The sequence below is a fragment of the Geodermatophilus nigrescens genome, from assembly GCF_900129495.1.
Classification (GTDB): domain Bacteria; phylum Actinomycetota; class Actinomycetes; order Mycobacteriales; family Geodermatophilaceae; genus Geodermatophilus; species Geodermatophilus nigrescens.
This window is the reverse complement of the sequence record NZ_FQVX01000002.1, coordinates 1190457-1245760: the sequence shown is the minus strand read 5'-3', so window position 1 is coordinate 1245760 and position 55304 is coordinate 1190457. Positions and strand designations below refer to the sequence as shown.

60 protein-coding genes (1 of these 60 only partly in view) are annotated in these 55304 nt (G+C 75.8%); 33 read left to right on the top strand and 27 right to left on the bottom strand.

The genetic code is table 11. The features are described from left to right. From BUE37_RS13475 to BUE37_RS13445, 7 genes are all read left to right on the top strand, one after another. Positions 1-669, top strand: the 3' portion of a protein-coding gene (locus BUE37_RS13475; protein WP_073420594.1) for an ATP-binding cassette domain-containing protein. It extends 255 nt beyond the left edge of the window; 669 of the gene's 924 nt are visible here — the last part of the coding sequence; the start codon falls outside the window, past its left edge; its stop codon occupies positions 667-669. Further along, on the top strand, positions 666-1502 hold the full coding sequence (locus BUE37_RS13470; protein WP_139252958.1) for an ABC-2 transporter permease: 837 nt from the start codon (positions 666-668) through the stop codon (positions 1500-1502). Before BUE37_RS13475 ends, BUE37_RS13470 begins: the two co-directional genes overlap by 4 nt. A gap of 38 nt (positions 1503-1540) precedes the next feature. Beyond that, positions 1541-2707 (top strand): sensor histidine kinase, encoded by a 1167-nt coding sequence (locus tag BUE37_RS13465; RefSeq protein WP_175562867.1) that lies wholly within the window; start codon positions 1541-1543, stop codon positions 2705-2707. Next, a complete protein-coding gene (locus BUE37_RS13460; protein ID WP_073420592.1) occupies positions 2704-3351 on the top strand; it encodes a response regulator in 648 nt (215 codons plus the stop codon). The genes BUE37_RS13465 and BUE37_RS13460 overlap by 4 nt, the downstream gene beginning before the upstream one ends. A 187-nt stretch (positions 3352-3538) precedes the next feature. After that, positions 3539-4570 carry a recombinase RecA gene (gene recA / locus BUE37_RS13455; RefSeq protein WP_073420591.1) on the top strand — a complete coding sequence of 344 codons (1032 nt, stop codon included), beginning with the start codon at positions 3539-3541 and terminating at the stop codon, positions 4568-4570. A 212-nt stretch (positions 4571-4782) separates the two neighbouring features. After that, a complete protein-coding gene (locus BUE37_RS13450; protein WP_245794594.1) occupies positions 4783-5325 on the top strand; it encodes a regulatory protein RecX in 543 nt (180 codons plus the stop codon). Positions 5326-5458: 133 nt separating this feature from the next. After that, positions 5459-6148 carry an MBL fold metallo-hydrolase gene (locus BUE37_RS13445; RefSeq protein ID WP_073420590.1) on the top strand — a complete coding sequence of 230 codons (690 nt, stop codon included), beginning with the start codon at positions 5459-5461 and terminating at the stop codon, positions 6146-6148. A 9-nt stretch (positions 6149-6157) separates the two neighbouring features. Here BUE37_RS13445 and BUE37_RS13440 read toward each other — a convergent pair whose 3' ends face one another. The 5 genes from BUE37_RS13440 to BUE37_RS13420 all read right to left on the bottom strand — a co-directional run bounded on the left by BUE37_RS13440 (position 6158) and on the right by BUE37_RS13420 (position 10230). Then, entirely contained in the window at positions 6158-6721 is a 564-nt protein-coding gene (locus BUE37_RS13440) for a hypothetical protein (protein WP_073420589.1), read from the bottom strand. A gap of 165 nt (positions 6722-6886) precedes the next feature. Beyond that, positions 6887-7789, bottom strand: coding sequence for an amino acid ABC transporter permease (locus BUE37_RS13435; protein ID WP_073420588.1), 903 nt, complete (start codon positions 7787-7789; stop codon positions 6887-6889). Continuing rightward, on the bottom strand, positions 7786-8436 hold the full coding sequence (locus BUE37_RS13430) for an amino acid ABC transporter permease (RefSeq protein ID WP_073420587.1): 651 nt from the start codon (positions 8434-8436) through the stop codon (positions 7786-7788). The genes BUE37_RS13435 and BUE37_RS13430 overlap by 4 nt, the downstream gene beginning before the upstream one ends. Before the next feature lie 124 nt (positions 8437-8560). Beyond that, positions 8561-9454: a glutamate ABC transporter substrate-binding protein gene (locus BUE37_RS13425; RefSeq protein ID WP_073420586.1), complete on the bottom strand. Its 894-nt coding sequence runs from the start codon at positions 9452-9454 to the stop codon at positions 8561-8563. A gap of 20 nt (positions 9455-9474) precedes the next feature. After that, positions 9475-10230, bottom strand: coding sequence for an amino acid ABC transporter ATP-binding protein (locus tag BUE37_RS13420; RefSeq protein ID WP_073420585.1), 756 nt, complete (start codon positions 10228-10230; stop codon positions 9475-9477). A gap of 112 nt (positions 10231-10342) precedes the next feature. On the opposite strand from BUE37_RS13420, the gene miaB reads away from it, so the two are divergent. After that, a complete protein-coding gene (gene miaB / locus BUE37_RS13415) occupies positions 10343-11818 on the top strand; it encodes a tRNA (N6-isopentenyl adenosine(37)-C2)-methylthiotransferase MiaB (RefSeq protein WP_073420584.1) in 1476 nt (491 codons plus the stop codon). A 13-nt stretch (positions 11819-11831) separates the two neighbouring features. Here the strand turns inward: miaB and BUE37_RS13410 are convergent, their stop codons facing one another. Both BUE37_RS13410 and BUE37_RS13405 read right to left on the bottom strand, forming a co-directional pair. Continuing rightward, positions 11832-12335 (bottom strand): GNAT family N-acetyltransferase, encoded by a 504-nt coding sequence (locus tag BUE37_RS13410; protein WP_217651228.1) that lies wholly within the window; start codon positions 12333-12335, stop codon positions 11832-11834. Continuing rightward, positions 12332-13810: a DUF349 domain-containing protein gene (locus BUE37_RS13405; RefSeq protein ID WP_083628621.1), complete on the bottom strand. Its 1479-nt coding sequence runs from the start codon at positions 13808-13810 to the stop codon at positions 12332-12334. The genes BUE37_RS13410 and BUE37_RS13405 overlap by 4 nt, the downstream gene beginning before the upstream one ends. Before the next feature lie 40 nt (positions 13811-13850). Here BUE37_RS13405 and BUE37_RS13400 point away from each other — a divergent pair, with 40 nt between their 5' ends. Genes BUE37_RS13400 through dapF form a run of 3 tightly spaced genes read left to right on the top strand, consistent with a single transcriptional unit; the run spans position 13851 to position 16380 of the window. Next, complete coding sequence (locus BUE37_RS13400) at positions 13851-14558, top strand: class III extradiol ring-cleavage dioxygenase family protein (protein ID WP_083628620.1); 708 nt, start codon at positions 13851-13853, stop codon at positions 14556-14558. Further along, positions 14555-15487, top strand: a complete 933-nt coding sequence (miaA, locus tag BUE37_RS13395; RefSeq protein ID WP_073420583.1) for a tRNA (adenosine(37)-N6)-dimethylallyltransferase MiaA — start codon at positions 14555-14557, stop codon at positions 15485-15487. Before BUE37_RS13400 ends, miaA begins: the two co-directional genes overlap by 4 nt. Beyond that, a complete protein-coding gene (gene dapF, locus BUE37_RS13390; RefSeq protein ID WP_073420582.1) occupies positions 15484-16380 on the top strand; it encodes a diaminopimelate epimerase in 897 nt (298 codons plus the stop codon). The genes miaA and dapF overlap by 4 nt, the downstream gene beginning before the upstream one ends. 6 nt (positions 16381-16386) lie before the next feature. Here dapF and BUE37_RS23140 read toward each other — a convergent pair whose 3' ends face one another. Both BUE37_RS23140 and BUE37_RS23895 read right to left on the bottom strand, forming a co-directional pair. Next, entirely contained in the window at positions 16387-16761 is a 375-nt protein-coding gene (locus BUE37_RS23140) for a nuclear transport factor 2 family protein (RefSeq protein ID WP_175562866.1), read from the bottom strand. Then, positions 16758-17447 (bottom strand): hypothetical protein, encoded by a 690-nt coding sequence (locus BUE37_RS23895; protein ID WP_073420581.1) that lies wholly within the window; start codon positions 17445-17447, stop codon positions 16758-16760. The genes BUE37_RS23140 and BUE37_RS23895 overlap by 4 nt, the downstream gene beginning before the upstream one ends. A 76-nt stretch (positions 17448-17523) precedes the next feature. Between BUE37_RS23895 and BUE37_RS13375 the strand changes: the two genes are divergently transcribed. Continuing rightward, positions 17524-18138, top strand: coding sequence for a TetR-like C-terminal domain-containing protein (locus BUE37_RS13375; RefSeq protein WP_073420580.1), 615 nt, complete (start codon positions 17524-17526; stop codon positions 18136-18138). A gap of 37 nt (positions 18139-18175) precedes the next feature. Here the strand turns inward: BUE37_RS13375 and BUE37_RS13370 are convergent, their stop codons facing one another. Further along, the gene (locus BUE37_RS13370) at positions 18176-18391 is read right to left on the bottom strand and encodes a hypothetical protein (RefSeq protein ID WP_073420579.1); all 216 of its coding nucleotides are present in this window, start codon (positions 18389-18391) and stop codon (positions 18176-18178) included. Positions 18392-18554: 163 nt separating this feature from the next. On the opposite strand from BUE37_RS13370, the gene hflX reads away from it, so the two are divergent. The 3 genes from hflX (at position 18555) to BUE37_RS13355 (ending at position 21984) form a co-directional block, all read left to right on the top strand. Further along, positions 18555-20051 carry a GTPase HflX gene (gene hflX / locus BUE37_RS13365; RefSeq protein WP_073420578.1) on the top strand — a complete coding sequence of 499 codons (1497 nt, stop codon included), beginning with the start codon at positions 18555-18557 and terminating at the stop codon, positions 20049-20051. 123 nt (positions 20052-20174) lie between these two features. Then, positions 20175-20924: a phosphatase PAP2 family protein gene (locus tag BUE37_RS13360; protein ID WP_245794592.1), complete on the top strand. Its 750-nt coding sequence runs from the start codon at positions 20175-20177 to the stop codon at positions 20922-20924. Then, positions 20896-21984, top strand: a complete 1089-nt coding sequence (locus BUE37_RS13355; protein ID WP_245794590.1) for a flagellar basal-body rod protein FlgG — start codon at positions 20896-20898, stop codon at positions 21982-21984. The genes BUE37_RS13360 and BUE37_RS13355 overlap by 29 nt, the downstream gene beginning before the upstream one ends. A gap of 70 nt (positions 21985-22054) precedes the next feature. Here BUE37_RS13355 and lexA read toward each other — a convergent pair whose 3' ends face one another. After that, positions 22055-22858, bottom strand: coding sequence for a transcriptional repressor LexA (lexA, locus tag BUE37_RS13350; protein WP_073420576.1), 804 nt, complete (start codon positions 22856-22858; stop codon positions 22055-22057). A 292-nt stretch (positions 22859-23150) separates the two neighbouring features. Between lexA and BUE37_RS13345 the strand changes: the two genes are divergently transcribed. From BUE37_RS13345 to BUE37_RS13310, 8 genes are all read left to right on the top strand, one after another. Then, entirely contained in the window at positions 23151-23792 is a 642-nt protein-coding gene (locus BUE37_RS13345) for a LysM peptidoglycan-binding domain-containing protein (RefSeq protein ID WP_073420575.1), read from the top strand. 134 nt (positions 23793-23926) lie between these two features. Continuing rightward, positions 23927-24589: a hypothetical protein gene (locus BUE37_RS13340; RefSeq protein WP_139252955.1), complete on the top strand. Its 663-nt coding sequence runs from the start codon at positions 23927-23929 to the stop codon at positions 24587-24589. A gap of 425 nt (positions 24590-25014) precedes the next feature. Beyond that, positions 25015-25554 carry a transcriptional regulator NrdR gene (gene nrdR / locus BUE37_RS13335; RefSeq protein ID WP_073420573.1) on the top strand — a complete coding sequence of 180 codons (540 nt, stop codon included), beginning with the start codon at positions 25015-25017 and terminating at the stop codon, positions 25552-25554. Between the two features lie 133 nt (positions 25555-25687). Beyond that, positions 25688-28570, top strand: coding sequence for a vitamin B12-dependent ribonucleotide reductase (locus BUE37_RS13330; RefSeq protein ID WP_073420572.1), 2883 nt, complete (start codon positions 25688-25690; stop codon positions 28568-28570). Between the two features lie 176 nt (positions 28571-28746). Next, the gene (locus tag BUE37_RS13325) at positions 28747-29349 is read left to right on the top strand and encodes a ClpP family protease (protein WP_073420571.1); all 603 of its coding nucleotides are present in this window, start codon (positions 28747-28749) and stop codon (positions 29347-29349) included. A gap of 218 nt (positions 29350-29567) precedes the next feature. Continuing rightward, positions 29568-30248: a SemiSWEET transporter gene (locus BUE37_RS13320; protein ID WP_073420570.1), complete on the top strand. Its 681-nt coding sequence runs from the start codon at positions 29568-29570 to the stop codon at positions 30246-30248. Positions 30249-30282: 34 nt separating this feature from the next. Then, entirely contained in the window at positions 30283-31263 is a 981-nt protein-coding gene (locus BUE37_RS13315) for an NAD-dependent epimerase/dehydratase family protein (RefSeq protein ID WP_073420837.1), read from the top strand. Positions 31264-31267: 4 nt separating this feature from the next. Then, positions 31268-32128, top strand: a complete 861-nt coding sequence (locus tag BUE37_RS13310) for an alpha/beta hydrolase fold domain-containing protein (protein WP_073420569.1) — start codon at positions 31268-31270, stop codon at positions 32126-32128. Here BUE37_RS13310 and BUE37_RS24195 read toward each other — a convergent pair. Both BUE37_RS24195 and BUE37_RS13295 read right to left on the bottom strand, forming a co-directional pair. After that, positions 32125-34233 (bottom strand): phosphotransferase, encoded by a 2109-nt coding sequence (locus BUE37_RS24195; protein WP_083628616.1) that lies wholly within the window; start codon positions 34231-34233, stop codon positions 32125-32127. The two genes, BUE37_RS13310 and BUE37_RS24195, sit on opposite strands and share 4 nt — an antisense overlap. After that, entirely contained in the window at positions 34230-34976 is a 747-nt protein-coding gene (locus BUE37_RS13295) for an SDR family oxidoreductase (protein WP_073420568.1), read from the bottom strand. The genes BUE37_RS24195 and BUE37_RS13295 overlap by 4 nt, the downstream gene beginning before the upstream one ends. Positions 34977-35141: 165 nt before the next feature. Here BUE37_RS13295 and BUE37_RS13290 point away from each other — a divergent pair, with 165 nt between their 5' ends. Together BUE37_RS13290 and mgrA are read left to right on the top strand one after the other, a co-directional pair. Next, positions 35142-37229 carry an HNH endonuclease signature motif containing protein gene (locus BUE37_RS13290; protein WP_139252953.1) on the top strand — a complete coding sequence of 696 codons (2088 nt, stop codon included), beginning with the start codon at positions 35142-35144 and terminating at the stop codon, positions 37227-37229. Between the two features lie 40 nt (positions 37230-37269). Further along, entirely contained in the window at positions 37270-38301 is a 1032-nt protein-coding gene (mgrA, locus tag BUE37_RS13285) for an L-glyceraldehyde 3-phosphate reductase (RefSeq protein ID WP_073420567.1), read from the top strand. A 51-nt stretch (positions 38302-38352) separates the two neighbouring features. Here mgrA and BUE37_RS13280 read toward each other — a convergent pair whose 3' ends face one another. The 3 genes from BUE37_RS13280 to BUE37_RS13270 all read right to left on the bottom strand — a co-directional run bounded on the left by BUE37_RS13280 (position 38353) and on the right by BUE37_RS13270 (position 39888). Next, a complete protein-coding gene (locus BUE37_RS13280; protein WP_073420566.1) occupies positions 38353-38784 on the bottom strand; it encodes a hypothetical protein in 432 nt (143 codons plus the stop codon). Beyond that, positions 38781-39038 (bottom strand): hypothetical protein, encoded by a 258-nt coding sequence (locus BUE37_RS13275; protein WP_073420565.1) that lies wholly within the window; start codon positions 39036-39038, stop codon positions 38781-38783. Before BUE37_RS13275 ends, BUE37_RS13280 begins: the two co-directional genes overlap by 4 nt. A 106-nt stretch (positions 39039-39144) precedes the next feature. Continuing rightward, positions 39145-39888, bottom strand: a complete 744-nt coding sequence (locus tag BUE37_RS13270) for a GAP family protein (protein ID WP_073420564.1) — start codon at positions 39886-39888, stop codon at positions 39145-39147. A gap of 118 nt (positions 39889-40006) precedes the next feature. Here BUE37_RS13270 and BUE37_RS13265 point away from each other — a divergent pair, with 118 nt between their 5' ends. Genes BUE37_RS13265 through BUE37_RS13255 form a run of 3 tightly spaced genes read left to right on the top strand, consistent with a single transcriptional unit; the run spans position 40007 to position 42473 of the window. Beyond that, positions 40007-41233: a sensor histidine kinase gene (locus tag BUE37_RS13265; RefSeq protein WP_083628614.1), complete on the top strand. Its 1227-nt coding sequence runs from the start codon at positions 40007-40009 to the stop codon at positions 41231-41233. Then, positions 41230-41916 carry a response regulator gene (locus tag BUE37_RS13260; RefSeq protein WP_073420563.1) on the top strand — a complete coding sequence of 229 codons (687 nt, stop codon included), beginning with the start codon at positions 41230-41232 and terminating at the stop codon, positions 41914-41916. The genes BUE37_RS13265 and BUE37_RS13260 overlap by 4 nt, the downstream gene beginning before the upstream one ends. Further along, positions 41913-42473, top strand: coding sequence for a putative glycolipid-binding domain-containing protein (locus BUE37_RS13255; protein ID WP_083628613.1), 561 nt, complete (start codon positions 41913-41915; stop codon positions 42471-42473). The genes BUE37_RS13260 and BUE37_RS13255 overlap by 4 nt, the downstream gene beginning before the upstream one ends. 26 nt (positions 42474-42499) lie before the next feature. On the opposite strand, the gene BUE37_RS13250 is transcribed toward BUE37_RS13255, so the two are convergent. The 3 genes from BUE37_RS13250 to BUE37_RS13240 form a co-directional block, all read right to left on the bottom strand. Beyond that, a complete protein-coding gene (locus tag BUE37_RS13250; RefSeq protein WP_073420561.1) occupies positions 42500-42835 on the bottom strand; it encodes a VOC family protein in 336 nt (111 codons plus the stop codon). A gap of 61 nt (positions 42836-42896) precedes the next feature. Continuing rightward, positions 42897-43583, bottom strand: a complete 687-nt coding sequence (locus BUE37_RS13245) for an alpha/beta hydrolase (protein WP_073420560.1) — start codon at positions 43581-43583, stop codon at positions 42897-42899. A 4-nt stretch (positions 43584-43587) separates the two neighbouring features. Further along, positions 43588-44097 carry a MarR family winged helix-turn-helix transcriptional regulator gene (locus tag BUE37_RS13240; RefSeq protein WP_245794588.1) on the bottom strand — a complete coding sequence of 170 codons (510 nt, stop codon included), beginning with the start codon at positions 44095-44097 and terminating at the stop codon, positions 43588-43590. An 88-nt stretch (positions 44098-44185) separates the two neighbouring features. On the opposite strand from BUE37_RS13240, the gene BUE37_RS13235 reads away from it, so the two are divergent. Beyond that, complete coding sequence (locus BUE37_RS13235; protein WP_073420558.1) at positions 44186-44878, top strand: GTP cyclohydrolase II; 693 nt, start codon at positions 44186-44188, stop codon at positions 44876-44878. A 3-nt stretch (positions 44879-44881) separates the two neighbouring features. Continuing rightward, positions 44882-45766 (top strand): dioxygenase family protein, encoded by an 885-nt coding sequence (locus tag BUE37_RS13230; protein ID WP_073420557.1) that lies wholly within the window; start codon positions 44882-44884, stop codon positions 45764-45766. 27 nt (positions 45767-45793) lie between these two features. Here BUE37_RS13230 and BUE37_RS13225 read toward each other — a convergent pair whose 3' ends face one another. The 7 genes from BUE37_RS13225 to BUE37_RS13195 are packed head-to-tail and all read right to left on the bottom strand — an operon-like array spanning position 45794 to position 52291. After that, a complete protein-coding gene (locus tag BUE37_RS13225; RefSeq protein WP_083628612.1) occupies positions 45794-46189 on the bottom strand; it encodes a VOC family protein in 396 nt (131 codons plus the stop codon). 2 nt (positions 46190-46191) lie between these two features. Beyond that, on the bottom strand, positions 46192-47376 hold the full coding sequence (locus tag BUE37_RS13220) for an alpha/beta hydrolase family protein (RefSeq protein WP_073420555.1): 1185 nt from the start codon (positions 47374-47376) through the stop codon (positions 46192-46194). A gap of 13 nt (positions 47377-47389) precedes the next feature. Then, the gene (locus BUE37_RS13215) at positions 47390-48154 is read right to left on the bottom strand and encodes an SDR family NAD(P)-dependent oxidoreductase (protein WP_073420554.1); all 765 of its coding nucleotides are present in this window, start codon (positions 48152-48154) and stop codon (positions 47390-47392) included. Positions 48155-48161: 7 nt separating this feature from the next. Further along, entirely contained in the window at positions 48162-49136 is a 975-nt protein-coding gene (locus BUE37_RS13210; protein ID WP_073420553.1) for a fumarylacetoacetate hydrolase family protein, read from the bottom strand. Continuing rightward, positions 49136-50074, bottom strand: a complete 939-nt coding sequence (locus BUE37_RS13205; protein ID WP_073420552.1) for a VOC family protein — start codon at positions 50072-50074, stop codon at positions 49136-49138. Before BUE37_RS13205 ends, BUE37_RS13210 begins: the two co-directional genes overlap by 1 nt. A 50-nt stretch (positions 50075-50124) precedes the next feature. Beyond that, positions 50125-51255: an FAD-dependent oxidoreductase gene (locus BUE37_RS13200; RefSeq protein ID WP_073420551.1), complete on the bottom strand. Its 1131-nt coding sequence runs from the start codon at positions 51253-51255 to the stop codon at positions 50125-50127. A gap of 10 nt (positions 51256-51265) precedes the next feature. Next, a complete protein-coding gene (locus BUE37_RS13195; RefSeq protein ID WP_073420550.1) occupies positions 51266-52291 on the bottom strand; it encodes a cyclase family protein in 1026 nt (341 codons plus the stop codon). Positions 52292-52376: 85 nt separating this feature from the next. On the opposite strand from BUE37_RS13195, the gene BUE37_RS13190 reads away from it, so the two are divergent. Further along, the gene (locus tag BUE37_RS13190; protein ID WP_073420833.1) at positions 52377-53336 is read left to right on the top strand and encodes a LysR family transcriptional regulator; all 960 of its coding nucleotides are present in this window, start codon (positions 52377-52379) and stop codon (positions 53334-53336) included. An 85-nt stretch (positions 53337-53421) separates the two neighbouring features. Beyond that, positions 53422-54669 carry an MFS transporter gene (locus BUE37_RS13185; protein ID WP_217651227.1) on the top strand — a complete coding sequence of 416 codons (1248 nt, stop codon included), beginning with the start codon at positions 53422-53424 and terminating at the stop codon, positions 54667-54669. Between the two features lie 24 nt (positions 54670-54693). On the opposite strand, the gene BUE37_RS23890 is transcribed toward BUE37_RS13185, so the two are convergent. After that, positions 54694-54849, bottom strand: coding sequence for a hypothetical protein (locus tag BUE37_RS23890; RefSeq protein WP_175562864.1), 156 nt, complete (start codon positions 54847-54849; stop codon positions 54694-54696). Between the two features lie 60 nt (positions 54850-54909). Between BUE37_RS23890 and BUE37_RS13180 the strand changes: the two genes are divergently transcribed. Continuing rightward, positions 54910-55299 carry a hypothetical protein gene (locus BUE37_RS13180; RefSeq protein WP_073420549.1) on the top strand — a complete coding sequence of 130 codons (390 nt, stop codon included), beginning with the start codon at positions 54910-54912 and terminating at the stop codon, positions 55297-55299. The last annotated feature ends 5 nt before the right edge of the window (positions 55300-55304 follow it).

Below are 55304 nucleotides of genomic sequence, written 5' to 3'. Positions count from 1 at the left end.
CCGGGGCGCACCGCCCGGGACCACCTGCGGGTCCTCGCGTCCACCGCCGGGCTGCCGCGCTCGCGCGTGGACACGGTCCTCGAGCTCTGCGGCCTGACGCCGGTCGCCGACCGCCGCGTCGGTGGCTTCTCCCTGGGCATGGGCCAGCGCCTCGGCGTCGCGACGGCGCTGCTGGGCGACCCCGCCACCGTCGTGCTGGACGAGCCGGTCAACGGCCTGGACCCCGACGGGGTCCTGTGGATCCGGACGCTGACGCGGCAGCTGGCCGCCGAGGGCCGGACGGTTCTCGTCTCCTCGCACCTGATGAGCGAGATGGCCGTGACCGCCGACCACCTCGTCGTCCTCGGCCGCGGCCGGCTCGTGGCCGACGAGCCGACGGCCACGGTCCTCCGGCGGGCCGGGACCCGGTCGGTGCGGGTGCGCAGCCCCCGCCCCGACGACCTCGTGGGCGTCCTCGCCGGTGACGGCGTGAGCCTGGCCTCGCCCGAGCGGGGACTGCTGGAGGTCCAGGGGCTGGGCGCGGACGAGATCGGCGACCGCGCCCTGCGCGCCGGCATCCCGGTGCACGAGCTGACCCCCGTGTCGGCCTCGCTCGAGGAGGCCTTCATGGACCTGACCCGCGACGACCGGGAGTACCGCACCGACCTGCGGCAGGAGGCCCTGACGTGAGCGACCGGACCAGCACCCGCGTCCTCGACGCACCCGGCGCGGGCCGCGCGCCCCGGGGGCCCGCCGGCGGCGGTCCGGGCGGCCTGGTCGCCGGCCAGTGGGCCGCCGTCCGGTCCCTGCGCACCACCTGGTGGGTGCTCGGCGGGGCGTCCGTCGCGATGGTGCTGCTCTCCCTGCTGTTCACCGCGACCGCGGGAGCCGGGGACCAGGGCGGGCCGCCCGGCCTGGACCCCGCCGACCCCGTCGGGCTGAGCCTGGGTGGCTACAACCTGGCGGCCCTGGCGGTGGGGGTGCTGGGGGTCCTGCTGGTCACCGGCGAGTACACCAGCGGCACGGTGCGGGTCCTCTTCGCGGCGGTGCCCCGCCGGTGGCCGGTGCTCCTGGCCCGTTCCGGCGTCCTCGCCGTGGTCACCGTGGTCGCGACCTCGCTCGCCGCGCTGGCGGCGTTCCTCGTCGGGCAGGCCGCGCTCGGCGACACCGGGGTCTCGCTCGCCGACGACGGCGTGGCCCGGGCGGTGCTCGGCGCCGGCCTGTACGTGACGGCGATCGGGGTTCTCGGCACCGCGCTCGGGTGGCTGCTGCGTTCGACCGGAGGGGCAGTCGGCACGTTGTTCGGCGTCGTCTTCCTGCTCCCGGTGCTGGGCGGCCTGCTGCCCTCGAGCTGGGGGCCCGACGTGGTGCGGTGGCTGCCGGGGCAGGCCGGCGCGAGCATCGTGCAGGTCGCGACCGGCCCCGGCGAGTTCGCCCCGTGGACGGGGTTCGGGGTGCTCTGCGGCTACCTGGCGGTCCTGCTCGCAGCGGCGGTCGTCACGGTGCGGCGACGCGACGCGTGACTTCCGGACCGGGAGGCGCGGGCGGCAGCATGTCGTCCGTGCGGCGGGTGGGCGGGTCGGTGGTGTGGTCGGTGGGGCCCGTGGTGGCCGGTGCCGTCCTCGCCATCGGCCCGCTGGTGCGCTTCGGTGGCCCGACCGCGGCGGAGGTCGCCGTGACCGCCCTGGCCTGGGCGCCCGCGGTCGCCCGCGCGCGGGCGCCCTTCGCCGCCTTCCTCGCCTCTGCCGCCGTCGTGGTCGGCTGGTGGGTGCTGCACGGGCTGGAGGCCCGGGCGCTGCTCCCGGCCGGGGTGGTGGTGTGGTGGCTGCTGGTCTGGGTCGCCGACCGGTGCGATCCGCGGCGCGTCGCCACGGCGCTCGGGGTCTGCCTGGTGGTGCCGCTGGCCCTCGGTGCAGCAGCCCTGACCGGCCCTGGTGACGGTGCCGCCGTGGTGCCGCTGGTCGCGGTGACCGTGACGGCGGCCGTCGTCGGGCGTGACCGGCGGACCAGGCGGGCCTACCTGGTGGCGCTGCAGGACCGCGCCGAGCGCGCCGAACGGGAGCGGGACGCGCGCGCCCGGGTCGCGGTCATGGAGGAGCGCGCGCGGATCGCCCGCGAGCTCCACGACGTCGTCGCGCACAACCTCTCGGTGATGACGGCGCTGGCCGACGGCGCCGGGTACGCGCAGGACGGCGAGCAGGCCGCCCGGGCGGTGCGGCAGATCGCCACGACCGGACGCGAGGCGCTGGCGGAGATGCACCGACTCGTCGGCGTGCTGCGCACCGACGACGACGGCCCGGGGCGTGCGCCGGCGCCCGGTCTCGACGGACTATCCGCGGTCGTCGAGCAGGTCCGGGCCGCCGGGCTCCCCACCTCGCTCACGGTGACCGGCCGGCCGGCCCCGCTCGTGGCCGGCGCCCAGCTCGCCGTCCACCGTCTCGTGCAGGAGGCGCTCACGAACACCCTGCGGCACGCGCGCGGGGCGCGATCGGCCGCCGTGCGCCTGGACTGGCGCGCGGGCGAGCTCGCCGTCGAGGTGACCGACGAGGGCGGGCCCGCCGTCCTGCCGGAGCGGCCCGGGCACGGGCTGGTCGGCATGCGGGAGCGCGTCGCGGCGTGGGACGGCACCGTCGTGGCCGGCCCGCGTCCGGAGGGTGGCTGGCGCGTCGCCGCGGTCCTCCCGCTCGCCGTGGTCGGCGCCGAGGGTGCCGGGACGGCGGCGCCGTGAGCACCCGCGTGCTGCTCGTCGACGACGAACCGCTGGTCCGGCTCGGCTTCTCGATGGTGCTGCAGGCCCAGGACGACCTCGTCCTGGTCGGGGAGGCCGGGGACGGCGCCCGGGCCGTCTCGCTGACGCGTGAGCTGCGGCCGGACGTCGTCGTGATGGACGTCCGCATGCCCGGTGTCGACGGCGTCGAGGCGACCCGGCGCATCGTCGCCGAGGGGCTGTCCAGCCGGGTGCTGGTGCTGACCACCTTCGACCTGGACGAGTACGCGTTCGCCGCGCTGCGGGCCGGCGCGAGCGCGTTCCTCCTCAAGAACGCCGAGCCCGCGGAGCTCCTCCGGGCGGTGCGGGCGGTGGCCCGCGGCGACGCGGTGCTCTCCCCGCGGGTCACCCGGCGGCTGCTCGAGACGCTGGCGCACCGGCTGCCCGCGGTCACGCCGCCCGACCCGCGCGTCGCCCTGCTCACCGAGCGCGAACTCGAGGTGCTCAGGGCGGTCGCCCGCGGGGAGTCGAACGCCGAGATCGCCGGCGTGCTGGTCCTGTCGGAACTGACGGTCAAGACGCACGTGGCCCGCATCCTGGGCAAACTGGGTCTACGCGACCGCACGCAGGCCGCGGTCTTCGCGCACACGCACGGTCTGGTGTGAGGGACCTGGCGTCCTCCGCGTGTCGCTCGACTCGAACACGTGTTCGTCCTACAGTGGCGGGCGCGTCCACAGGGAGGTCGTCCCTCCACAGGTCCGGTCGGTCCCCGGAAATGTCAGACCCCCGGCCTAGCGTCGCCTCCGACACCGCATCGACTCCACGACACGCGACTTCCCGAAGGTGAGCAGCATGGCAACGCTCGACCGCGACAAGGCCCTCGACATGGCCCTCGCCCAGATCGACAAGCAGTTCGGCAAGGGCTCGGTCATGCGCCTGGGCGACAGTGCCGCCCAGGCGATCAAGGTCATCCCGACCGGCTCGATCGCCCTCGACATCGCCCTGGGCATCGGCGGTCTGCCGCGCGGCCGCGTCATCGAGGTCTACGGCCCGGAGGCCTCCGGTAAGACCACCGTCGCCCTGCACGCGGTGGCCAACGCCCAGGCCGCCGGCGGCATCGCGGCCTTCATCGACGCCGAGCACGCGCTCGACCCCGAGTACGCCCGGGCCATCGGCGTCGACACCGACGCGCTGCTGGTCAGCCAGCCCGACACCGGTGAGCAGGCGCTCGAGATCGCCGACATGCTGATCCGCTCCGGCGCGCTCGACATCATCGTCATCGACTCCGTGGCGGCCCTCGTGCCCCGCGCCGAGATCGAGGGCGAGATGGGTGACAGCCACGTCGGTCTGCAGGCCCGCCTCATGAGCCAGGCGCTGCGGAAGATCACCGGTGCGCTGAACAACTCCGGCACCACCGCGATCTTCATCAACCAGCTGCGCGAGAAGGTCGGCATCGTCTACGGCTCGCCCGAGGTCACCACCGGTGGTCGCGCGCTGAAGTTCTACTCGTCGGTCCGCCTCGACGTGCGCCGCATCGAGACCCTCAAGCAGGGCACCGACGCCGTCGGCAGCCGGGTCCGGGTGAAGGTCGTCAAGAACAAGGTCGCCGCCCCGTTCAAGCAGGCCGAGCTCGACCTGCTGTGGGGCCACGGCTTCAGCCGCGAGGGCGGCCTGATCGACGCCGGCGTCGAGCAGGGCTTCATCCGCAAGTCCGGCGCCTGGTACACGTACGAGGGCGACCAGCTCGGCCAGGGCAAGGAGAACGTCCGCACGTTCCTCCGCGACAACCCCGACCTCGCCGACGAGATCGAGAAGAAGGTCAAGGAGAAGCTGGGCATCGGCCCGCAGGTCGACGCGCCGGCCGCCGAGACCGCCGACTTCTGAGCCGCCCCGTGACCGGCTGGCCCGGCCCGGCCTCCGAGGAGGTCGACCCCGAGCTGACCGGCCGCCCCGGCGGCCGGCGCGGACGCCGGACCCGTGCACCGGGTCCCGGTGACCGTGCCGGCCGCGGGCGGCGGCGCGCCGGGCCGTCCCCTGACCCGGACGGCCCGGCCGCCGCCCTCCCCGGCCAGGACTCCGGCCTCCCCGAGGGTGCGGTGGACGGGGACCCGGCCGACGAGGCCGGCGATCCCGAGTCCGTCGCCCGCGCCATCTGCCTGCGGGCGCTCACCGGCGCCGCCCGCACCCGGCAGCAGCTCGCCGACCTCCTCGAGCGGCGCGGCATCCCGGAGGAGGCGGCCACCGCCGTCCTCGACCGGTTCACCGAGGTCGGGCTGATCGACGACGCCGCCTTCGCCCGGGCCTGGGTCACCTCCCGCCAGGCCGGCCGCGGCCTCGCCCGCCGCGCCCTGCGCGCCGAGCTGCGCGCCAAGGGCGTCGACGGCGAGGAGGCCGAGCAGGCCCTCGCCGAGGTCGACGACGACGACGAGCGGGCCGCCGCCCGCCACCTGGTCGAGCGGCGGCTGCCCGCGCTGCGCCGCGTCGACCGGCAGACCGCCACCCGCCGGCTGATCGGCATGCTCGCCCGCAAGGGCTACAACGGCGGGCTGGCCGCCGGCGTCGTCCGCGAGGTGATGGACGAGACCGGCTTCGGCACCGAGGACCCCGACGCCGACGGCTGGGACACCGAGGACGCCTGACCCGCGCCGCCCGAGCCCGCGCCGCCTGCGGTGCCACTCGCGCTGTCCACCGCCCTGCACGACCCGCGCAGGCCTGTCCGCCCCGCGCGGACGACACGCGGGGCTCCGGGCCCGGCGGGCCTAGCGTTCCGGCATGGGCGTGTCCGAGGTGGTCCCCGGCCTGCACCTGCTCCCGCTCGGCATCAGCAACGCCTACCTGTGGCGCCACGACGGCGGCGTCACGCTGGTCGACACCGGGCCGGCCGGCAGCGCGCCCGCCATCGCGGAGGCGCTCGGCGCCCTCGGCCTGCGCCGCGAGGACGTGCGCCGCGTCGTGCTCACCCACTTCCACGACGACCACGTCGGCTCGGCCGCGGCGGTGCGCGCCTGGGGCCGCGCGCCGGTGGTCGCCGGCGCGGCCGACGTCCCGGTCATCCGCCGCGACCGGCCCGGCCCCGAGCCGGTGCTCACCCCCGCCGAGCGCGCCCTGCACGCCCGCGTGTCGACGGGGCTGCCGCGGGCGCCGGCCTGCCGGGCGGCCACACCGGTCGCCGACGGGGCCGACCTGGGCGGTGGCGCCGTGGCGGTGGCCGTCCCCGGGCACACGCCCGGCAGCCTCGCGGTGCACCTGCCCGCGGCCGGTGTGCTGATCACCGGCGACACGGTCGCCGAGCACGAGGGCGGACTGGTCCTCGGGCCGTTCAACGCCGACCGGGGGCGTGCCTGGGACTCGCTGCAGCGCCTGGCCGGCCTGGAGGCCGACGTCGTCTGTCCCGGCCACGGGCAGCCGGTCGCCGGGGGAGCGGCCGCGGCCCTGCGCGCGGCCACCGACCCCTTCGGCTGAGCGGTCCGGTCAGCCGGCGACCGGGATCCCCCTCACCTGGGTCGGCAGCCCGGCGCCGGGGGCCACGGCCGGCATGGCGACCGTGGGCAGCGTGGTGACCGGCGGCACAACCGGGGAGACGGCGGGCGCCCCGGGGACGGAGGCCGGGGGAGGGGTGGGAGCGGCGACCGGCGGCGTCCAGGCCGTCAGGTCGATCGCCAGGCCGTCGGGCGACTCGTCGTCGTCGACCAGGCCCGCGTCCTCCTCGGCGGGCGCGGCGGTCAGCCAGCGCGCGATCTGCTCCTCGAACGCCGGGCCGGGCCGCGGGGAGGGGCGGTCCACCGTGCCGACGAAGGTCAGGTCGCGCTCACCGCCGTCGGCGGCCCGCAGCACGATGCGGCAGCGCGCCCGCCGGTGCCGCGCCGGCGGCACCACCTCGCGGACCACCGCGGACTCCGCCAGCGCGGCCTCCGCGAAGCGCGGCGCCGCGGCACGGAGCCGGTTCACGAACTCCTGCGCGGCGTCGGCCTGCCCCTCGGGGACGCGCACCACGGACGGCAGCGGCGGCACGACGGGGCGGAGAGCGGTGTCCACGCCGTCTCTCTCGGCAGCCGCGCCCCGGAGCCGGACGACACACGGGGCCGTCGCGGACCGCGGGACGCGCGGGACACCGCGTGACCGTCCGGTGACCGCCGCACCCGCCCCGCCCGGCCCACCGGCCACCCGGGGCGCACGCACCCCGCGGCCCTCCGGCGCCGGTCAGGGCGTCGCGGCCACCCCGCTGCCGCCGCCCATCTGCGCGTCGGCCGGCAGCTCGACCTGCCCGGTGCCCGCCGTCTTGCGGTTGCGGCGGGTGCGCTTCTCCACGTACTTCGCCAGCTGCGAGAGCAGCACGTTGACGACGATGTAGATCAGCCCGGCCGCCACGTAGAGCTGGAAGGTGTAGCGGTTGCCGAAGCTGAAGTTGAAGAACTCGACCAGGCTGCGCGCGGTCCGCAGCAACTCCAGGTAGCTGACGATGAAGCCGAGCGAGCTGTCCTTGAGCAGGACGACCAGCTGCGCCACCAGGACCGGCAGCATCCGGCGGACCGCCTGCGGCAGCAGGACGAGCGTCATCACCTGGGTCTTGCGCATGCCGAGGGCGAAGGCGGCCTCGCGCTGCCCGCGGTCGACCGACAGGATGCCGGCCCGGAAGATCTCGGCCAGCACGGCCATGTTGTAGAGCGTCAGCCCCAGCACCAGCGCCCGGAAGGCGGTCATCGGGACGCCGACGGTCGGCAGGAACAACAGGCAGAACAGGATGAGGATCAGCAGCGGCACGGCGCGGAAGAGCTCGATGACCACGCCCACCGGACCGCGCACCCACGCGTGGTCTGACAGCCGCCCCACGGCCAGCAGCGCGCCGAACACCGTCGCGAGCACCATGCCCACCGCGGCCACGCTCAGGGTGTTGAGCAGCCCCTCGCCGAGCGCCTGCGGCACCCCCGACGCCGGGTCGAACAGCACCGCCCAGCGGTCGGCCTCGAGCTGGCCGTTGGCGCCCAGGCGGTAGAGCGCCAGCCCGATGAGCGCCGCGATGAGCAGCGCGCCGACGACGGTGCCGATGCGCTGCCGGCGGCGGGCGCGCGGCCCGGGCAGGTCGAACAGGACGTTGGTGCTCATCGGACGATCGCCACCCGGTTCTCGACCACCCGGATGAGCCAGGCGGAGGGCAGTGTGATGACCAGGTAGCCGGCGACGACGGCGGCGAAGACGGCCAGCAGCTGGTCGGCGTTGGCGTTGGCCAGGCGCTGCAGCGCCGCGGTCAGGTCGGTGACGGCGAACCCGGCGGCGATCGAGGTGTTCTTGGCCAGCGCGATCCACACGTTGCCCAGCGGCGGCACGACGGTGCGGAACGCCTGCGGCAGCACGATCTGGCGCAGCGACTGCCCGAACGTCAGCCCGAGCGCGCGGGCGGCCTCGGCCTGCCCGGACGGGACGGCGTTGATGCCCGAGCGCAGCGCCTCGCAGACGAATGCCGCGGTGTAGAGCGACAGGGCGGCGACGGCGGTGATGAAGCGGCTCGGGAACTGCAGGTCGATCTGCACGATGCCGAAGGCGAGGAAGAAGAACACCACCGTCAGCGGGGTGTTGCGGAAGACCTCGACGTAGAACGTGGCCAGGCCGCGCAGCGGCGCGATCGGGCTGACCCGCATGCCGGCCAGCACGGTGCCGAGCACCAGGGCGCACACGCCGCTGACCACGGCCAGCGAGAGCGTCGTCAGGAACGCGCTCCACAGCAGGTCGGCGTTGTCACTCAGGAACTGCATCGCGCCTCGTCGTCAGGGGGAGGTCGTCAGGGGAGGTCGCCAGGGAGAGCTGGTCGGGGCCCGTCGTCCGGGCGCGAGCCGGTGCCGCCGGGCGGGGGAGACCCGCCCGGCGGCACCGCGGTGCTCAGTAGCGGTCGACCGACGGCGGCTCGGGGGCCTCCTCGCCGGTGATCGCTCCGGCGGTGCGGTCCCAGGCGTCGGCCCAGCGGCCGTCCTCGAAGGACTCCTCGAGCACGTCGTTGACGAAGTTGCGGAAGTCGGTGTCGCCGAGCTCCATGCCGATGCCGTAGGGCTCCTCGGTGAAGGGGTTGCCCACGAGCTCGAACGCGCCGTCGCTGCCGGCGACCAGGCCGGTGAGGATGACGTTGTCGGTGGTGACGGCCTGGACCCCGCCGTTGCGCAGGTCGTCGGCGCACTTGGAGTAGACGTCGTAGGTCACGAGGTTGGCCTCGGGGTACTCGTCCCGGATCCGCTGGGCGGGGGTGGAGCCCTCGACCGAGCAGACCGTCTTGCCGGCCAGGTCCTCCGGGCCCTCGATGCCCTCGGGGTTGCCCTCGGCGACCATGATGTCCTGGCCGGCGACGTAGTACGGGCCGGCGAAGTCGACGACCTGCTTGCGGGCGTCGTTGATCGTGTAGGTGGCCACGACCATGTCGACCTGGCCGTTCTGGATGAACGGCTCGCGGTTGGCCGACACCGTCTCGGTCCAGGTGATGCCGTCCTCGGGGATGCCGAGCTCGGCGGCCACGATCTTGGCGATCTCGACGTCGAAGCCCTCGGGGGCGCCCGACTGCGGGTTGAGCAGGCCGAACCCGGGCTGGTCGTACTTGGTGCCGATGGTGATCGCGCCGGCCTCGTTGAGCTCGGCCATCGTCGAGCCCTCGGGGAAGTCGACGTCCTCGGCGGCGGTGGGGGCGCTGGACGCCGACTCCTCGGCCTGGCTGCCCGCCTCGCTGGAGCAGGCGGCGAGGGTGAGGCCGAGGGCGGCGAGGGCCGCCACCTTCCGGGTGGTGCGCATGGGGTGTCCTCCCGTGGGTTCTAGTGGTTGAGGATCTTGGAGAGGAAGTCGCGGGCCCGCTCCGAGCGCGGGTTCGAGAAGAACGTCTCCGGCTCGGCGGCCTCGACGATCCGGCCGCCGTCCATGAAGACGACGCGGTTGGCCGCCCGGCGGGCGAAGCCCATCTCGTGGGTGACGACGACCATGGTCATGCCCTCGCGGGCCAGCGTCGTCATGACGTCGAGGACCTCGTTGATCATCTCCGGGTCGAGCGCCGAGGTCGGCTCGTCGAAGAGGATCACCTTGGGGTCCATGGCCAGCGCCCGGGCGATCGCCACCCGCTGCTGCTGGCCGCCGGACAGCTGTGCCGGGTACTTGTCGGCCTGGTGGCCGACGCCGACCCGGTCCAGGAGCTCCCGCGCCCGCTGCTCGGCCTGCGCCTTCGACTGCCGGCGCACCTTCGTCGGGGCGAGCGTGACGTTCTCGAGGATCGTCTTGTGCGCGAACAGGTTGAAGCTCTGGAACACCATCCCGACGTCGCTGCGCAGCCGGGCGAGCGCCTTGCCCTCCTCGGGCAGCTTCTCGCCGTCGATGCGGATCTCGCCCTGCTGGATCGTCTCGAGCCGGTTGATCGTCCGGCACAGCGTCGACTTGCCCGAGCCCGACGGCCCGATGACGACGACGACCTCGCCGCGGTCGATCGAGAGGTCGATGTCCTGCAGCACGTGCAGCTCACCGAACCACTTGTTGACGCCGGTCAGCTGGACGAGAGGTCCTCCGGCTAGCTGGCTGGTCACCAGGAGGACCCTAGGGCCGCGCGGGGACGCGGTGGTCCCGGGGCCGTCACGATCCAGTAACGGAGTCGGTGACGCCGTGTGACCGGAGCCGCGCCGTACCCTCGATGCCGCCATGGGAACCGAGGTCGACAGCCCGCAGCGCACCTACCGCGTGCGCACCTACGGGTGCCAGATGAACGTGCACGACTCCGAGCGCCTCTCCGGCCTGCTCGAGGCCGCGGGGTACGCCGCCGCGCCCGAGGGGGCCGACGCCGACGTCGTCGTGCTCAACACCTGCGCGGTGCGGGAGAACGCCGACAACCGCCTCTACGGCAACCTCGGCCACCTGCGCCCGGTGAAGGACGCGCACCCGGGGATGCAGATCGCCGTCGGCGGGTGCCTGGCGCAGAAGGACCGCGGCGAGATCGTGCGTCGCGCGCCCTGGGTCGACGTCGTCTTCGGCACCCACAACGTCGGGTCGCTGCCGGCGCTGCTCGAGCGCGCCCGGCACAACGCCGAGGCCCAGGTGGAGATCGCCGAGGCGCTCGAGGTCTTCCCGTCCACGCTGCCCGCCAAGCGGGACTCGGCCTACTCCGGCTGGGTGTCGATCAGCGTGGGGTGCAACAACACCTGCACGTTCTGCATCGTCCCGTCGCTGCGCGGCAAGGAGGAGGACCGACGGCCCGGCGAGATCCTCGCCGAGGTGCAGGCGCTCGTAGACCAGGGCGTGCTCGAGGTGACCCTGCTCGGCCAGAACGTCAACGCCTACGGCGTCGGCTTCCGCGACCGCGGCGCCTTCGCCGACCTGCTGCGCGCCACCGGCCGCATCGAGGGCCTGGAGCGGGTCCGGTTCACCAGCCCGCACCCGCGGGAGTTCACCGACGACGTCATCGAGGCCATGGCCGGGACGCCCGCGGTGTGCCACCAGCTGCACATGCCGCTGCAGAGCGGGTCCGACGACGTCCTGCGCCGCATGCGCCGCGGCTACCGGCAGGAGCGCTACCTCGGGATCATCGACCGGGTCCGCGCCGCGATGCCCGACGCCGCCATCACCACCGACGTCATCGTCGGGTTCCCCGGCGAGACCGAGGCCGACTTCGAGCAGACCCTCGAGGTGGTCCGGCAGGCGCGCTTCGCCAGCGCCTTCACCTTCCAGTACTCCAAGCGTCCCGGGACGCCGGCCGCCGAGATGGACGGCCAGCTGCCCAAGGAGGTCGTGCAGGAGCGCTACCTGCGGCTGACCGCCCTGCAGGACGAGATCAGCTGGGCCGAGAACCGCGCGCAGGTCGGGCGCACGGTGGAGCTGCTGGCCGCGGCGGGGGAGGGCAGCAAGGACGCCCGCACCGGGCGGATGAGCGGCCGCGCCCGCGACGGGCGGCTGGTGCACTTCGCGGGCGGCGAGGGCGTGCGCCCGGGCGACGTCGTCGAGACCGTCGTGACGGCGGCCGCGCCGCACCACCTGGTCGCCGACGGGCCGCTGCTGTCGCACCGCCGCACCCGCGCCGGCGACGCGCACGAGGCCGGCACCCGGCCGACGACGCCCGGCGTCTCCCTGGGCATGCCGTCGATCGGCGTCCCCGCGCCGCTCCCGGCGACCGCCGGCTGCTGACCGGCAGCCGGCGTCAGCCCGTGCGCCGTCCCAGGCAGACGAGGCCGGGGCGCGGGTCCCACGGCGGGTGGTCGGTGAAGCCCATCCGGCGGTAGAGCGAGATCGCCGCGGACCGCCACTCCCACACGCTGAGCCGGAGCGTCCCGGTCCCGGCCTCCGCGCACCGCCGGACGGCGTCCCGGAGGGCCAGCTCGCCCAGCCCCCGGCCCCGCTCCGCCGGCTCGACCCAGAGCCGCTTGAGCTCGGCGGTCGACCGGTCCGGCGTCGGCGCGAGCACGTACGTGCCGACCGCGCCCGCGTCGTCGTCGAGGAGGAGGAAGAGCCGGCCGGTCGCGGGCCGCCCGGCGGCGATCTCCGCGCGGTACGCGGAGGGGAGCCGGGCGGCGTCGTCGACCGGGCAGCCCTTCTCGCGCTCGGTCGTGAGGTGGTAGGCGGTCAGCATCCGCCGGACGGCGGCGTGGTCGCCGTCGCCCGCCTCGCGCACACGGACCCCGGGGGCGTGCCCCGGCCCGGTCACCGCCGGGCGGCCTTCTCGGCCTCGGCCAGCCACTCGCGGCGGGTGGCCAGGTCGGCCTGCGCCTGCGAGATGCGCCGGGCGTCCCCGGACGCCTCGGCCTTGGCCAGCTGCTCCTCGGCCTTGGTCACCGCTGCGCGCATCGAGGTGACCATCGGGTTCTCCGGCGCGGTGCGCACCCGGCCGGCGTCGGCCGCGCCGCGCACCCGCTGCTCGACGGCCTGCATGCGGTCCTCCAGCGAGCGCATCGCGCCGCGCGGCACGTGGCCGATCGCGTCGTAGCGCTCCTGGATCCGCCGCAGCGCCGCCTGGGCGCCGCGCAGGTCGGTGGAGGGGTCGAGCTTCTCGGCCTCGGCGAGCAGCTCCTCCTTGGCCTGCTGGTTGGCGGCCTGCTCGCTGTTGCGCGCCTTGTCGGACTCGGAGCGGGCGCTGAAGAAGACGTCCTGCGCGGCGCGGAACTGCTTCCACAGGTCGTCGTCGCCGTCGCGGCCGGTGCGCGGCACGGCCTTCCACCGGTCCATCAGCGAGCGCATGGCGGCGCTGGTCGGGCCCCAGTCGGTCGACGCCGACAGCCGCTGCGCCTCGGCGATCAGCTCCTGCTTGGCCGCCCGCGCCTCACCGCGCTGCGCGTCGAGCGCGGCGAAGTGCGCGCCGCGCCGCCGGCCGAAGGCGTCGCGGGCCGCGGCGAACCGGGTCCACAGCGCCTCGTCGGTCTTGCGGTCGATGCCGCGGATGGTCTTCCACTCCTCGACGATCGCCTTGAGGCGGTCGCCGGCGGCCTTCCACGACGTCGACTCCGCGGCGATCTGCTCCGCCTCGGCGGCCAGCGCCTCCTTGCGGGCGACCTGCGCGGCGCGGGCGGCGGCCTTCTCGGCGCGCGACTCGGCGGCCGCGGAGTCGGCGGTCTCCACCATCGCGCGGGCGCGGGCGGCCAGGCCGTCGAGGTCGCCGACGGCGGTGGCGGTGGGGATGGTCTCGGCGAGCGCCTGCGCCTTGGTCTTGATCTCCGAGGGGTTTCCGGTGTGCGCCTTGAGCCGTGCCTCGAGCAGCGACACCTCGGTGGCGAGGTCGTCGTAGCGGCGGGCGAAGTGCGCGAGCCCGGCGGCGGGCTCGCCGGCCTGCCAGGACCCGACGGCGCGCTCGCCGTCGGCGGTGCGCACGTAGACGGTGCCCTCGTCGTCGACGCGGCCCCACTGCGCGGGGTCCGAGGTGGCGGCCACCGCGGTCTCCGGGGCGTGCGGCACCGGGGCGGCCTGCTCCGGGGCGGCCTCGGCCGGGACCTCGGCGGGGGTCTCCGCGGTTGGCTCGGTCGTCGGCTCCGCGACGGGCGCCGCATCCGCCGTCGGGTCGGCCAGCGCGGCCGCCTCCGGGGTGGGGGCGGCGGGCGTCCCCGCGTCGGGGGTGACCGCGTCGGGACCCGCCGTCTCGGGCGTGGGGACCTGCTGCGACCCGTCTCCGGGGTTCTCCGTGCTCGACACGCACCGCAGTGTCCCACGCCGCATCCGCGACACTCGTGCGGTGAGCAGCCCGCCCGGCCCGACCGGCACGCCGCCGCTGTCGGTCGCCTTCTGCCCGTGCCCCCCGCTGCTCCTCCCGCGGGTCGCCGGCCGCGCCGCCGCGGACACCGCCGGGCTGCGCGCCGCCTGCGCCGCGGCCCTCGACGCGCTGCTCGCGGCCGGTCCCGAGGTCGTCGTCCTCGTGTCCCCCGACGCCGAGGGCCGCTACGGGCAGGGCGACGCCGGGGACCTGCGCGGCTTCGGCGTCGACGTCGAGGTGCCGCTGTCCGGCGGGGTGCGGCCGGGCGGGCGCCGGACGCCGCCCGGCCTGACCGTCGGCGCCTGGCTGCTGGACGAGGCGGGGCACGCCGGGACCCGGGTGGGCGCCGGCCCGCGGGACCTCGCCGCCGTCGTCGCGGGGCTGTCCGGGACGGTCGGCGTGCTGGCTCTGGGGGACGGGTCGGCGCGGCGTGGCGTCAAGGCGCCCGGGCACCTCGACGAGGCCGCCGCCCCCTTCGACGCCGCCGTCGCCGCCGCGCTCGCGACCGGGGACGCCGCCGCGCTGGCCGGCCTCGACGCCGCCGAGGGGGCGCGGCTGATGGCGGCCGGCGTGCCGGTGTGGCGGGCGGTCGGGGCGCTGCTGGCCGGGCGCCACGTCGAGGCGCGGCTGCTCGCCGACGAGGCGCCGTTCGGCGTCGGCTACCTGGTGGCGTCCTGGACCGCCCGGTGACCGCGGGGGGTGCGCTGCCGCCCGTGGTCGCGGTGGTGGGCCCCACCGCCACCGGCAAGACCGCGCTGGCGGTGGAGCTGGCGCGGCGGCTCGGCGGCGAGGTGGTCAACGCCGACTCCATGCAGCTCTACCGCGGCATGGACATCGGCACCGCCAAGCCCGACGCCGCCGAGCGCCGGGGCGTGCCGCACCACCTGCTCGACGTCTGGCCGGTGCGGCAGGCGGCGTCGGTGGCGGAGTACGCGCGGCTGGCCCGGGCGGAGGTCGACCGGCTGCGGGCGGCGGGCCGGCTCCCGCTGCTGGTCGGCGGGTCGGGCCTGTACGCGCGCGCCGTCCTCGACGACCTCGACATCCCCGGCACCGACCCCGCCGTGCGGGCCCGCCTGCAGGCCGAGCTGGAGGCGTCCGGGCCCGCTGCGCTGCACGCCCGGCTGGCCGCCGTCGACCCGGCCGCCGCGGCCGCCGTCCTGCCCTCCAACGGCCGGCGGATCGTGCGCGCGCTGGAGGTGGTGGAGCTGACCGGCGGGCCGTTCCGCGCCACGCTGCCCGAGCCGCGGCCGCGCTACCCGGCCGTCGTCGTCGGCCTGGACCGGGAGGTCGCCGAGCTCGACGGGCGGGTCGCCGCCCGGGTGGACCGGATGTGGGCGGCCGGGTTCGTCGCCGAGGTGGAGGCGCTGGTGGCCGAGGGCCTGCGGGAGGGCCCCACCGCCTCCCGGGCGCTCGGCTACGCGCAGGTGCTCGCCCAGCTCGACGGCGAGCTGACCCCCGAGGAGGCGCGCGAGCGCACGGTGACCACCACCCGCCGCTTCGTCCGCCGGCAGCGGTCGTGGTTCCGCCGCGACCCGGCGACGGCGTGGTTCGACGCCGCCCGCCCCGACCTCGCCGGCGCGGTCGAGGCGCTGCTCGCCGGCCGTACGATCGGGCGGTGAGCGACCGGTTCCTCCTCGGGCACGGCACCGAGAACGACTTCGTCGTCCTGCCCGACCCCGACGGGGACCGCTGGCCCGAGGACCGCCTCGACGCCGCCCTCGTCCGGTGCCTGTGCGAGCGCCGGTCCGGCCTCGGCGGCGACGGCGTCCTGCGGGTGGTGCGCAGCCGGCACGTGCCCGACGCCCCCGCCGTCCTCGGCGATCACCTCGACGCGTGCGAGTGGTTCATGGACCACCGCAACGCCGACGGCTCGCACGCGGAGATGTGCGGCAACGGCATCCGGCTGTTCCTGCACGTGCTGGTCACCGAGGGCCTGCTCGACCGCGCCGCCTGCGCCGACGGCGTGCTCGTGGGCACCCGCGGCGGGCCGCGGCGGGTGGGCGCCGACGCGGGCGGCGGCTACTGGGTCGACATGGGCCCCGCCCGGCCGTTCGGGCACGGCGAGGCCACCGTCGCCGGGCGGGCGTTCCCCGGCCAGGCGGTGTCGATGGGCAACCCGCACCTGGTCTGCCTGACCGACGCGGACCTCGGCACCCTCGACCTGACCGCCCAGCCGGGCTTCGACGACGGCCTGTTCCCCGAGGGCGTCAACGTCGAGTTCGTGCAGGTGCTGGCGAGCCCCGCCGAGGGCGCCGACGCGCACGTCCGCCTGCGGGTGCACGAGCGCGGGGTGGGGGAGACCCGCTCCTGCGGCACCGGCGCGTGCGCCACGGCCTACGCGGCGCTGGCCGCCCGGTCGCCGGAACCCGAGGGGCCGCAGCACGGCACGGTCGTCGTCGACGTCCCGGGTGGGCGGCTGACGGTCGACGTCTCCCCGGCGACGACGGTGCTGCGCGGCCCCGCGGTCGTCGTCGCGACCGGGGACCTCACCCCGGAGTGGCTCCGGGCCTGACGCCGGTCAGGATGGGGCCGGGGCGTCGTCGAAGAAGCCGGTCAGCCGGCGGATGCGGCCCTCGTCGTCGACCTGGACCACGTCGAGGCCGGTGAGCACCGTCGTGCCGGCGGCGTCGGTAATGCGCCAGTGGAACAGCGCGCTGTCGTGGTGGCGCACGGGGCGGCTGGTCACCTCCACGCGGCCACCGGCGAGCTGCTCCTGCGTCCCGGCGATGTGGTCGGAGAGCGCCTGGCGCCCGGTGACGTGGGCGAGCGGGTCGCAGTAGACGCCGTCGGGCGCCCAGGCCCGCTCGAGCAGGGACAGCCGCTCGGCGGCATCGGTGGCGAGCCAGGCCGCCCCGTAGGCGTCCACGGGGTCGAGGTGATCGGCAGTGGTCACGGGGTCTCCTCCGGGAGGACGGGGGTGCCGGTGAGGCCGGCGAGGGGGTCGGTGCCGCCGAGCGTGCCGGAGCTGCCCAGGACGGCACAGCGGAGGAAGCCGGTGCTCGGCAGCAGCCGGTGGGCCTCGTGCCGCGCGACCGCGGCGGCGTGCTCCGGCCGGTGGTAGGCCCACGTGACGGCGTCGCGCAGGGTGCGCCACGCGGAGAAGGTGAGGACGGCGCCGTCGTCCGGCGCCTGGACGAGCGCGGCCAGGGAGCCGGGGGCGTCGCCCACCTGCCGGCCCAGGACCCCGAAGCGCTCGAGGAACTCCCCGGTGCGCGCGGCGTCGTCCCCCAGCCCGGCCAGGGTGATCACGGCGGCGGCGCCGGCCACCTTCCCGCGGCGGGGGAGCCGGTCGAAGGGGCGTGCGCCGCCGGCGAGCACCGCGTCGCCCCGGTAGGACACCGGCTGGACGACGACGTGCCAGGCGGCGCGCACCGGGCCGCCGGGCGCCGGTGCCGCGCGCAGCGCCTCCACCGGGTCGTCCCACGTCCCGAGGACCGACCACCAGGTGCCGGGGTCCTCGGGCAGCTCGGCCCGTCCGGCACCGGCGATGCCGGCCTGGCTGGACGCGGCACCGGCGGGCCGCCAGGGGCACACCGCGGCCGGGGCCCCGAGCTCCAGGGCCGTCCACGACACGTACACCGCACACCTCCTGTGTGAACGGCATCAACATAGGCCGAGGTGTGAACGGCGTCAACATCAGTGGCAGGATGCGGTCGTGACGGCGCGGGCGACCTACCACCACGGCGACCTCAAGGCGGCGCTGGTCGAGGCCGCGGTCGCCGCCGCGCGGGAGGGGGGCGAGGCGGCGGTCGGGCTCAACCGGCTGGCCGCGGGCCTGGGGGTCTCGGCCTCCGCCGCCTACCGGCACTTCCCCGAGGGGCGGGAGGACCTGCTCGTGGCCGTGGGGGACGTGGGACGCCGGCGGCTGGCCGAGCGGCTGGCGGCACGGATCGCCGACGCCGACGCCGACGCCGACGCCGAGCCGGCGCCGGGCACCGCGACGGCGGCGCGGCGCCGGTTCCGCGCCTCCGGCCGCGCCTACGTGGAGTTCGTCCTCGACGAGCCCGGGCTGTTCCAGGTGGCCAACCGGCACGACCGCGGCCGCCTGCCCGGCGCCGACCCGTTCGGCGTCCTGGAGGCATGCATCGCGGACCTGGTCGACACGGGCGTCCTCGACGAGGACCGGCGGACCGACGCCGCGGCCGCGGCCTGGGCCGCCGTGCACGGGCTGGCGGTGCTGCTGACCGAGGGCCCGCTGCGCCGGCTGCCGCCCGACCGCCGGGAGCGCGTGCTCGAGCGCACCCTCGACATGGTCGAGTCGGGACTGTGACCCGGCCGGGCCCGCAGCGGGACCCGGCCGGCTGCCGCTAGCGGTCGGCCGCGGGGTCGTCCGGGGTGTCGGCGCGGGTCTCCGGCTCGTCGGTCGGCGCCTCCGGCTTGTCGCCGGGGCCCACGTTGCCGGTGCCGCGCGGCTCGCCGCGACCGGTGTCCTGGTCGGCGCCGCCGAAGGGGTTGCGGGGGACCTCGAGGCCGGCGGGGTCGCGGCCCGGGTCCTCGATGCCCTCGCTGCTGCTGGTGCTCACGGGTGCCTCCTGGGGTCGGCGTCGTCGTCGTGGTCCTCGTCGCGCCCTACCCGGCTCCCCGCGGGATGCACCTGACCCGTTCCGGTGTTGTACCCGGCGTATGACGACTGCAGAGAAGACAACCCAGGTGACCGCCGCTCCCGCCCGTGTCACATTGGACGTGATGACGACCGCACAGAACCGCGCCGTGCTCGCCGACGCACAGGACCGGGCCGACCGTGCCGCCTCGCCGGCCGACGTCCGCCCCGCCCCGGCCGGGCAGTGGGACACCCCCGACGACGTCGACGGGACCACCGGCTCCTACGACCTCGAGGCGCGTGGCGCGCTGCGCCGCGTGGCGGGCCTGTCCACCGAGCTCGCCGACGTCAGCGAGGTCGAGTACCGGCAGCTGCGCCTCGAGCGCGTGGTGCTCGTGGGCGTCTGGACCGAGGGCACCCAGGCCGACGCCGACCGCTCGCTGGCCGAGCTGGCCGCGCTCGCCGAGACGGCGGGCTCGGAGGTGCTCGAGGCCGTGAGCCAGCGGCGCGACAAGCCCGACGCCGGCACCTACGTGGGCTCGGGCAAGGCCGCCGAGATCCGCGACATCGTGGCCGCGACCGGCGCCGACACCGTCATCGCCGACGGCGAGCTGACCCCCGGCCAGCTCAACGCGCTGGAGAAGATCCTCAAGGTGAAGGTGGTCGACCGGACCGCGCTGATCCTCGACATCTTCGCCCAGCACGCCACCAGCCGGGAGGGCAAGGCCCAGGTCGAGCTGGCGCAGATGCAGTACATGCTGCCGCGCCTGCGCGGCTGGGGTGAGTCGCTGTCCCGGCAGGCCGGTGGCCGCGTCGCCGGCGGTGGCGGCATCGGTACCCGCGGTCCCGGTGAGACGAAGATCGAGACCGACCGCCGGCGGATCCGCGCGCGGGTGAGCAAGCTGCGCCGCGAGATCGCCGGCATGGCCACCGCGCGCGCCACCCAGCGCTCGGCCCGCGGCCGCAACGCCGTCCCGAGCGTGGCGATCGCCGGCTACACCAACGCCGGCAAGTCGAGCCTGCTCAACCGGCTGACCGGGGCGGGCGTGCTGGTGGAGGACGCGCTGTTCGCCACCCTCGACCCGACGGTGCGCCGGGCCCAGTCGCCCGACGGCCGCGAGTACACGCTCACCGACACCGTCGGGTTCGTGCGGCACCTGCCCCACCAGCTCGTCGACGCGTTCCGGTCGACGCTGGAGGAGGTGGCCGGCGCCGACCTGCTGCTGCACGTGGTCGACGGCTCCGACCCCGACCCGCTCGGCCAGATCGACGCGGTGCACGTGGTGCTGCGCGAGATTGACGCCGCCGCGGTGCCGGAGCTCGTCGTCGTCAACAAGGTCGACGCCATGACCGAGGACGACGTGCTCACCCTCCGTCAGGCGCTGCCCGGCGCGGTGTCGGTCTCGGCGCGCACCGGCGAGGGCATCGAGAAGCTGCGCGAGATCGTGTCGGCGCGGCTGCCGCACCCCGACGTCGAGGTCGAGGTGCTGGTGCCCTACGACCGGGGCGACCTGGTGGCCCGCGTGCACCGCGACGGCGAGGTGCTCAGCGAGCTGCACGAGGCGGCCGGCACCCGGCTGACCGCCCGCGTCGACGGGGGCCTGGCCGCGGCGCTCGAGCGGTTCGCCGTCCCCGTCGCCTGACCGCTCCTCCCGCGTCCCCTCCCGGCGTCCGCCCGGGTGTCCGGCCCCCGCCGGTCACCCGGGCGGCTCGCCGTCCCCCGTTCGGGAGGTCACGGGTGGGTCACGGGCCGGTACCGTGACGACGTGACCAGCGGCCGTGTCATGAGCGGCGCCGTGCGGGGCGGGACGCCGGCCGACGGCGACGCGTCCGTGCCGCCGCCCGCCGTGCGCGCGGGCCGGCCGCCGTGGTGGCTGCTGCTGGTCGCGTTCGCCGTGACAGTCGCGGTCACCGCCGACCTGCTCAGCCGCGGCGTCCTCGAGCGGCTGGACCTGCAGGTCTCGGAGGTCGTGAGCCGCTGGGACCTGCGGGACTCGCCGGCCTACTGGCCGGTCTGGGTGGTCACCCAGGTCGGCGGCCGCGGCACCATCCTCATCGTCTTCGCCGGGCTGGTGGCCTGGCTGTGCGTGCGCGGGCGCACCCTGCTGCCCCTGGTCCGGGTGCTCACTGCGCTGGTCCTGCTCACCGTCGTGGTCTACGCCTTCAAGTTCGGCACCGGCCGGACCGCCCCCGCCTACCCGGGGTCCTTCTTCCACCGCGACGGCGCCAGCTACCCCTCCGGGCACGTGGCCAACGCCGTGCTCATGTGGGGCGTCGCGCGCTGGCAGGCCGCCGAGTACGCCCTGCCCCCGCGCGTGCAGACGCTGCTGTGGTGGCTCGCCGTCGTCGGCCCGGTCGCCACCGGGATCGCGATGGTGTCGCTGGACTTCCACTGGGTCACCGACGCGGTCGTCGGCGCGGCCGTCGGGCTGCTCCTCCTGGGCGTGGTGCACGCACTCGACGCATCCGTCCTGTCACGCTGGGCGAGTGCCCGAGCCGGCCGTCCTCCCGCCTAGCGCGACCGCGCGCACGGGACGGGCATCGGCCGCGGTCCTCGCGCCGGCCCTCGCGCTCGCCCTGCTGCCCGCGCTGCTCGCGGCCCCCGCCCGCGCGGAGGAGACGGGCGCGCCGTCGGTGCGCTGCCAGGTGACCGACCCGCGGCTCGCCGAGCTGTCCGGGCTCGTCGACGTCGGCGAGCGGATGCTGGCCATCCCCGACGGCGGGGACCAGGTGAGCGTCGCCGTCCTCGACGGCGGGTGCCAGGTCGTCGACGTGACCACCGCGCCGCTGGACCCCTACGACCCCGAGGACCTCGGCGTCGGCGCCGACGGCACCGTGTGGCTGGCCGACACCGGCGACAACAACGCCACCCGGGCGACCGTCGCGCTCATCGCGCTGCGCCCCGACGGCGGCACGGCGCTGTACCGGCTCACCTATCCCGACGGGCCGCACGACGCCGAGGCGCTGCTCGTGGCCCCCGACGGGACGCCGTACATCGTGACCAAGGAGGTGCTGGGCGCGAGCCACGTCTACCGCCCCGCGGCGCCGCTGGTCGACGGCGGCACGGTCGCGCTGGCCGACGTCGGGACGGTGACCTTCACCCTGACCGGCACGCCGGGCGGGCCGGTCGGCCGCGCGGGACAGCTGCTGGTGACCGGTGGCGCGGTGGCGCGCGACGGCAGCCGCATCGCGCTGCGCACCTACACCGACGCCTACGTCTGGCCGCTCGCCGGCTCCGACGTCCCGGCCGCGCTCGCCGGCGAGCCGGTGCGGGTGGCGCTCCCCGACGCGCCGCAGGGGGAGGCGGTGTCCTTCACTGCCGACGGCGGCGCGCTGCTGGTGGCGGGGGAGGGCCTGCCCGGGGACGTCACGCTCGTGCCCGTCCCCGCGGAGACGGCGGCACCCGCGACGCCCGCGTCGACCGCTGCCGGGCCGTCGGGCCTGCTCGACGGCGGCGACGACGGCACGCCCCCGCTGGCCGCGGGGCTGCTCGCCGCCGCGGTGGCCACCCTGCTCGTGTGGCTCGCCGGGCGGCTGCGCTGGCGGCGCTCGCCCGACCAGCCGCCCGCCGCCTGACGCGACCGCCCGCGGGTCGCCCCGGACCCGCCCGGGGTCCGGCGCGCGGGCCGGACCCCGGGAGCTGTCGTCAGACCCGGCGCAGGACGGTGACCACCCGGCCGAGGATGGTCGCCTCGTCGCCCGGGATGGGCTCGTACGCCGGGTTGTGCGGCAGCAGCCACACGTGCCCGTCGCGCCGCTTGTAGGTCTTCACCGTGGCCTCGCCGTCGAGCATCGCGGCCACGATCTCGCCGTTCTCCGCGGTCGGCTGCTGGCGCACGACGACCCAGTCGCCGTCGCAGATGGCCGCGTCGACCATCGAGTCACCGGCGACCTTGAGCATGAACAGCGTGCCGTCGCCGACGAGCTCGCGCGGCAGCGGGAAGACGTCCTCGACCGCCTGCTCGGCCAGCACCGGGCCACCGGCGGCGATCCGGCCGACCAGCGGGACGTAGGTGGGGGCGGCCGTGCCGTCGGCGGCCGGGGCGGCCGGCGCCGACTCGGCGGCGGTGTCGCCGGGCAGCCGGACGTCCAGCGCGCGGGGGCGGTTCGGATCGCGCCGCAGCCAGCCCTTCTTCTGCAGCACCGACAGTTGGTGGGCGACCGACGACGCCGACGACAGGCCGACCGCCTCGCCGATCTCCCGGACCGAGGGCGGGTAGCCGCGGCGCTCGATCGAGTCGCGGATGACCTCGAGGACCCGGCGCTGGCGCTGGGTGAGCCCGTCGCCGGCCTCGGCCCGGTCGGGGAAGGTGCGCACCGCGGCGGTGCCCGTGGCGGTGGCGGCGCCCCCGGCGTCCGCTCCCCGCCGGGCGGCCGGGCGGCGAGAGGCCGTGGTGCCCCGCGCCGTCTCGCCGTCCGTGCGCCGGCCGGTCCCGCTCGTGCCCGCCACGTCTCCTCCTCGCCGGCCGCGTGCCGCGACCTGGTCTCCTGCTCGGTTGCCGTGCCGCCCGGGCGGCCGCCCGGCTCCCGGGTGGACCGGGAGGGAGCGGACGGACGTCCCGCGGGGGACACCGGACGGACGGGGTGCTGGTCGGACCGTAGCGCCTCGGGGCCGCCACTTCAAACGTGTGTTCGAAACACCCGCGGTGTCGTGTCGACCTCGTCGGGGGCATGCGGTAGACATCGCACAGACGTTCGAATCGAACGCGCGTTCGAGGGCGGTCGACGAGGAGGAGCGGGTCATGGGCGGCGTGCGGCAGGCAGTGCTCGAGTTCGACGCGGCGGTGCGGGTGCCGTGGCGGCCGCTCCTCGACGAGCGGGCACCGGCGCCCGCGGCCCGCCGGACGCCGCCGCGCCGGCCCGCCGGCGCCGTGGGGGAGGCGGGCGCGCTGCCGGGCTCCGGTCCGCGCGTGGCCGGTCACCTGCGCCCGGTGCCCGACCGGCGGGCCGTCGCGGCGCCGCGGGCCACGGGTCCCTCCGCCGGTCCGGCCGCCGAGGCGCCGCGCACCCGGCGCGACCCGGCGCGGCCCGGTGGCCGCCCGGTGCGCGCCGAGCCCGCGCGGGGGTCCGGCCGCCGTCCGGCCGCGCCCGCCCCGGTGCCGGTCCGGCTAACCGGCCGCGGGCGGCGGCTCGTCGCCGTCCTCGTGCTCGCCGCCGGGGTGGGCGGCGCGGTGCTGGGCCGGGAGGTCCTCGCGCCCGACGAGGGGCTGCAGCTGGCCGCCGGCAGCAGCGTCGTGGTGGGGGAGGGGGACACCGTGTGGTCGATCGCCGCGGAGGTCGCCCGCGACGACCAGGACGTGCGCGCCGTCGTCGACGCGATCGAGGCGCTCAACGACCTCGAGGGCTCCGTCGTCGAGGTCGGCCAGGTGCTCCGGCTGCCCTGAGCCGGGTCCCGGGTGCTGAGGCCGGTGTCGGTGTGGTGGTCGGAGAAGTGACGAGAAGCGCGGCGGGAGTTCGTCAACGATCGGCCCCCGGTCGCTCACCCGCCGAGGTCGGATCGGCACCTACGGTCAGGAGCGTGTCAGCAGCCGTGAACAGCAGGGCCGCGGTGTCCTTCGGGTCCCCGCAGGACGTCGAGGTGCTCGTCGAGGGCGCCTGGGTGCCGGGCGCGATGCTCGGCTGGCGGCACGACGCGACGGGCGCGTGCGAGGCCTGGGTGCGACTGCGGGCCGACGTGCCCGGGGTCGTCGAGGGCGCCGGCACGTGGGTCGGCCTGGTCGACGTGCGGCTGCCCGAGCGCCACCTCGCGCTCGCCCCCGCTCCCGCCCCGGAGCCCGTCCTCGACCAGGGGTCCGGCGCGCCGGCCGGCGGGCGCCGCGCGTCCCGTGCGTCGCGCCGGTCCCGGCGGCACGGCGGCGACGTCACCGCCGAGCAGCCGGCCGTCGGCGCCGCCGGCGCCGGCCGCCACCGCGCGCCGGCCGAGGCCGTCCCCGGCCGGCACCGCGCGCTCACGACGGAGATGCCGGCGGTCGTCGTGGACCCTGCCGCCACCTCTGCCGCGAACCCGGCCGGGATCCCGGTCGCGGCCCCTGCCGTGGCGGCCCCCGTCGGTGACGCGACCGTCGTCGCGCCCGCGGTGCGCCTGCCCGCGCCCGAGCCCGACCTGCTCACCCGCCCCATCCGGCTCGGCGACCTCGTGCCGAACCCCCGCGGCGGCCGCCCGGCGGTCCCCACCGCCTGAGCGCGCTCCTCCCGGGACGTCCCGCGGGGGCCGGTCCGGCCGGCTCCCGCGTCCCTCCGGCGTGCCCGGAGCAGTGCCCGGAGCAGTGCCCGGAGCAGCGCGCGGAGGCAGTGCCCCGGCCGTCGCGTGTACGCCACCTCCCGGCCTCCCGCGCGCCGACACGCGCGGCGCCGCGGCGTGTCGTGTGACGGCTGGGAGAACTGCTCGCGCCTGGTCACCAGTGAGTCACGGTCTCGTCGCGCGGGAAGAGACACGCCCGGCATCGTCTTGCAGATGTAGTGGAGGGCGGCCTACTGTCCCCCTACATCTAGTAGTTGCACCGATGGAAGTCCTCCACAGCTCGTCCTCAGGTCTTCCCCGGCGTCTCCACCGGATGTCCCCAGAGGGGTCCACAGCCCGACCGTCCGCGGAGGAGGTGAACCGCAGTGCGCTGCCCGTTCTGCCACAACGCCGACAGCCGGGTGATCGACTCGCGCGAGGCCGACGAGGGGGCCACCACCCGCCGCCGCCGCTCGTGCCCGGCCTGCGGTCGCCGCTTCACCACCGTGGAGGAGGCGGTGCTCGCCGTCGTCAAGCGCAGCGGTGTCAGCGAGCCCTTCAACCGCGCCAAGGTCGTCGCCGGTGTGCGCCGCGCCTGCCAGGGCCGGCCGGTCGACGAGGACCAGCTCCAGCAGCTGGCCCAGCAGGTGGAGGACACCATCCGCGCGAGCGGCGTGGCCGAGGTCCCGAGCAACGAGGTGGGGCTGGCCATCCTGCAGCCGCTGCGCGAGCTCGACGAGGTCGCCTACCTGCGCTTCGCGAGCGTGTACCGCGCCTTCACCTCGGTCGAGGACTTCGAGAAGGAGATCACCGAGCTGCGGGAGCGCCACCACCGCGGCGGCACCCCGCCCCTGCCCGGCCTGCAGCTCGAGCCCCCGGTGCCCCGCCGCCGGGGCGGCGGGCGCAGCGCCCCGGCGGGCACCTGACCATCCCCGAGCACCACCCGCCGGCAGCGCCGCCGACGGCCCCCGCAGGACAGCCAGAACCGTCAGCACCACCCGCTAGAACAGGGGCGGCTCTCTTCCCCAGCCGCCCGCACCGATCACCAAGGGAGAGCTCGTGACCGAGACCGAGGACCGCGTGGCAGGCCGTACGCGTCGCGCCGCCGCCAAGGCGCCGACCCGGGGGAAGGGCCTGAAGATCAAGCGCGTCTTCACCACCGCCGGTGTGCACCCGTACGACGAGGTGACCTGGGAGCGCCGCGACGTCGTCATGACCAACTGGCGCGACGGCTCGATCAACTTCGAGCAGCGCGGCGTGGAGTTCCCCGCCGAGTGGAGCATCAACGCCACCAACATCGTCACGACGAAGTACTTCCGCGGCGCGGTCGGCACCCCGCAGCGGGAGACCAGCCTGCGCCAGCTGATCGACCGCGTGGTGCTCACCTACGGCGCGGCCGGTCGCGAGCACGGCTACTTCGCCACCGAGGGCGACGCCGAGGTCTTCGAGCACGAGCTGACCTGGATGCTCATGCACCAGTACTTCAGCTTCAACAGCCCCGTGTGGTTCAACGTCGGCACGAGCGCCCCGCAGCAGGTCAGCGCCTGCTTCATCCTCGCCGTCGACGACGAGATGGACTCGATCCTGAACTGGTACCGCGAGGAGGGCCTGATCTTCAAGGGCGGCTCCGGTGCCGGCCTGAACCTCTCCCGCATCCGCTCCTCCAAGGAGCTGCTGTCCTCCGGTGGCACCGCCTCCGGCCCGGTCTCCTTCATGCGCGGCGCCGACGCCTCCGCCGGCACCATCAAGTCCGGTGGGGCCACCCGTCGCGCCGCGAAGATGGTCGTCCTCGACATCGACCACCCCGACATCGAGGAGTTCATCGAGACCAAGGCGCGCGAGGAGGACAAGATCCGCGCGCTGCGCGACGCCGGCTACGACATGGACCTCGGTGGCAAGGACATCACCAGCGTCCAGTACCAGAACGCGAACAACAGCGTCCGCGTCTCCGACGAGTTCATGCGCGCGGTCGAGGAGGGCGACCCGTTCGGTCTGCGCGCCCGGCTCGACGGCTCGGTGATCGAGACCGTCGACGCCAAGGAGCTGTTCCGCAAGGTCACCCAGGCCGCGTGGGAGTGCGCCGACCCCGGCATCCAGTACGACGACACGATCAACGACTGGCACACCAACCCCGAGACGGGCCGGATCAACGCGTCCAACCCCTGCTCGGAGTACATGAGCCTCGACAACAGCTCGTGCAACCTGGCGTCCCTGAACCTCATGAAGTTCCTCAAGGACGACGGGACCTTCGACTCCCGGACCTTCGTCAAGGCCGTCGAGCTGGTCATCACGGCGATGGACATCTCCATCTGCTTCGCCGACTTCCCGACCGCGCCGATCGGCGAGACCACCCGCGCCTACCGCCAGCTGGGCATCGGCTACGCCAACCTCGGCGCGCTGCTCATGGCCACCGGCCACGCCTACGACTCGCGGGGCGGCCAGACGCTGGCGGCGGCGATCACCTCGCTGATGACCGGCACCGCCTACCGGCGCTCGGCCGAGCTGGCGGGCATCGTCGGCGCCTACGAGGGCTTCGCCCGCAACGCCGACGCCCACGCCCGGGTCATGCGCAAGCACGCCGCGGCCAACGACGCGATCCGCCCGGTCGGCGCCGACGACGCCGACGTGCTGCGCGTCGCCACCGCCCAGTGGCAGGAGTGCCTGGAGATCGGCGCGGACAACGGCTGGCGCAACGCCCAGGCCTCCGTGCTGGCCCCCACCGGCACGATCGGCTTCATGATGGACTGCGACACGACCGGCATCGAGCCGGACTTCTCGCTGGTCAAGTACAAGAAGCTGGTCGGCGGCGGCTCCATGCAGATCGTCAACCAGACCGTCCCGCGGGCCCTCAAGAGCCTGGGCTACCAGGACGAGCAGGTCGAGGCGATCGTCGAGTACATCTCCGAGCACGGCCACGTCGTCGACGCGCCGAGCCTGCGCCCGGAGCACTACGAGGTCTTCGACTGCGCCATGGGCGAGCGGGCCATCTCCCCGATGGGCCACGTCCGGATGATGGCCGCGGTGCAGCCGTTCATCTCCGGCGCCATCAGCAAGACGGTCAACATGCCGGAGACGGCGACCGTCGAGGACGTCGAGAACATCTACTTCCAGGGCTGGAAGCTCGGCCTCAAGGCGCTGGCGATCTACCGCGACAACTGCAAGGTCGGCCAGCCGCTGTCCGACGCCAAGGCCAAGAAGACCGAGACCGTGGCCGAGGTCGAGGCGGCCCCGGTGGCCACCACGTCGCACCCGGTGCGCCGTCGGCTGCCCAAGAAGCGCCAGAGCATGACGACGTCGTTCAGCGTCGCCGGCGCCGAGGGCTACATGACGGCCGGGATGTACGAGGACGGCAGCCTCGGCGAGGTGTTCCTCAAGCTGGGCAAGCAGGGCTCGACCCTGGCCGGTGTCATGGACGCCTTCTCGATCGGCATCTCGATCGCGCTGCAGCACGGTGTGCCGCTGGAGACCTACATCCAGAAGTTCACCAACATGCGCTTCGAGCCGGCCGGCATGACCGACGACCCGGACATCCGCATCGCCCAGTCGGTGATGGACTACATCTTCCGTCGCCTGGCGCTCGACCACCTGCCGGTCGACACCCGCGCCACCCTCGGCATCTTCAGCGCCGAGGAGCGCGCCGCGCAGGTGGCCGGGAACTACGGCTCGGCCTCCACCGCGGAGGTCGTCGAGGAGGAGGTCGACGTCGAGGCGCTGCGCGGCTCGGTGCCGACCGAGGCCGGCACCACGAGCGTGGCCAAGGAGAAGGTCACCCCCGAGGGCCCGAAGTCGATCAAGGAGGCCCACTCCTCGGCCGAGCTCCTCGAGCTGGTCACCGGCACCGCCACCGACGCGCCGCTGTGCATGACCTGCGGCACGAAGATGCGCCCGGCCGGCAGCTGCTACGTCTGCGAGGGCTGCGGCTCCACCAGCGGCTGCAGCTGACCGACGGCTGATCCACGACCGGTGCCCCGGTCCCGCACTCGCGGGGCCGGGGCACCGGTCTTTCCGCGCTCGGCACAAGAAATGCGCGGGAAGCGTAATGGGCCATTCTCCCGGCGCATTCCGCGACCATTCCCGCTGTACTGCGGTCGTCCGGTCCCGGCGACGCAGGAGGCACCATGTCCCACCCGACCATGCGAGAGGCCAGCGGCGCCCGGTCGTTGCAGGACGCCGTCTCCGACCAGCTGCTGAGCGAGCGCATCCTCGTCCTCGGCAGCGCGGTCGACGACGACGTCGCCAACCAGCTGTGCGCGCGGATGCTGCTGCTCGCCGCCGACGACCCCCACCGCGACGTGCACCTCTACGTCAACTCGCCGGGCGGCTCCGTGGACGCGGGGCTGGCCGTCTACGACACCATGCGGTTCATCGGCTGCGACGTGGCCACGTACGCGTTCGGGATGGCGGCGTCGATGGGGCAGTTCCTGCTGACCGCGGGCACGCCGGGCAAGCGCCACGCGCTGCCGCACACCCGGATCCTGGTGCACCAGCCCTCCGCCGGCGTCGGTGGCACCCAGTCCGACATCGCCATCCAGGCCGACGTGCTGCGCCGCCTCAAGCGCCAGGTGAACGAGCTGCAGGCCCTGCACACCGGCCAGGACGTCGAGCGCATCGAGCGCGACTCCGACCGCGACCGCTGGTTCACCCCGGAGGAGGCGCGCGCCTACGGCCTGGTCGACCACGTGGTCTCCTCCGCGGCCGCGCTGCCGGCCGCGCGCGCCTGAGGCGGCGGGCGGGCGCAGCGGGGAGGGGCGCGAGCGAGGTCACAGCGCCGACGCGGGGGATCGGGTGACGAATCGGTTCCGGTATGCCGATGACCCGTGCGGCCACCGCGCAGCGCCGGCGGATCCGCTCGGCGACGAGGGACCGCGGCCCGGAGGAGCACCGTCTCCCGGCGGGTGGCCGGCCTCGCCCGCACCACCCGAACGGATCCCGCTCCGCCATGCCCGCCGCCCTCGGCCTCGTCGCGACCGTCCTCAGCATCGCCGTCATCTGGCCCCAGGTCTGGCTGTCCTGCCGGCACGGCCGCACCGCCGGCCTCTCGCCCTCGGCCGCCTGGCTCGCCGCCCCGCTCAACCTGTCCTGGCTCGTCGTCGGGCTCCTGATCGCCGACCCCGCTCAGGTGGTCACCAACACCGTCGTCGGGGCGGGGAACACCGCGGTGCTGGCCGCCCTGCTCCTCGCCCGGCCGGACCTGCGCACCGGCCGCGCGCTGCTGCGCACCGCCTCGTGCGCCGCGGGCCTGACCGCGGTGACGGCCGGCTGCACCGGCGCCGTGCTGCTCCTCGGGGTCGCGCCGTCCGGGGCCGCGGACGTCCTCGCGGCGGTCGCCGCCGTCGTCGGCGCAGCCGCTGCGCTGCCGCAGCCGCTGGCGCTGCTGCGCGACCGCGGCCAGGACCTGTCCGGCATGTCGCCGGTGCGGTGGTGGCTCGGCGCCGGCTCGTGCGCCGCGTGGGCCGGGTACGGCGCCGTCGCGGACCAGTCGCTGATGGCGCTGTCGGCCGCGGTCGGGCTCGCCTGCGCGCTGGTCACCCTCGCCGTGGTGTCCGGCCGCCGCCCGCTCGCCCCGGTGGTCGCGCTGGCCGCCCGCCGGCCGCGTCCCCGCCTGGCCGCCGCGGCCTGACGGCACGCCCCGGCGCCGTGCCAGGGTGGAGCACGTGCGCGTCCTGGTCACCGGCAGCTCGGGCCACCTCGGCGAGGCGCTGGTGCGCGTGCTGCGGGAGGCCGGCGACGACGTCGTGGGCCTGGACCTGCTGCCCGCGCCGACCACCGACGTCGTCGCCTCGGTGGGCGACCGCGCGGCGGTCCGGTCCGCGGTCCGCGGCGCCGACGCACTCGTGCACACCGCCACGCTGCACAAGCCGCACGTCGGCACGCACAGCCGGCAGGAGTTCGTCGACACCAACGTCACCGGCACGCTGACCGTGCTGGAGGAGGCCGCGGCAGCCGGGGTCGGGCGGGCGGTGGTCACCAGCACGACCAGCGCCTTCGGCCGCGCGCTGACCCCGGCGCCGGGGGAGCCCGCGGCGTGGGTGGACGAGGCGGTCCCGCCGCGCGTGCGCAACGTCTACGGCGCCACGAAGGTCGCCGCCGAGGACCTCGCCGAGCTCGTCGCCCGCGACACCGGCCTGCCCGTCGTCGTGCTGCGCACCTCGCGGTTCTTCCCGGAGGGCGACGACAGCGACGACGTCCGCACCGCGTACGCCGACGACAACGTCAAGGTCAACGAGCTGCTGTACCGCCGGGTCGACCTCGCCGACGTCGTCTCGGCGCACCGGGCCGCGCTCGACCGCGCGCCCGCCCTCGGCTTCGGCCGGTACGTCGTGAGCGCCACCACGCCGTTCGGTCGCGGCGACCTCGCGCGGCTGCGCACCGACGCGCCGGCCGTCGTCGCCCGGCTGTTCCCCGACGCCCCGGAGCTGTACGCGCGGCTCGGCTGGCGGCTGTTCCCCTCGATCGACCGGGTGTACGTCAACGACGCCGCCCGCGCCGACCTCGGGTGGACCCCGGAGTGGGACTTCCGCGCGGCCCTCGACGCGCTCGCCGCCGGCCGCCCGCCGCGCAGCGCGCTCGCCCGCAGCGTCGGCGCCAAGGGCTACCACCCGACGTCGACCGGCCCCTACACCGTGCGAGGGTGAGCGCATGAGCGTGCGGATGCGGGCGGTCGCGGCGTACCTGCGGCTGACGGCCAAGCCGCGGATGGCCACCGCCGAGGCGGCCCGCCGCCGGATGGCCGACCCGGGCCCGGCCGCGGCGGCGCCCGCGGCGCTGCGCCGTCGCCACGAGGTGGACACCCGCAACGTCGAGGGCTTCCCCGTGACCACCGTGACCCCGCGCGGCGGCGCGACGCGGACCGTCCTGTACCTGCACGGCGGCGCGTACGTCGCGGGCGCGGCGCCGCAGCACTGGACGCTGGCCGGGCGGCTGGCCGACGCCGGCGCGCGGGTGGTGGTCCCGGACTACGGGCTCGCGCCCCGGCACACGTACCGGGAGGCGTACCGGCTGCTCGACGCCCTGTACCCGGACCTCGGCGACGACGTCGTGCTGGCCGGCGACTCGGCCGGCGGCGGGCTGGCGCTCGGGTTCGCGCAGACCCTGCTCGGCTCCGGCCGACCGCAGCCCCGCCAGGTCGCGCTGATCGCCCCGTGGCTCGACCTCGCGCTGGCCGACCCCGCGGTCGCGGTGGCCGAGGCCCGCGACCCGTGGCTGTCCAGCGCGGGCCTGCGCGAGGCCGGGCGCGCGTGGGCCGGCGGCGACGACCCGGCCGACCCGCGGCTCAGCCCGCTGCACGGCCCGTTCGCCGGCCTCCCGCCGGTGCGCGTCTGGGTGGGCACCCGCGACCTGCTGTACCCCGACGTCCTGCGGCTGCGGGACCGGGCGGCGGCCGAGGGCACGCGGGTGGAGGTCACCGCCGTCCGGCGCGCGGTGCACGTCTACTCGCTGACGCCGACGCCGGAGGGCCGCGCCGGCACCCGCGCGTTCGTCGCCGCGGTCACCGGCTAGGAGCGGTCGAGCACCGCCAGGTCGTCCTCGTGCAGCCCGGCGACGACGACCGTGCCGTCGCGCTCGGCGACCGCGGTGACGAAGCCGTACCCGGCGTCGGGAGCGCGCAGGTCGTGCACGCGGCGCCCGTCGGCCGGGTCGAAGGCCATCACCCAGGCGATCGGCGTCGCCCTCGGCCGCACGCGCTCGGGCACGTTCCACAGGGCCAGCCGGAGCACGCCGGGCAGCGGCAGGAGCCGGTCGAGCAGCGCGTTGCGCGGCGCGGCGATCGCCACCCAGAGCAGGCCGTCGCTGCCGAGCGAGGCGTTGTCGGGGAAGCCGGGCAGGTTCTCCACGAGCGGCTCGGTGGTGCCGGCGCGCGGCCCGGCGAGCCAGTGCCGCAGCACCCGGTAGCGGCTGGTCTCGGCGACCAGCAGGTGTGAGCCGTCGGCCGCGCGGACCAGGCCGTTGGCGAAGCCGAGCCCGGACAGGACCGTCGTCACCGTGCCGTCGGGGTCGCGCCGCAGCAGCCGGCCGGTGGCCGAGTGCTCGAACACGTCGCCGAGGTGGTGCTCGACGTCCCAGCGGCTGGTCGACGTCGTGAACCACGCGGTGCCGTCGGGCGCGGCGACGACGTTGCTGGCGAAGGTCACCGGCTCGCCGTCGACCTCGCCCACGAGCACGTCGACCGCGCCGTCGGGGCCGACGCGCAGCAGCCCGCGGTCGTGGTCGCACACCAGCACGGCGCCGTCGGGGAGCGGCTCCACGCCGAGCGGCCGCCCGCCGGTGCGGCCGACCACCGTGCGCTCCCCGGTGCGCACGTCGACGCGGACGACGCTGCCGTCGCGCAGCCCCGTGACGGCCAGCCCGGCGTCGTCGAGGACGACGTCCTCGGGGCCGTGCCCGCCGGGGTCGAGCCGGCGGGAGATCCGCAGCGGGGCGGTGGGGCCGGGGTCGGCGAACGGCGGCGGGGTCCACCGGCGCGGGCGGATCCGGCGGCGGGTGAGCAGCGGGCTGCCGACCTGGGCGGCCGCGCGGTCGGGGGTCAGCCGCTCCGCCCGCGCGATCACCCGGCGGCACCGCAGCTCGAGCAGCCGGACGGCGATGCCGAAGGAGCGGAACGCCGGGTTCGTCGTCTGCCCGGCGCGGTAGCGGGCGTAGACCTGCTGGGCGATGACCGCGACGCGGAACAGGCCGAACACCTCGTACCAGGCCCACTCGGCGTTCGTGACGCGCTCGCCGGTGCGCGCGCAGTAGTGGGCGACGACCTGCTCGCGGGTCATCATCCCGGGCAGCGTCGTCGGCTGGCGGCTGAACCGGCGCATCAGCGGGCCGTCGTCGGCCTGGATCCAGTAGCCGAGCGCGCTCGCGAGGTCCATCAGCGGGTCGCCGACGGTGGCCAGCTCCCAGTCCAGCAGCCCGGCCGGACGGGTCGGGTCGGCGGGGTCGAGCACGACGTTGTCGAAGCGGAAGTCGTTGTGCACGAGGGTGTGCGGCCGGTCGGCGGGTTGGTGCGCGGCCAGCCACGCCGTCACCCGTGCGTAGCCGGGCACGTCGCGGGTCCGGGCCCGCGCGTACCGGCTCGTCCAGTTGTCGACCTGGCGGCGCACGTAACCGGGGCCGCGGTCGAGGGCGGCCAGCCCGGCGGCGTCGACGTCGACGCGGTGCAGGTCGACGAGCAGGTCGACGACGTTGCGGCAGAGCTCCGCGACCTGGTCCTGGGTCAGGTCGACGCCGGGCGGCAGGCTGCGGCGGGGGATCGGCCCCTCGATCCGCCGGACGACGGAGAACGGCGTGCCGACGACGGCGGTGTCCTCGCACAGCGCGACCGTCCGCGGCACCGCCGGCAGCACCCGGCCCAGCGCCTCCTGGACGCGGTACTCGCGGGCGACGTCGTGCGCGGTGCCGGTGTGCTGCCCGCGCGGCGGCCGGCGCAGCACCAGGTCGCCGTCGGGGTAGCGCAGCAGGTAGGTCAGGTTGGAGACCCCGCCGGAGAACTGGCGCACCTCGGGGACGGCGCCGAGGTCGACGCCGGCGCGCTGCGGGTCGGCGTGCCGCGCCAGCCACGCGGCGACGGCCTCGACGTCGAAGGCGTCCTCGGCGCGGACCGGGCGCGCGTCGGTCACGACAGCTTCCGCACGACCGACAGGGGCAGGACGCGCATCGCGACGCCGATGGGTACCCACGGCCAGGCCGGCACGTACGCCTTGGCCTTCCGCGCCTCGATCGCCTGGACCATCGCCCGCACGCCGGTCTCGGTGTCGACCATGAAGCGGGTGGCCTGCTGCACGTGCTCGTTCATCTCCGAGCGGATGTAGCCGGGGTAGACGACCGACACGTCGACCCCGGGGATGCGCTCGGAGCGCAGGCCCTCGGCGAGCGCGGCGACGCCGGCCTTGGTGGCGGCGTACGTGGTCATGCTCCGCCGCATCCCGCGCAGCGCCGACATGGAGCTGACGAGGACGAGGTGGCCGCGCCGCTGGCGGCGGAAGACCTCGAGCGCCGCCTCGCACTGCGCCAGCGCGCCGACGAAGTTGGTCATCGCCGTCTCGCGGTTGGCGTCGGCGCGGCCGGTGCCCAGCGGTGCACCCTTGCCGAGGCCCGCGTTGACCACGACCCGGTCGAGGCCGCCGAACGCCTCGTCGAACCGCCGGAACACGGCGGGGACGGCGTCGGCGTCGGTGACGTCGAGGGCGGCGGTCTCGACGCGCCGGCCGGTCCGCTCCCGGATCTCCGCGGCGAGGGCGTCGAGCCGGTCGGTGCGGCGGGCGCACAGGGCGAGGTCCCAGCCGCGGGCGGCGAACTGCCGCGCCATCTCCGCGCCGAGCCCCGCGCTGGCGCCCGTGATGACGACGGTGCCGTTGCCCATGTCCACCCCTGTCCGACCGGTTCGGTTCCGTACCGGGCCAGCATGGGCGAGGGGCGTGAGGCTCCGGACGGCGGGGTCCAGGAGCGTCGCGGCGGCCTCCTGACCTGCGGTTACATCTGTCCACAGGGGTTGTTCGCGCTCCTGCTCGAACGTATGATCGAGAACGTGACGACGGTCCTGCCCGCTCCCGCCGGGGCGCCTGCCGTGGGGTGGGCGTCCGGGCCGCTGGGGCTGGTGCAGGCCGCGGATCGTGAGGTGTCGCGGCAGTCGGCGCTGCGGTACCGGGCGGTGGCGGCGTTCGCGCTCTCGCGGCCGTCCTCGGTGGACCGGCCGCAGGGCGCGCGGGGTGCGATGGCGGCGGACCGGTGGGCGGCGCGGCCGGAGCTGCTGCGGTCGGTGAGCGAGTGGGCCACCCAGGAGCTGGTGGTGGCGCTGTCGCTGACCTCGAACGCCGCGGAGGCGCTGCTGGTGCGGTCGCTGACGCTGGTCCACCGGCTGCCGGCGACGCTGGACGCGCTGGAGTCCGGGGCGGTGCACGGCGGGCACGTCACCGCGCTGCTCGACCACGTCGCGCCGGTCGCCGACGACACGGTGCGCGCCGCGCTGGAGCGGGACCTGCTGGCGTGGGCCGTCCGCCGGGGGACGGTGTGCACGCCGGCGCAGCTGCGGGACAAGGCCCGCCGCGAGGTGCTCAAGCGCAAGGCCCGGTCCGCGGCCGAGGACCTCGCGCGGGCCATCACGCGGCGCGGCCTGTCGTGCCGGCCGGACTCCTGTGACGGCATGGCGGTCGTCTCCGCGCTGCTCACCACTCCCGAAGCCGCGGCGCTGATGGCGGCGCTGGGCGCCTATGCCGATGCGCTGCCCGACGACGGGCGCACCCGCGGGCAGAAGATGGCCGACGCCCTGATGGATCTGGTGCTGCGGCCCGGGGAGCACGGGCTGTCACCGGTGCAGATAGTGCTGACCGTGGTCGCTCCGGTCGGCGCGCTGCTCGGTGGTGACCAGCCGTGCGAGATCGACGGCCAGGTCGTCCCGGCCGAGGTCGTCCGGGCCCTGCTCGCCGCCCTGACCGGCGCCCGCATCACCCCCGCCGAGGAGGCCGCTGCTGGGGACCCCGCCGAGGACGCCGTGCCCGAGGACTCCGCGCCGGCCGGCACGGACACCGCCGAGGGCACCGCCGCGGGTGAGCGACCAGCACCCGTGGAGACGGGCGACCCCGCAGCGGACGGCACAGCCGCCGGGAAACCCGCCTCAGCCGAGGGCGCCGCCGCGGACGCCACGGCCGAGGACACCACGGCCCCCGGCACGGGCGAGACCGTCAGCCTGGTCAAGGGCGAGGACCCGCTGCGCGGCCTGAGCGACGCCGCCATCGCCCAGCACATCGCCGAACTGGAGGTCGAGGCGGCCTGGTGGGCCGAGATCGAACGCCGCGTCGCCACCGGCGAGCTCTACGCCGACCTCGACCCCGCGCTCGATGACGAGCCCGGGCCACCACCCGGCTGGTCACCACCGTGCGGCGACCTCGATCCCGACCCGGGCGAGCCCCGGCCCGACACCCCGCCAGCACCCCAAACCGCGCCCGACGGGTGGTGGGCCCGCGCCGACGACGCGGTGACCGCCGCCGGCTCCGCGCTGCTCGCCGCGCAGGATGCGGTCGGCCACGCCCGCCGCCTGGTGGCCACCGCCGAGCGCGCCGACGCAAGTGACGAGGGCGCCTGGGTGGACAGTCCGGCCGGCCGCGTGACCGCAGCGGCCGACGCGATCACCGCCCTGGCGCGAGCCACCGACGCCACCCGAGCGGAGCTCGGCGACCTGCTCACCCGCACCGCGGGCGGCGGGCTCGCCGACCGGCCCCGCATCGCCGTCACCCACGCCCTCACCGGCGCCCTGCTCACCCTCACCGACCTGCCCGGCCTGCGCCGCGCCACCCGCGCCGGCACCGGCCTGCACGCACCCGGCGAGACCGACAGCTACCGGCCCGGCGCCGCCCTCGACCGGCACGTCCGCGCCCGCGACCGCCGCTGCCGCTTCCCCGGCTGCCGCCGCCCCGTCCCCAGGAAGGGCGAGCTCGACCACGGCACGCCCTGGCCGCTCGGTGCGACCGCCGCCGGCAACCTCACCGGCTTCTGCACCGGCCACCACCGCGGCAAGCACCAGGCACCCGGCTGGCGCCACGACCTGCAGCCCGACGGCACGCTCACCGTCACCACGCCCAGTGGCCTCACCGCGACCACGCAGCCGCCGCCCTGGTGACCCGGCGCGGCCTGGAGGAGTGGGAGGCAGGATCGACGTCATGACGTATGCCGCCGCCGAGAACCGCTACGACTCCATGACCTACCGCCGCACCGGCCGCAGCGGCCTGGACCTCCCGGCCGTCAGCCTCGGCCTCTGGCACAACTTCGGCGACGACGTCCCGCTCGACCGCCAGCGCGCCGTCCTGCGCCGGGCCTTCGACCTCGGGATCACCCACTTCGACCTGGCCAACAACTACGGCCCGCCCTATGGCAGCGCGGAGACCAACTTCGGCCGGCACCTGCGCGACGACTTCCGCCCGTACCGCGACGAGCTGGTCCTCTCCACCAAGGCCGGCTGGGACATGTGGCCCGGCCCCTACGGCCAGGGCGGCGGGTCGCGGAAGTACGTGCTGGCGAGCCTCGACCAGTCGCTGGCCCGCATGGGCCTGGACTACGTCGACGTCTTCTACTCCCACCGGCCCGACCCGACGACGCCGCTCGAGGAGACGATGGGCGCGCTCGACACCGCCGTCCGGTCGGGAAAGGCGCTCTACGCCGGCATCTCGTCCTACTCGCCGCAGGACACCGCGAAGGCCGCCGCGATCCTCGCCGACCTCGGCACGCCGCTGCTCATCCACCAGCCCAGCTACTCGATGCTCAACCGCTGGGTGGAGACCGAGGGACTGCTCGACACCCTCGCCGACGTCGGTGCCGGCTGCATCGCCTTCTCCCCGCTCGCGCAGGGGATGCTCACCGACAAGTACCTCGACGGCATCCCCGCAGGCTCCCGCGCCACGCAGGGCAAGTCGCTGTCGACCGACCTGCTCACCGAGGAGTCGCTCGCGCACGTCCGTGCCCTGAACGGGATGGCGCAGGAGCGGGGTCAGTCGCTCGCGCAGATGGCGCTGGCGTGGGCGCTGCGCCACGAGCGGGTCACCAGCGTGCTCATCGGCGCGAGCAGCGTCGGCCAGCTCGAGCAGAACGTCGCGGCGCTGGGGAACCTGCAGTTCTCCGAGGACGAGCTCCGCCGCATCGACCAGCACGCGGTCGACGCCGGCATCGACCTGTGGGAGGGCGCCCGCACCGCCTGAGCGCGCGCGGGACGTCCCGGGCCGGCCCGCGCGACGCGGGCCGGCCCGGACTCAGCGCCGTCGCCGGCGGGCCAGCGCGGCGATCGCTATCAGCAGCAGCCCCGCGGCCGCCACGGGGACCGGGCCGCTGCTGCGCAGCGCCCCGGCGGGGTGCAGCCGGGCCCGCCGCGTGCCCAGGAGGGCCGAGCCGGCCGGCGAGTCGACGTCGGCCCCCAGGCTCAGCACCCGGCCGGCCGGCCCGTCGAGCCGCGCGGTGAGCCCGTGGCCGGCGAGCGTGTCGGCCACGCGCGCCAGCTCGGTCCGCCCGGGTGACCCCTGGGTGGCGGCCCCGCCGGCCACCCGGACGGCGGCGAACAGGCGCCGGACGTCGTCGGAGGTCACCGAGATCTCCGACCCGGACGCCTCCACCCGCACCGGGACGCCGTCGACCTCCAGGCGCAGGTCGGCGGTCACCTCGAGCCGGCGGTCGCCCTCCGGGGTCATCCCCGGCTGGCGTTCTCGGCGGTCGTGATGCGCAGCGTCCCGTTGAGCTTCCACGTGGCCCGGGGCGCGGACGGCCCGGTCTCGCGCGGCACCTCGACGGTCATGTCGACGAACTCGTAGTTGATCGCCGCGCCCTTGCCGGTGAGGTAGGACCACATCTCCTTGCCGAGGTCGGCGAAGCTGGTCGTCTCGTGGGACTTGATGTCGCGCTGGCCGGTGGCGGCGTCACGGGTCGTCGTCTCGGGCGTGGTCATCGGTGCTCCCTGGTTCGGAACGTGCAGGTCGGCGGCCACCTACCCGGCCCCCGGCGGGCGCACACGACGCGCCGCGGACGGGTCGGTTCCCCGGACCGCGGCGGAGTCAGACGCCGGTCCCCAGGCCGTCGAGCCACCCGGTCAGCGCCGGCAGGCGGCCGAGCGCGTCGCGCGCGAGCAGGAAGCCGGCGATCCCGACGACCCACGCCGTCGTCTCGGCGCCGGTGCGTTCCAGCCACGACCCCACCCGCGCGAGCAGCGGCTCCACCTGCCGGGCGGCCAGCAGCCGCAGCGCCAGCAGGAGCAGCGCCGGCAGCACCATCACCAGGCAGTAGCCGGCCAGCACACCGCCCTGCAGCACGGGGGACAGGCCCGACCCGCCGAGCAGCCCGATCGCGGCGAGGTAGGGCAGCATCGTGGCCAGCTCGAGCAGCCCCGCACCCAGCGCGAGCCCGACCAGCACGCCGGTGCCGCCCTCCCCGCCGCCCTCCCCGCCGCCCACGGCCCGGTCCCGCCAGCGCAGCACCCGGCCGGACCGGCGGCTCCCCTCGCGCCGGCGGCCCATCGCGAAGCTCGACGCGAACAGCGTGACGCCGAGCAGCAGCTGCACGACGGTCAGCGCGGAGGAGTCGCCGAGTCCCGCGGCCCGGTCCCGCAGGGCCTCCGCGCCGGCCAGCAGGGCCAGACCCACCAGCAGGTAGAAGCCGGCGATCGTGCCCAGGAAGACCAGCAGCCGCCGCGCGCGCACCCGGCCCGGCGCGAGCAGGAACCAGATCGGCAGCAGCAGGGTCCCGACGCTGGTGCTGTCCACCAGCGCCAGCGGGACGAGGGCGAGCAGTTCGAGGTCCACGACGCCGACCCTCGCCCCCCGGACCGCCGCCGTCGTCGGCCGGAGGAGGTGTCCCCGGGGCGCGGCGTACACCCTTCGACGGACGTCGGCGGGTGGCACCCCGTGCTGGGATGAGCGGGTGGGAGCCCTCGCCGTCCTCCGGCACCTGTGGGTCACGCGGGTGCGGGGCACCGATCGCGCCCGAGACGTCAGCGACGCCGTGCTCACCGGCGCCGCCGGCCTGGTGCTGGTCGCCGCCGGCCTGTCCGGCCTGTGGAGCGGCCGGCCGGACGGCAGCGGCTGGTGGCACGCCGTCCCGCTCGTGCTCGGCTGCCTGGCGATGCTCGGCAGGCGGCGCCGTCCGGTGGCCGCGTTGTCCGCCGGCGCCGTCCTCTTCGCCGCCGACGTGGCGCTCGGCGGCAGCATCGGGATGCTGCTCGTCCTGTTCGACCTCGTCTACTCCGCCGCGCTGCACGCGGGGCCGACGGCGGTGCTGCGGCTGCGCGCCGCGTCGTGGGCGCTGGTGTCCCTGTCGCTGGTGCTCGGGTGGACGGCGACCCGGGACCTGCGGGTCACGGCGTTCCTCGCGCTGCAGACGTTCGTCGTGCTCACCACGCCGCTGTGGTGGGGTCTGGCCGTCCGGCGCGAGCGCGAGCTGGCCGACCTCGCCCGCGCCCGCGCCGACGACCTGCGCGACCTCGCCGACCTCCGCGCGGCCGAGGCCCGGGCCGAGGAGCGCGGGCGGATGGCGCGCGACCTGCACGACGCCGTCGCCGGGAACGTCTCCGCGGTGGCGCTGCACGCCGAGGCCGCGCTCGCCCGCCCGCCCGTGCCCGGCGCCGAGCGGGAGCGCGCGGCGCTGGAGGCCGTCCGCGCGTCCGCCCTCACGTCGCTGGAGGAGATGCGGGCGATGATCCTGCTGCTGCGCGCCGACGCCGGACCCGTCGCGGCCGCCCCGCGCCTCGACCGGCTCGGCGCCCTGGTCGCCGGCGCCCGCACCGCCGGGCTGACGGTCACCCTCGACGCCGGGCCGCTGCCGGAGCTCCCGGCGGCGGTGGAGCAGGCGGCCTACCGGGTGCTGCAGGAGGCGCTCACCAACGTGGTCAAGCACGCGCCCGGCGGCCGCGCGGAGGTGGCCGTCGGGACGTCGGGGGGCCGGCTCGCCCTGCGGGTCGACAGCGCGGACGGCCCGGGCGGCTCCGGCGGCCCCGACGTCCCCGGCGCCGGCCTGGGCCTGCTCACCATGCGCGAGCGCGCCGAGTCCCTGGGCGGCCGCTTCGCCGCCGGCTGGGCCGACGACGCCCGCACCCGCTGGTCGGTCGCCGCGGAGCTGCCGCTCGCCGTCCCCGCGGGGGTCGGCGCGTGACCGTGCGGGTGCTGCTCGCCGACGACCACCCCGCCGTGCGCAGCGGCCTGCGCGCGCTGCTGGAGACCGGCGAGGGGATCGAGGTCGTGGGCGAGGCCGCCGACGGCGCCGCCGCGGTCGGCAACGCCCGGGCGCTGCGCCCCGACGTCGTCCTCATGGACCTGCGGATGCCCGGCACCGACGGCATCGCGGCCACCCGTGCCGTCGTCTCCGAGCGGCTCGCGGAGGTGCTCGTGCTCACCACCTTCGACCTCGACGAGTACGTCGTCGGTGCCCTGCAGGCCGGCGCCGCGGGCTTCCTGCTCAAGTCCGCCGGCGCGGCCACCCTCGTCGACGCCGTCCGCCGCGTCGCTGGCGGGCAGGGCGTGCTCGCCCCCGAGGTGACGCGGCGGCTGCTCGACCGGTTCGTCGTCCCGGCCGCGGGGGACGCGCAGCCACCGCCCCCGGAGCTCGCCGGGCTCACACCGCGCGAGCGGGACGTCCTCGGCTGCCTCGGGGAGGGGATGTCCAACGCCGACGTCGCGGCCGCGCTGACCATCACCGAGGCGACGGCGAAGACGCACGTCTCCCGCGTGCTGGCCAAGCTCGGGCTCACGAGCCGCATGCAGGCCGCCCTGCTCGCCCGCTCGGCCGGGGTGAGCGCCCCGCGACCGTCGGCAGGGGGTCCTAGCCTCCGCGCATGACGACCCGGGTGGTGGCGTGGCGGCGGGCCGACGAGGACGCCGGGCACAGCCTGGCGCGGATGGAGCGGCGGCCGGGCGGCTGGCTGTTCCACGGCACCGAGGTGCTCGCCGGACCGGAGACCCTGCTCGCCTGCTCGTTCCGCGTCGAGGTCGACGACGCCTGTGCGACGCGGTCGGTGGAGGTGACGGCGGTGTCCGCGGCGGGCGAGCGGAGGCTGGTGCTCGCGGCCGGCGACGACCGCCGGTGGACCCGCGACGGCGAGCCCGACCCGGCGCTCGACGGCTGCGTCGACGTCGACGTCGCGGCCACCCCGCTCACCAACACCCTCCCGATCCGGCGGCTCGCGGGCCTGGCCGCGGGGGAGGAGGTGGTCACCCCCGTGGCGTGGGTCGACGTCCCGGCGCTGGGCGTCACCCGCGTCGACCAGACCTACCGGCGCCTGGGGGAGCGGAGCTGGCGGTACTCCGACGACGCCCACGGCGCCTTCGAGCTCACCGTCGATGACGACGGCCTCGTCGTCGACTACACCGGGATGTCCACCCGCGTGGCCGGCTGACCTCCCGCCGGAGGGCCGGCGCGCCGTCAGTCGCCGATCAGGACGACGCGGTTGCCGTCGGGGTCGTCCAGCCGGACGACGCGGCTCCCGCCGCCGGGCTCCGGCCCGACGTGCGCGACGCCGGCCGCGGTCAGGTCGCGGGCGGCGGCGTCGACGTCGCTGACGCCGAGGACCGTCGTCGACCGGCCGGCGCGCTCCGGGTCGTGCCACACCTGCACGCCGGCGTCGGCGGTCAGGTGCCACTCGATCAGCCCGTCCATGGGCCGGCTGTCGGGGGCGCGGCCGAACAGGGTGGCGTACCACCGCTCGGCGCGGTCGAGGTCGCTGACGGTGGCCTGCGCGAGCACGCTCGTGACGGTCATAGGGCTCCTCCTCGTCGGTGCGTCCCCAGGGCAGACCGGCCGGGGACCCCCGGCTCATCGGTCAGCCCAGGGCCCGGACCCGCTCCGCGACGAGGTCGGCGACCGCCTCCGGGCAGGTGGCGGCCGGGCTGTGGCCGCAGGTCCACTCGACCGTGCGGGCGCCCGCCCGGGTCGCCATCGCGCGCTGCCGCTCGGGGTGCACGGCCTCGTCGGCGGTGCACACGGCATAGGTCGAGGGCACGCCGCGCCAGGCGATCGACCCCGGCACGCCGCGGAACACCTGCCGGCCCACCGGGCGCAGCCGGGCCAGCGCCGCCGCGGCGACCTCGAACGGCGCGTCGCCGTAGAGCAGCCGGGCGCCCAGCACGGGGTCCAGGCCCATCTCGTCGCCGGACACCACCATCGCCTCGGCCAGCCGGGTGTCGGGCAGGTCGCCGAGCCGGGTGCGGCTCACCGACTCGCCGTCGTCGAGCGCGAAGGCGGCGAGGAACACCAGCTCGCGGACCAGCGGGTGCGTGCCGGCGCCGGTGACCACCGCGCCGCCGTAGGAGTGCCCGACCAGCACCGCCGGGCGGCCCGCGGCGTCCAGCGCCGACCGGAGCGCCGCGGTGTCGGCGGGCAGGTCGGTGAGCGGCAGGTCGACGGCGAGGCTGTCGACGCCGCGCTCGCCGAGGGCGGCGCGGACGCCGTCGAAGCACCAGGCGCCGTGCCACAGGCCGTGGACCAGCACGGCGAGGGGAGCGGTCATGGGCTCACCCTGCCCGACGGCGGTCCCCTCCGGGGGCGTCCCCCGGCAGCCCGGCCATCTTCCCGTCGGGGTCGAGGCGGCGCAGGACCGCGTCGGCGATGCCGGCCAGCTGCGTCACCTGCTCGGGGGTGAGCGCGTCGATGACGTGCTCGCGGACGGTGGCCACGTGCCCCGGCGCGGTCGCGCGCACCTTCGCCCAGCCCGCGTCGGTGAGCCGGGCGTTGGTGGCCCGGCCGTCCCAGGGGCAGGGTGCCCGCTCGACCAGCCCGCGCTCCTCGAGCCGGCGCACGACGTGGGACAGCCGCGGCAGCGTGGCGTTGGTGCGGGTGGCCAGCTCGGTCATGCGCAGCGTCCGGTCCGGGGCCTCCGACAGCATCGCCAGCACGTGGTAGTCGAAGTGGGTCACCTGCGCGTCGCGGCGCAGCTGGCCGTCGAGGACGCCGGGCAGCAGCTCCACGACGGCGACCAGGCGCACCCACGCCGCCATTTCGTCCTCGCTCAGCCACTCCGCCACGACCCCATGGTGACACCGCGGTACTTGTCGCTTCAACCAAAGGGGACTAGCGTCATCGGTTGTAGGTACAACTGAAGCGGAGGTCGCGATGACTCTCTCCCTCGACGCGGGCGTCGTGTCCCCGGCCCCGGCGGCGACCGTGCGCACCCGCGTGACGGTGCCGATGCGCTTCCCCGACGGCTACGCGACGACGGCCGACGTCGTCACCTTCGACGGGCTGGCCGACGGCCGCGAGCACCTGCTGCTCGGCCTCGGCGACTGGCGCGGCGCGCTCGAGCGGTCGGCCGCCGGCGGCGAGGCGCCCCTGGTGCGCCCGCACAGCGAGTGCCTCACCGGGGACGTCTTCGGCTCGGAGCGGTGCGACTGCGGCCCGCAGCTGCGCGAGGCGGCCGAGCGGATCACCACCGCGGGCGGGTTCCTGCTCTACCTCCGCCAGGAGGGCCGCGGCATCGGGCTGTACGCCAAGCTCGACGCCTACGCCCTGCAGGACGCCGGCCTCGACACCTACGCGGCCAACCGCGCGCTGGGCCGCGGCGACGACGAGCGCGACTACACCGCCGCCGCGCAGATGCTCGCCGCCGTCGGCGCCGACCGCGTGCGCCTGCTGTCGAACAACCCCGACAAGGCCGCGCAGCTCGAGCTCGCCGGCGTCGCGGTGACCGAGCGGGTGCCCACCGGCGTCCACCTGTCGGCGGCCAACGCGCGCTACCTCGCCGTCAAGCGCGACCACACCGCGCACACGCTCGACCTGCCCGCCCTCGACCTCCCGCTGGCGGGCTGACCGGTGGCCTCGACGACCGCCCTCGCCGACGCGCGCATCGACCCCCGCCACCCGTTCGCCGCCCACCTCGGGCACGTGGCCGGGCTGGGGGAGCACCGCCCCTGGACGCCGGACGACGGCCCGCTGCCGGCGCTGTACCTCTCCCACGGCGCGCCGCCGCTGTTCGAGGACGCCGCCTGGATGCGCGACCTGGCCGCCTGGGCGCGGGCGCTGCCCCGGCCGCGGGCGGTGCTCATCGTCAGCGCGCACTGGGAGTCGGACTCCCTCGGCATCACCAGCACGGTGCCCACCGAGCTCGTCTACGACTTCGGCGGGTTCGACCCGATGTACGCGCGGATGCGCTACGACACCCCGGAGTCCTCCGACCTGGCGCGGCAGCTGCTCGCCGTCCTGCCGGAGACCGCGCACGTGCACGAGCACCGCGGGCGGGGCCTCGACCACGGCGCCTGGGTGCCGCTCAAGGTCATGTACCCGGAGGCCGACGTCCCGGTGCTGCAGCTGAGCCTGCCCACCCACGACACCGCGACGCTGCTGGCGCTCGGCGAGCGGCTGCGGCCGCTGCGGGAGCAGGGCGTGCTGGTGGTCGGGTCGGGGTTCATGACCCACGGCCTGCCGTACCTGACCCGCGAGATGCTCGGCGGCGCGGTGCCCGGCTGGTCGGCGGACTTCGACGCGTGGGCCGCCGACGCGCTGGCGCGCGGCGACGTCGAGGAGCTGGCGCGGTTCCGGCTGCGGGCGCCCGGCCTGCGCTACGCCCACCCCACGGTCGAGCACTTCACGCCGCTGTTCGTCACGCTCGGTGTGGCCACGGACCCCGCGGCCGGCGTCACCACGGCCATCGACGGCTTCTTCATCGGCTTGGCCAGGCGCTCGTTCCAGGTCGCCTGAGGGCGTCCGCCCCCAGGCGACCCGGCGTCAGTTGACGACGTGCACGTGGTCGATCCAGACGACCTCCCAGACGTTGCCGTCCGGGTCGGCGAAGCTGCGGCTGTAGCTGGCCTCCTCCTCGCGCGCGGGAGCGCCGGGACGGCCGCCGGCCGCGATCGCGCGGGACACCAGGTCGTCGACCTCGGCGCGGCCGCCGGCGGTGAGGGCGTGCACCGCCGTCGGGGCCGACGAGGGGTCGCCCGGCTCGCCCGGGAGCAGCGCGGCGAAGCGCTCACGGGTCTGCAGCGACAGCACCTGCTCGTCGCCCAGGACCACCGCGGCCTCGCCGTCGTCGGAGGAGTTCTCCTCCACGCGGAAGCCGAGCGCCTGGTAGAACGCCCGCGCCGCGGGCAGGTCGCGCACCGGCAGCTTGACGAACAGCATGCTCACGACGTCGTCCGGCCGAGCTCGGCGAAGGTGTCGGCCACCCAGTCGGCGACGAAGGTGCTCACGTACGGCAGGTGGTCCAGGCCGATGTGCTCGGTCGCGCCCTCCTCGGGCGTGAACACCCGCAGCTCCGCCTTGGGCGAGTTCACGGCCTGGGAGTGGCTGCGGTGCGCCATCTCCAGCGGGATCTGCCGGTCGTTGGCGCCGTGGGCGACGAGGAACGGCACGGTGATCTGCTCGACGACGCCCTCGAGGTTCACCTGGTCGGCGAAGTCGAGGAAGGCGTCGAGGTCGTTCTCGTCGCCGGGCTGGCCCCACACCCAGAGCACGTGCTCCCAGTAGTGCGGCACCGGGCGCTCGCCCTCGCGCTGCCGACGACGGCGCTGCACCGCGCCCCAGTCGTGGTTGGCGCCCCACGCCACGCAGAGGGCGAACCGCTTCTCGAACGCCGCGGCGCGCGGGGCGTAGTAGCCGCCCAGCGACCAGCCGACGATCCCGATCCGCGAGGCGTCGACGTCCTCGCGCGTCTCCAGGTAGTCCACGGCGGCGCCGCCCCAGGCCTCGGTGTCCACCCGCGCCGTCAGCCCCTGCAGCCGCAGCGACTCACCGGTGCCGGGCTGGTCGAGCATCAGGCAGGAGATGCCGCGCGCGGCCAGCTCCTCCCAGTGGTTCGACGCGTACATGTGCTCCTTGGTGGAGTCCAGCCCGTTGACCAGCACGACGACCGGGACGGGGCCGTCGTCGGCGGCCGGCGCCTGCGAGAAGTAGGCGGGCAGCGTCGTGCCCTCGTAGGGGACCTCGACCCGGGAGACGCGCGGGCTGTGCGTGTCGAACGCCTTCTGCGCGATCTCGAGCATCCGCCGGTAGGTGGGCACCCGGTTCGGGTCGGAGTGGGCGAGCATCCGCTCGGCCTGCGCCAGGTAGTTCGACGCGCGGAACCACAGCTGCCCGGCGGTGCGCACGTGCCCGGCCTTCTCGGCTTCCTCGGCCTGGCCGACGAGCTGGTCGGTCAGCGCGGTCCAGGCGCGCAGGAAGTCCGGCGTCCCGGCGTCCTCACCGGCGTTCGCGGCGTCCTTGATCGGCCGGCAGGCGCGGTCGACCTCGTCGATGAGCCCGCCGGAGTTCAGCGTGGCGACGACGGACAGGTTCCAGGTGTAGGGGCCGGTGGGGAAGTACTCGAACACGGGGGAGTTCCTCTCAGGGTGCGGCCGGCGCCGCGGCGGACACGGCGTCGCTGATCGACTTCACGCCGCCGTGGGCGGTCATCCCGCCGTCGACGGGGATCTCGGCGCCGGTGATGAAGGAGGCACCGTCGCCGAGGAGGAAGGCCACCAGGGGCGCCACCTCGTCGACGGTGCCGGTGCGGCCGAGCGGGGTCTCGGCGACGTTGGCGGCGCGGAACGCCGGTGCCGCCGAGGCGGTCATCGGCGTCTCGACGTAGCCGGGGTGGACCGTGTTGACCCGGATGCCGTACGGGCCGAGCTCCAGGCAGGCGGCCTTGGCCAGCCCCCGCAGCGCCCACTTCGACGCGGTGTAGGCGACCGGGAAGTGCCCGGTCAGCGCGGCCACCGAGCCGACGACGACGACCGAGCCGCCGCCGGTCATCAGCGGGGTCAGCGCCTGGATGCCGAGCAGCGTCCCGGTGACGTTCACCCCGGACACCCGGGCGAGGTCGGCGGGGTCGAGGTCGGCCAGCCGCGCCCGCCAGGTGACCCCGGCGTTGGCGACCAGCCCGTGCACGCGGCCGTGCTCCGCACGGAGGTCGGCGGCGAGCGCCGCCCAGCCGGCGGCGTCGGTGACGTCGAGCCGCCGGTAGGCGGCCCCGCCGAGGTCCTCGGCGGGGGCGTCCTGCACGTCGGTGGCGACGACGACCGCGCCCTCGGCGGCGAGCAGCCGGGCCTCGGCCGCCCCCTGCCCCTGGGCCGCGCCGGTGACGACGACGACCCGGCCGGCGAGACTCACGAGGGGCTCACGCCGCGCGCGTGCGGGTGCGCGGGCGGGGCCGGGCGGCCCGGACCGGCGGCAGCTCGACGCCCTCGACGACGCGGTTGCGGATGGTGCCGATGCCCTCGACGGTCATCTCCACGACGTCGCCGGGCCGCAGCGGCGGCGGGGACAGCTCGCCGCGGCGGCCCCAGAGCTCGCCGAGGCAGCCGCCGTTGCCGCAGGTGCCCGAGCCCAGCACGTCGCCGGCGCGGACCTCCGTGCCGCGGGAGGCGTAGGCGATCAGCTCCTCGAACGGCCAGCCCATGTTGGACAGCAGGTCCTGCCCGATCTGCTCGCCGTTGACCGACACCCGCATGTCGAGGGCCAGGAACCCCTCGGCGTCCCGGTGCGGCTCCAGCTCGTCGGCGGTCACCAGCCACGGCCCGAGGGTCGTGGCGGAGTCCTTGCCCTTGGCCGGGCCGAGCTTGACGGCCATCTCCCGGAACTGCAGGTCGCGGGCCGACCAGTCGTTGAGGACCGTGTACCCGAACACGTGGTCGCGCGCCTGCTCGGGCGTGAGCGAGGCGCCGTCGGAGCCCTCGACAGCGCCGACCACCACGGCGACCTCGAGCTCGAAGTCGAAGCGCTGCGAGCCCGGCGGCACCGGGACGTCGTCGTGCGCGCCGACGAGCGCGTACGGATTGGTGAAGTAGAACGTCGGCGCCTGGTACCACTCCGGCGCGACCGGCTCGCCGCTGGGCGCGACCATGCCCTCGACGTGCTCCTCGAAGGTGACGAAGTCGCGGACCGTCGGCGCCTCCAGCGGCGGCAGCAGGCGGACGGAGTCCAGCGGCACGGCCGGACCGCGCAGCGCCTCCTCCCCGGCCGCGAGCGCGGCGGGCAGCCCCGCGCGCACGAGGTCGAGGACCGTCGTCCCCTCGGGGAGCGCGTGCAGGCCGGAGTCGCTCACGACGCCGGCCCGCACCGCGCCCCCGGCGGACCAGGTGGCGAACCGCATCAGACGGGCGGGGCCACGAACAGGCCCTTGTCCGGGTCGTTGAACGACTTCTGCGCGACGAACTCGTTCATGGCGTTCGCCGTGCCCCACTGGTCGCTGACCTCGGGGTTGCTGATGTCGTAGACGTGCGGGTGCCAGGTGTCCTCGTCGAGCAGATCGAGCTCGGTCGTGTACTCGACGGTGTTGCCGTGCGGGTCGAGGAAGTAGCTGAAGGTGTTGTTGCCGGCCAGGTGCCGGCCCGGGCCCCAGATCTTCTCCACGCCCGCGCGCAGCAGCCGGCCGGTGCCGCGCATGTACTCGTCGATGCCGCGCATCTCGAAGGAGGCGTGGTGCAGCGAGGGGTGCGGGCCGCGGGCGATGGCCATGCTGTGGTGCCAGGCGTTGACCCGCATGAACCACATCATGTTGCCCATCCGCGGGTGCACGAGCGTGTCCGACAGGGCGAAGGCCAGGTGCTTCTCGTAGAACGCCCGCGTGCCCTCGGGGTCGGCGGAGTTGATGACGACGTGCGAGAGGCGGACCGGGATCGACTCGCCCTCCTCGATCCGGCGGTGCTGCCGGACGGCGACGTCGGAGCTGATCTCCACCGTGCGGCCCTCGTTGTCGAAGAACCGGAACCCGTAGCCGCCGCCGGGGGTCTGCAGGGTGTCGGGCTCGCCGACGAGCTGGACGCCGTCGCGGGCGAGCTGCCCGGCGAGGGTGTCGACGTCGGCGGCGGTGGCCGCGCCGAAGGAGATCAGGTCGATCCGCTTGTCGGTGGCCTCGCGCAGCCGGACGACGTACTGCTCGGGGCTGCCCTCGGCGGCCAGGAACGTCAGGCCCGAGTCGCTGTGCTCGGCCTTCAGGCCCCACGTGTTGGTGAAGAAGTCCTCCTGCGTGCGCAGGTCCGGCACGGCGAGGTCGACGTGCCGCAGGTGGGTGATCAGGCGCTGGGTCATGGTCGTTCTCCTGGAACGGCGCCTCCCGCGCGCGGGAGGCGGGAGGCTGGCTAGGCGGGCTGGCTGGTCAGCTGGGCGATCGAGCGCATGAGGGCAGGGATGTCGCCCCGCACGTGGTCGAGCTGCCACTGGGCGAGCTGGTTGGAGGCGTCGACGACGGTCCGCGCGCGCTCGAGGCGGCGGGCGTGGAAGGCGTCCCACAGGTCCTGGTCGAGCGCGGACCGGTCGACCAGCAGCTCGGCGAGGACGACGGCGTCCTCCAGGGCCATGGCCCCGCCCTGCGCGATGGTGGGCGGGCAGGTGTGCGCGGCGTCGCCGATCAGCACGACCCGGCCCCGGTTCCAGGGCTCGTCGAGGACGTGGGTCTCGAACCAGGTGTAGTTGACCCGCGAGGGGTCGGTGAGCGTCTCGCGGATCTCGTCCCAGGGGCCGTGGTAGGCCCGGGAGAGCTCCTTCATCGTGGCGAGCTGCTCGTCGGGGGTCAGGGCACTGCGGTCCTGGGCGTCCTCGACGATGTAGGCGTAGAGGGAGTCCTCGCCGGTCGGGCAGTAGCCGGCGATGTAGGACGGGCCGCCGTAGTACAGGTCGGTGCGGGTGACGCTCGCCGGCCGCGGGCCGAACGCCCGCCAGATGCCCATGCCGACCGACCGGGTCTCCAGGTTCACGCCGAGCGCGCGGCGGGTCCACGACCGGACGCCGTCGGCGCCGACCACGAGGTCGTAGCGGCCGGTGGACCCGTCGGCGAAGGTCACGTCGACGCCGTCGGCGTCCTGGACCAGCGCGGTGTGGGTGGTGCCGAACCGCACCTTGACGCCGACCTCGGTGGCCCGGTCGAGGAGGATGCGGGCGAGCTCCGGGCGGAGCATGCCCATCGCGGCGGGCAGGTCCGGGCCGCCGGTCTTGGCGTCCGGCACCTCGGCGACCACCGTGCCGTGCGGGTCGGGCGCGCGGATGCCGGTGACGTCGAAGGCGTACCCGGCGGCCTGCACCTGCTCCCACACGCCGAGGGACCGCAGCTCGCGCAGGGCGTTGCCCTGCAGCGTGATGCCGGACCCGAGCGCGGCGGTGTCGGGCTTGATCTCGACCAGGTCGACGGCGACGCCGGCCTGCGCGAGGTGGACGGCGGCGCCGGCGCCGGCCAGGCCGCCGCCCACGACGAGGACGGTGTTCACAGCGGGCATGTCGGTCCTCCTACTTGACGGCGATCGGGTTGACGGGGGCGCCGACGGCGCCGGTCACGCGGAGCGGGGCCGCGGTGAGCCAGAAGTCCCACTGCCCGTCCCGCGCGCAGTCGGCGGCGAGGGCGTCGAGGTCCCACATCTCGCCGATGAACAGGCCCATGTTGGGGATCGCGACCTGGTGCAGCGGCTGGAAGGCGACGTCGAACTCGTTGGGCCGGACCTCGAAGCCCCAGGTGTCGGTGGCGACGCCGGCGACCTCGGTGGCGTGCAGCCAGTCGGCGGTGGTGAACGACAGGCCGGGGGCGGCGCCGCCGGCGTAGTCGCCCCAGCCGCGGCCCTCGGCGATGTCGCGCCGGGCGCGGGTGAGCCGCCCGGTGCGCACGAGGAGCAGGTCGCCCCGGCCGACGGCCGCGGACGCGCCCTGGGCGGCGATCGTCGCCTCGAGGTGCTCGGTCGTGATCGCGAAGCCGTCGGGGAGCTCCCCGTCGGTGCCGAGCGTGTGACCGATGGCGCGGCCGACGTCGAGCAGCACCCCGCGGCCGGCGATCAGGTCGGCGACGGTCTCGATGCCGGTCACCGAGTCGCCGAGGCTGGTCACCACGTCGCCCGCGCGGCGCCCGTTCCAGGCCATGCCGTGGTCGAAGATGTGCCCGAGGCCGTCCCACTGCGTCGAGCACTGCAGGGGCATCGCGATGACGTCATCGGCGCCGCCGATACCGTGCGGGAAGCCCTGCACGCCCCGCTCGGCGTCGGTGCCCGTGTCGGTCATCGTGTGCACGGGGTTGGTCCGCCGGCGCCAGCCCTTCTGCGGGCCGTCGGTGTCGAAGGACTGCGACAGCGAGAAGCTCGCCCCCCGGCGGACCAGCGCCGCGCCCTCGCGCCGCTTCGCCTCGTCGAGGAAGTTCAGCGTGCCGAGCACGTCGTCGGCGCCCCACCGGCCCCAGTTGGAGCAGCGCTTCGCGGCGGCGGCGATGGCGCCCTCGGGGTCCGTGCGGTCGAGGTGGTCGGGGCCGTGGTGGTCAGGGCCGTGGTGCATGTCCCGACAGTGGGCCAGCCCACAGGAGTGAGGGAAGACCGAATGCCTGATGACGGGCATCAGCGGCGTCGATACGGTGCGCTCCGTGAACCTCGCGAGCCTGGACCTCAACCTGCTCGTGTCCCTCGACGCCCTGCTCCAGCAGCGCAGCGTCACGCGGGCGGCGGCGCAGATGGGGCTGAGCCAGCCGGCGCTGTCGGCGTCGCTGGCCCGCCTCCGCCGGCACTTCGGCGACGAGCTGCTCTCCCGGGTCGGCAACGAGTACCGCCTGACGCCGCTCGCCGTCCAGCTCCGGGAGCTCGCCCGGATCGCCCTGTCGGGGGTGGAGCGGGTGTTCACCGCCCAGCCCGGCTTCGACCCGGCGTCCTCGACGCGCGAGTTCACCCTGCTCGTCAGCGACTACGTCGTCGCGGTGCTCGGGGACACCGTCGCGGGGCTGCTGGCCGAGGAGGCGCCGCACACCCGGCTGCGGCTGAGCGCGCACTCGCCGGCGATCGTGGACCGGGCGGAGCAGGCGCTGCTGACCGCCGACCTCCTCTTCCTGCCGCCGGGCTTCCTCACCGACCTCTCCCGCCGGGACCTGTACCGCGACGAGTGGGTGTGCGTGGTGGCCGCCGACAACCCGGTGGTGGACGCGGGCCTGACCGTCGGCGACCTCGAGACCCTCCCGTGGGTGGCCACCTACCACGGGCCGACGGCGTCGACCCCGGCCGCGCGGCAGATGCGCATGCTCGGGATCGAGCCGCAGGTGCAGGTGGTCACCGAGAGCTTCCTGACCGTCCCCGCGCTGGTGTCGGGCAGCGACCGGATCGCGCTGCTGCAGCGCCGGCTCGTCGACCTGCTGCCGCTCAACACCGGCATCCGGGCGCTGCCGTGCCCCTTCGACGCCGGCCCGCTCATCGAGGCGATGTGGTGGCACCCGGTGTTCGACGACGACCCGGAGCACGCCTACCTCCGCGACCTGGTCTCGCGCGCGGCCCGGCTGGCGGTCGGGGAGCAGTCGGCGGGTATCCACCCGGTCGATGGGGACCGTAACGACAAGTGATTTCCGCTCGGCGTCCGCCGTCCTGACACTCCATCGCCAGTGATGCCGGTCACCGGGACCGGCGCGCCCGTCGATGGAGACGCCCGTGTCGGAGAACGTCCTGGTCCCTGAGCGGTCGGCGGAGGAGCCGCTGGCCGGCGAGGTCGCCGTCGACCCCACCACGGGTCGCCCCGCCGGGCGCCCGCAGGCGCTGGTGCTGCTGCTGTCCAGCTGCCTCGCTGTGCTCGGCGCGGTGTTGCTGGCGCCCGTCCTGCCGCGCATCCAGGACGCCTTCGCCGGCACCCCCGGCGTCGAGGCGCTGGCGCCGGTCGTGCTCACCGCGCCGGCGCTGGTCATCGGCCTCACCGCGATGGTGGCCGGCCGCATCGTCGACCGGGTGGGCCGCAAGCGGCTGCTCGTCGGCGCGCTCGTGGCCTACGCCGTCGTCGGGACCGCACCGCTGTGGCTGCCGTCCCTGCAGCTCATCGTCGCCAGCCGCGTGCTCCTCGGCCTCACCGAGGCCGCGATCATGACCTGCTGCACGACGCTGCTGGCCGACTACTTCCACGGCTCGCAGCGGGAGCGGTACTTCGGCCTCCAGGTCGTGTTCACCACCGTCGCGGCGACCGTCTTCTTCGCGGTCGGCGGCGCGCTGGGCGCCGGCGACTGGCGGACGCCCTTCTGGCTGTACGCGCTCAGCCTGCCGCTCGCGCTCGCTGCGGCGAAGCTGATCTGGCAGCCGGCCCCGCAGGCGCAGGCGGCGGCGCGCGCCGAGAAGCTGCCGGCCCTGCCCTGGCGCCGGCTCGCCGCGCCGATCGGCGTGTCCCTGGTCGGCGGCCTGGTCTTCTACGTCCTGATCGTCCAGCTGTCCTTCAAGCTCGACGACATCGGCGTGGAGTCCACGGCGGTCATCGGCGCGGCCAGCGCGGTCGCGTCGCTCGGCACCGCGGCCGGCGGCATCCTCTTCGGCCGGCTGGCCAAGCGCGGCCCGGCGGTCCTCGTGCCGCTCGCCTTCGCCCTCTCCGGCGTCGGCATCGTCGGGCTCGGCCTGTCCTCGGCGGTGCCCGCGGTGATCGCGTTCGCCGTCGTCACCGGGCTCGGCAACGGCCTGATCCTGCCGTCGCTGCTCACCTGGGCGCTCGGCTCGCTGAGCTTCGAGCAGCGCGGCCGCGGTACCGGCGTCTGGACGTCGGCCTTCTTCATCGGGCAGTTCTTCTGCCCGCTGGTGGTGCTCGCCCTCACCGGCGCGCTCGGCGGGCTCGGCACCGCGCTGGCCGTCCTCGGCGCGGTGAGCCTCGTGGCCGCCGTCGGGGTCCGGGTCAGCCGGCCGGCCGCGGTGGCCGCCGCGCACTGACGCCCGGCGCGGGAGCGCACCCGTCTAGCGGCGGGTGCGCTCCCGCACGCCGAACGCCCCGGTCACGAGGACCAGCAGCAGGCCGACGACGGCCAGCCAGAACAGCCCCTCGACGACCCAGCCGACCACGGTGACGACGAGCCAGACGACGAGCAGCAGGCCGAGCAGCTTGAGCCACACAGGGTCACCTCCGGGGTCGGTGCGGCCAGCCTAGGCCCGGCGCGCGGCAGGATGGCCCGGATGGACGACGACCCGTGGGACCTGCTGCTCGCCGGCCTCGCCCCGGCGACCGCCGACCTCGTCCGCGCCGCCGACGCGCTGGTGCGCGAGGCCGACCCCGCCGTCGTGCGGGTGGTCTGGCCGCACCAGCGCACGGTCGGCTACGGCGTCGGGCCGCGGAAGAACACCGAGCACTACGCCTACCTCGACGTGTACGACCGGCACCTCAACCTGGGCTTCAACCGCGGGGCGGCGCTGGCGGGGGCGGGCGCCGACGGCGGGCTGCTCGAGGGCACCGGGAAGAGCTTCCGCAAGCTCGCCGTCCGGGACGCCGCCGTGCTGGCCGACCCGCGGCTGCCGGCCCTGCTGCGCGCCGCCCGCGCGGAGCGGGTGGCCGCGCTCGGGCGCTAGCGGCC

Excerpts from the sequence above, each read along its gene's own strand:
- BUE37_RS13245 (WP_073420560.1), bottom strand. The coding sequence starts at position 43,583 with ATGACCGCTCCCCTCGCCGTGCTGGTCCACGGCCTGTGGCACGGCGCC.
- BUE37_RS13195 (WP_073420550.1), bottom strand. The coding sequence starts at position 52,291 with ATGCACCACGGCCCTGACCACCACGGCCCCGACCACCTCGACCGCACG.
- BUE37_RS13295 (WP_073420568.1), bottom strand. The coding sequence starts at position 34,976 with ATGGGCAACGGCACCGTCGTCATCACGGGCGCCAGCGCGGGGCTCGGC.
- recA (WP_073420591.1), top strand. The coding sequence starts at position 3,539 with ATGGCAACGCTCGACCGCGACAAGGCCCTCGACATGGCCCTCGCCCAG.
- BUE37_RS13235 (WP_073420558.1), top strand. The coding sequence starts at position 44,186 with ATGACTCTCTCCCTCGACGCGGGCGTCGTGTCCCCGGCCCCGGCGGCG.
- BUE37_RS13200 (WP_073420551.1), bottom strand. The coding sequence starts at position 51,255 with ATGCCCGCTGTGAACACCGTCCTCGTCGTGGGCGGCGGCCTGGCCGGC.
- BUE37_RS13325 (WP_073420571.1), top strand. The coding sequence starts at position 28,747 with ATGTCCCACCCGACCATGCGAGAGGCCAGCGGCGCCCGGTCGTTGCAG.
- BUE37_RS13320 (WP_073420570.1), top strand. The coding sequence starts at position 29,568 with ATGCCCGCCGCCCTCGGCCTCGTCGCGACCGTCCTCAGCATCGCCGTC.
- miaB (WP_073420584.1), top strand. The coding sequence starts at position 10,343 with ATGGGAACCGAGGTCGACAGCCCGCAGCGCACCTACCGCGTGCGCACC.
- hflX (WP_073420578.1), top strand. The coding sequence starts at position 18,555 with ATGACGACCGCACAGAACCGCGCCGTGCTCGCCGACGCACAGGACCGG.
- BUE37_RS13430 (WP_073420587.1), bottom strand. The coding sequence starts at position 8,436 with ATGCAGTTCCTGAGTGACAACGCCGACCTGCTGTGGAGCGCGTTCCTG.
- BUE37_RS13205 (WP_073420552.1), bottom strand. The coding sequence starts at position 50,074 with ATGACCCAGCGCCTGATCACCCACCTGCGGCACGTCGACCTCGCCGTG.
- BUE37_RS13210 (WP_073420553.1), bottom strand. The coding sequence starts at position 49,136 with ATGCGGTTCGCCACCTGGTCCGCCGGGGGCGCGGTGCGGGCCGGCGTC.
- BUE37_RS13310 (WP_073420569.1), top strand. The coding sequence starts at position 31,268 with ATGAGCGTGCGGATGCGGGCGGTCGCGGCGTACCTGCGGCTGACGGCC.
- BUE37_RS13250 (WP_073420561.1), bottom strand. The coding sequence starts at position 42,835 with ATGACCGTCACGAGCGTGCTCGCGCAGGCCACCGTCAGCGACCTCGAC.
- BUE37_RS13425 (WP_073420586.1), bottom strand. The coding sequence starts at position 9,454 with ATGCGCACCACCCGGAAGGTGGCGGCCCTCGCCGCCCTCGGCCTCACC.
- BUE37_RS13445 (WP_073420590.1), top strand. The coding sequence starts at position 5,459 with ATGGGCGTGTCCGAGGTGGTCCCCGGCCTGCACCTGCTCCCGCTCGGC.
- mgrA (WP_073420567.1), top strand. The coding sequence starts at position 37,270 with ATGACGTATGCCGCCGCCGAGAACCGCTACGACTCCATGACCTACCGC.
- BUE37_RS13280 (WP_073420566.1), bottom strand. The coding sequence starts at position 38,784 with ATGACCCCGGAGGGCGACCGCCGGCTCGAGGTGACCGCCGACCTGCGC.
- BUE37_RS13345 (WP_073420575.1), top strand. The coding sequence starts at position 23,151 with ATGGGCGGCGTGCGGCAGGCAGTGCTCGAGTTCGACGCGGCGGTGCGG.
- BUE37_RS13275 (WP_073420565.1), bottom strand. The coding sequence starts at position 39,038 with ATGACCACGCCCGAGACGACGACCCGTGACGCCGCCACCGGCCAGCGC.
- BUE37_RS13180 (WP_073420549.1), top strand. The coding sequence starts at position 54,910 with ATGGACGACGACCCGTGGGACCTGCTGCTCGCCGGCCTCGCCCCGGCG.
- BUE37_RS13435 (WP_073420588.1), bottom strand. The coding sequence starts at position 7,789 with ATGAGCACCAACGTCCTGTTCGACCTGCCCGGGCCGCGCGCCCGCCGC.
- BUE37_RS13255 (WP_083628613.1), top strand. The coding sequence starts at position 41,913 with ATGACGACCCGGGTGGTGGCGTGGCGGCGGGCCGACGAGGACGCCGGG.
- BUE37_RS13225 (WP_083628612.1), bottom strand. The coding sequence starts at position 46,189 with ATGCTGTTCGTCAAGCTGCCGGTGCGCGACCTGCCCGCGGCGCGGGCG.